We start from the raw sequence: 56,227 nt of genomic DNA, 5'->3' as shown, positions 1-56,227 counted from the left end.
TTGAATCAGATGCTTGATGTCGTTCTTCGCCCCTTAGTCGCTCTTCGAAAGGAATGTTGCAGAAACCACGGATTTGCTGCGAGGCGATTCCGAGTGGCAGATTCCACGCCGTTTCGTCGTGGCTATTGGAACGCTTCTTCAGGGTGTTCTTCCAGAGCGCAACGGTAATTCGCCAAAGTCCAAACCCTGCCGCCGCAACCAAGAACTCACATCATGAAATGGTCCGGCCAAAATGCGTCGAACATGCCAAGTATGGCCACTGGCGCCATTTCTTCAGCGACAATTTGATTCGGGGTTTGATGTTCTTGATTAGAAGAATACTCCCGTTTCAAACCAGAGCGAAACCAGCGAACGGCCATAGCGGTCGTTCACGCAATGCGCAGCGAATGACCGCTTCCCGCCCTGCCTGACAGACAGGCGATGCCTACCACCCTATCGAGCAACCAGCTTTTCACCCTCCTCCTCTCGCAGCATCTCTTCCATTTCATCCAATCCATCGACAGCAGAGCGCATCTGCGCCTCATCATCCACGCCCACTGTCTCGGCATCCGCAACCTGGCCCCCAAAATCCATCTCCATCTGTCGCTGCTCCTCGGCGACGACGGCTTGAACGACGGGCGCGGTCTTCTTTGGAGCGGCGTCGGCTTGGCCTGACGGTTGACCATCGCCATCCTGGCTTGCCCTCTCCACATCGGCTTCTGTTCCCTCTGGCCCATCCGACGGCGGCGTCATCGGCATAGCACGCATACTCAACGGTAGTGTGCCCTGCGTCCCCCCTCCCCCCGGGTCCGGGAACGGCAGCTCCCCTGTCTGCGCATCATGGATCGCCTTGAACAGCCGATCGTCAAAATACTGGATCCGCTTTGCACGGACCGGCATCTGGGCATCGATGACCATGACGATTTCATCGAGCGGCAGGCGGCGCGCCTCATCTTCAGGCAGCAAGGAACTTTCTTCTGTCCGTGTGGATTGGCTGCGGCCCTCGAAGGGGTTCTTGCCGATGGACTGGGAGCGCGTGATGACGGTTTTCGTGGTCTTGCCGACCGCCTTGCTCAGCTCCTCGACGGTCTTCTCGTCCGAGGGCGTCAGGTAGAGCTTCACGCCGGCATTGCCCTGCAGCGCGCGGCGGGTGTTCTCGCCATAGATTTCATCGAGGGCGGGGATAGTCTGGGTGACGACGGCCAAATGTCCGCGATAGGTCCGCAGGGTCTCGATGCTCTCGACCACAATGGGCATTTTGCCAAGGCGGTTGAACTCATCGAGCATGATCATCACGGGCCAGGGTTCATCCGGCCCGGGGTCCTTTTCCTGCATGGCGGAGAGGAGATCGGAAAAGAACAGCCGGATCAGCGGCGCGAGCGGCTTCACCATCAGCGGCTGGACCACAAGATAGACCGAGAAGGGTTTCTTGCGGATCGTGCGGAAATCAAAGTCCGACACCGCCGTCGCCTCATCGATGGCCGGGTTCTGCCATTGATCGAGCCCCGAGGTCATCAGGAGCGAGACGTAGGACGTCAGCGTGTCGTTGTTGGTCGAGGCGAGCCGCGTGAAGATCAGCTTGGCGGCCCTGTTATCGACCTCATGCCCCCGCGCGGAATACTCCTTCTGCTTGTTCCCGCCCGAGGCAGCGATGCGGTAGATTTCGCCCAAGGTCGGGCGCTTGCGCTGGAACGCCAAGAGCCCTGCCGCGACGAAGAGATCGATCCCGCCTTTGAGGAGGCCCTGCACCCGGTCGTTGTCGCTTTGCAGGAAGAGCGTCGCAAGAAGCTGCAATTCCATCTGCTGGCGCGCGGGATCTTTCAGTTGATAGATGCGCAGGAGCGGGTTGTAGCGATGCGTGCGCTTGCCCTCCCAATCGGTGGGGGCAAAGCGATAGACCTTGTCGCCTTGGGCTGCGCGGTGCCGGGCCGTGGCCTCGAAACACTCGCCCTTCACATCGAGCGTCACGGCGGAGCCCTGCCAGGTCAGCAGGTTCGGAATGACAAAACCCGTGGTCTTGCCGCGGCCCGTGGGGGCCACGATCAGCGCATGCGGGAAAACCTTCGAGCAAATGTAATTGGCGCGAGAGCCAGGCGTCCCCAGCTTGCCGAGGATGAACCCGGTCCCGGGCGCCCCGAAAAACCCATTGGCCTTCATCTCGCGCGCGGTCTGCCAATGGGTCTGGCCAAAGCGTGTAAGCGCGGACCCTGAGAGCGCGAGGCTAAGCATCAGCCCGGCGGCGGCGAAACTGCCGATGATCAGGTGAATGAGTTGGGCATCCTCCGGGCGACGATCGAGGATCGTCAGATAGTTCTGCGCGATATAGGCAAAGTCGATCTCGGCCCCGAAGCCGAGATCCTGGTAGGTCAGCACCGCCGAGGCGATGGTATAGCCCATGGCCCCGGTCACAAGCGTCACCAGCAGGACACCCGTGGCGATCCGCGCTTTTCCCATGACGGCGCTCAATGGACCTGACCCCGCTCGGTCTCGCCATCCACGTCTGTGGCGCGATGTTTTTCGTATTCGGCATCGGCGAGTTCATCGACCACCTGGCGCAAGGCCTCCGTGTTGGCCGTCGTGGCATCGGATTGCAGGTAGACCTTGGCAACATAGAGCCGGTCGAGGCGGTCCTCGAGAACCTTGTCCAGCGCATCGGCATCGCCGGATGTGAGGCGGCCCAATTGGCGGTCATCCAGCACCCGTGCGATCTCGTTGCGGAAGGCATCCCGTTCCGCTTCGGTCTCGAAGGGCGCGGACAACTCCCCCGCCCGCTCATGGTCCAGGACACGTGCAATCTCGTCTGCGAGACGGTCGGTACGTTCATCAGACCGCATCGCCGTTTCATCGCGGGCTGCGAGGGGTGCGTCGCGCGTGCCAACCCCAAGCCCCTCGCGCAACTCGGTTTCGCGGCGGACCTGATTGATGGCTTCCGTGTCCCGGATCTCGACGACGGCGGCGTAGGTCGCGCCGAGCCCACGGGCGAGGTGAGACGGCATATCCGGATAGCGCGCGCGCAAGTCATCCGTGACAGCATCTGCAACGGGCGTACGGATATCGCGCCCGTCCATGATCCGGTCGACTTCGCGGGTGATCTCGCTGGCGCGGGCCGCATCGCTGATGGTCTCCCTGTAGGGCTCGGACCGGTCGATCACATCTCCCGGTCGTGCGAGCAAGTCCGGGTGTGCCTCGAGATACGCGCGCTGCTCCGCTTCGATCCGGCGCTCCGCCCGCGAGACAACCTCCCAGTCCCGGTCCTCGATCTGCTGCGCTGTCAGACCGTCTGCGCGCATCTCCTGACGGATTGTCCCTTCCATCGCCCGGACCGCGCCCTCGTGATAGTGGAACCGCTCGCTGACCGCATCCGCTTCCATTACACCATCCCGGCGCAGCACGTTCTCCCGTTCCAGAAGCGTGCCAAGCTCGACATGCACGTCATTCAGGATGTCACGCGCCTTTTCCAGGTCGGCGCGGCGTTCGAGGTTCAGGTCCCGCGCCTCGGCCACCTTGGAGAGATCATCGGCGATCCATTGATGCTCAAGCGCGGCATTCGAGGCGCCGGTTTCGATCCGGGCGACCACTTCCGATGTGCTGATCCCGGTGCCGCGCAGCGCGGTGTCGATGCGCGATCTCAAGTCGGGCATTGCCAGACGCGCGAGCTGGCTGTTGTCGATATTGGCCTCGGAATAGACCCCGCCCTCCGAGGGGGTCTCCGACAGCGTGGATGATCGCAGCCCCAAGGGCTGCATGTGCTGGACCTGCTTCTGGATCTCGATGAGGCGCTTTTCCAGCGCGGGACGTTCCGCATCGGACTTCTCGGCGATCATGCCCTGAACCCGCGCGAGCTTTTCCGCATAGAGGCTTCTCAGATCCTCGAAACTTTGATCCTCGGCCATATACACATCTCCTGTTCGGTCCACCTGCCCGCCATGCGCCAGCACCTCGCCCGCGCGAAAGAGGGCTGTGGCAATATCCTCGCGGGCCTCGCGCGAAGCCTCCGCAGCAAGCGAATGGTAGACGGTTCTGGTGTTGGCGATCTCCGCCAGCGTCCGGGTCAGGTCGGCCCCGACGCGTTCACGCTCGCGGGGCGCGCGACCCTCTTCCTTCGCGGCATAAACTTCGCTGGTCCGGGCCGGGTAATGGACAACCCCGCGATCGACCCGGCGCGTGGCTTCCAGGCGCACGCCGTACTTTTCCGCCTCCTCGACCATGGCGAGGCGGAAGTCGTCATAGTTGAAGCGGTGGTTGCGCCCCAGGTAGAAGAACTCGCCTTCTTGCGAGCGGCGGTTCAGAACCAGATGCGCATGCGGGTGATCGCGGTCCTCATGCACCGCGATGATGTAGTCGAAATGCCCTTCGTCGGTCTGGAAGAACCGCTCCGCCACATCTGTCGCGATGTCGCGCACATCCTCCCCGCGCGTGCCGACGGGGAAGGACATGAGCATGTGGGTTGTCTGGCCCAGCTTGGGTTTGAAGCCTGCATCCCACCGCTTGGCAAAGCGCTCGGTCAGATCCTTGATGTCACGCGCCTCGAGCTTCGCCTTGCCATCCAGAAACCCGCTACTGTCCACGATATGGGTGGACTTGGTGGTGAGGTACTCGAGCTGGTTTGCGAGCTGTGATTTGGTATGCGTACCGCCGCCCCGGATCGCCTTGAAGACCGCCGGCCGATGCCCTGCCGCCGCGCGCACAAGCTGGCGCTGCTTGGCGACATGCAGCCCCTGCATCGAGCCCCGGATTCGGCTCCAGCCGTCCCGAAAGACCTCGCCCGTGACAGCGTCAACAGCATCATTCAGCCGCATGGGCAAACTCCCTTAGCGCAGCACTGGCTTCGAGCTGCATCGCGTCACGGCGGCGGCGCAGGAGCAGGTCGATCTCGTCGGCGGAATTGAGGATGAACCGCGCCAGCCCGCGCATCTGCGCGAGACGCAATTCGGTGAACTCGGCACTCGTGCCGCCCACGGCCACCTGCCCCATCCGGTTGGCCCGCGTCATCTGCTTGGCGATCTGCGCGACCCCATTGCCAACCTCATGCAGCGAGGCGCGGTAACGCGCCATCTCAGCCGCCATCTGCGCGTCCGGAACGAACACCCCGCCTGCCGCCTGAATGAGCCGCCGCAGACCCTCGGCCCGGCTCTCGATCCCCGCCTCGGCCAGCACCTCGTCGAGCGCCGCCAGCTCCGCAGCCGTGACCTTCACACTGACTGCTAAGACCGGAATAGCGGCATCGGCCTGGCGCTCGGCATCGGCTTTGAGCGTGTACTGGATCGCCCGCGGCGACACGCCAAACCGCTCCGCCAACACGGATGTCGACACACCTTCCGCAGCCTCGCGAACGATCTCCATGCGGTCCGCATCTGTGAGACGTTTTGAGCGCGACATGCGAAGAAAGACCCCCTATTTCCTGCCACCTTCCACCAAGGCTGCCCTCACCTTACGATAATATACCTAGCTGTCAATTATATACTTACGTTGCATTCAGTCTCAGGCAGCCTTGGTGTCCGCTTCCCCCGCGACCCGCAGGGGCGCGGGCCTGCCGCCCTCACCACCGGGCGACCACCTGTCCTAGGGGTCCCGTCCGCCAGCCCCGCCCGAGGGTCTGGCCGAACACGCATGTGTTCGGACGGAACCGCGGGCGGGCGCAAACCCCACCGACAGGGCGGACAGGCAGGGTCAAGGAGGGCCAGATTTGGGTCCCCAAATCTCTGCCGCAAAAACCGGGAGGCCCTGGCCTGCCTGTTTTTGTGGATGGCCCCCTTGAGGCTGACTGGCCGGTCTGTCGCGGCATGATCATTCCGGGGGGGAGTGCGTCCTTTGAGCGCGAGGATACCGGCACCAAGAGTAGATCACTGTCGGCGATCACCCGCGCCAGTGACGGCATCCCTGGAACAGGGACAGGGCCGCCTGATGGCGGCCCATCCTCGTCAGAGGATTTAGTCCTGCGGATCCTTCGCGCTCGGCGGGAACATCACCAGCTCCGAGACCGCGACGGGGAAGTCGAGCTTGAGGCTGAAGAACTCCGAGCCGTCCCCGTTGCGGGTGTTGCGGAACATCGCACCCACGCGCTGAAAACGGGTGCGCTCCTGGCCATCGGTGTCGGTGAACTTGACTGGGACGGTGGCGACGTAGTGGTTGGTCATTTGGGTTACTCCTTGTTGCGATGGGGATCACCCGGCACGGGGGCAAGAGGCCCGGTCGCAAGTGCAAATGCGGAGGGTCCGCGGCCCTGCCGTGGAAGCCGTATTTGTGCTTGCCGAAGCGTGAGCTGAGGGCACGATTGGGCCGACCCCGTGCGATCCACATCTATGAGCAAAAAGGAGTGATCCGGATGACCCTTGCCATCACGCTGCCGCCACCATCCGCGTCCTCGTCCCGCCAAGCCTGGCCGGGGAGCTAACGGAGCCCGATCGCTTAGGTGCGATGTCCCGAAACGCCACCCGAGGGTTGTGCAGGTCTTCAGCCTCATGTGCGACGTCTCGACCCCTCGGTCTTGCGCTGCTGACGATGTGCGAGGTGCGCACCATCCCCAGCCCGTACCGATGCGGATGGGCCGAACTCTGACGGGCTGGGTAGAGGGATGACGGTGCTGGACGCCGTGAGCTGCCGATCAAGTGTGACCGATCGCACGCGCCATGAGACATGACGAAAGGGCCGCCCGAAGGCGACCCTCTCAATTCACTCCTGCGACGCCGTCTTCGCCGGGTCAGCAACCCGCATGACCGTCAGGCCTTTCGCTTCCGCCTTCTGCCCGAGGTTCAGAGCGACCCCGTTGCCGCCGAAGAGTACAACCCCCGTCGCCGCGAACTTGTCGTCCAGCATCTCGTCGTTGCACTTGAACGGTGCCGCCCGCCCGTGTGCGGACCAGCGCGGATCGAAGCGCGCCTGCGCGACCCCGCGGGCGCGCGCCCACCGGGCCGCAATCATCTCCGCCCCGTGCTTGCCTCCCTTGTGGCAGAGGAAGATCTCCTGGTTGCGGTTCTGCTTGATCCGTTCGCGAACTTTGTCGAGCGTATTGAAGATCACATCGACATCGGTCCAGTCGGTGGCGCCCGAGACGATCAGGGGCACCCCCTCGACTTTCGACTTCTCGGCGGTTTCGCGGTCGTGCTGCTCCAGCAGCTGCCGCGCCTCGAAGACCGCCCCGGTCTCTTGCGCCCGGACGCTTGCGCGCGACCCGGCGGCCGGGATGAAGGCGTGACCGGTCTCGATCTCGTAGCATTCCGCCGCTGCCTCGCTCATCACCTCGATGGCGCTGACGATCTCGCGCAGCTGCAGGAAGCGTACCTGCGCTTCTTCCAGCGCGGTCTCGGCGATCTCCGATCCGTCATGGGATTTTGCGAGCGCGCCGATCTTGTCGGCGGTGCGGTCGACCTCCTTGCCAAGCGCCACCTTGCGCCGCTGCAGGATCGTGGCGAGCCCATGGGCCAGCGGTTCGATTTCCGCCTCGAGCCCGGTATTTCGCAATTGACCGAGCAGAGCCTCGAAGCTCTCGCGGATGATGCGGTCGGTCAGGATGTGGTCGTCCGGGATCGGCAGCTGTGCATCCTTCTCGGTCAGTCCGAAAAGCTCGATGGTCTCGTAGGTGTTTGCAGTGTCGTAAGCCATGTCTGGTCTCCAGTGTTCGGTTGAGGAGCCACCACGTGAGTGTGGGGGCATGGCCGAATGCCTGGTTTCCGAATTTGCCCGGGTCAGGGACGGCGAAGCCGCCGGCTTGCCGGGCGCAAAAGTTTTCCGCGCGCAACACCAGACACATGCGCGCGCTCACGCACGGGATCGCCCCGCACCACAGACCCCGCACTCGCCGAAAAGTTTTGCGATCCTTGACGCGGGCTGATTTGGGGGCCATCCGGAGGATATGATTCCACGCTCATGTGTGTGTGTTTTGACGGTAGGTTTGCCCGACACGAGCAGGCAAACGGGGCGACCGGACGCGGGAGACGGATGAAGCGGCGGGATCGTTTTGGCCTCGGCCAAAACAGACCAGAGCGCAATCCGGCGGAGCGGCCGGGGAGCAACGTGCTCGCGAGGCGGGCAAACCGGGATGCCGGGCGCTACGCCGCGGTGAGGCCGCATGGCCGAATGCGCGACGGACCGAAGGGCCGTTCTCACCTGCGACACGCGAAGCCGAGCTGGGGAGGCCGCAAGGCTTAGCCCAAGGTTGATGTGCTGGCGACGCTGCTGCCGACTATAGTGATTGCTTTTCCGGGCATTGGACGTGATGGGCGGGAGCCAGTCATTCGCTGCGCCTTGGACGAACGGCAGCGATGCGTAGGAAGTGGACTTCGCAAAGTTGCGGGTTTTGGCGGCGGGTGGAGATACATATGCTGCGTGCGCATCTGGATAAACCGTCTTTTGCCGTAGGGGCAGCCGCCATACATCATCCAACGGAAGGGATTCGGGGCAAAACTGCTCTCGCGGTAAGGATATCGGCGTCGGTACTAACCATTACTTGCCGCTTAGCCACCGCCGGAAACGTTGCCAAAGACCTTGTGGCACATCCGCATTCGCCATTGATGCGGGGGCTTCCGGCGCATCGTAATACCGACCTTTGGCGCGACGGTCGTGCGCCCGTCCAGCGGCAATCTGTTCATCACTCATATCACCTGCCCACCGGATATTGCTGTGCTTGATCCAGTAATGCGACCGGCAAGGAAAGCTCCAGTTCCCGATGGACGGCGAGAGCGAGATCGACACACCGTCATAGCCCATCTTCCAGTCCGTCGGGCTTAAGGGCGTGACGACTTCCCTGCCACAGCCGCAGGCGCATTTGTGAACGGCCGTTGCGTAATCCATGGCGAGGTACAGAACGCCCTCCTCGGTCTGCTCGGGGATCGCATCTACAAATTTGTGGGTAATCTTCTTAATCGTCATCGCGCCCGTCCATGTTGTTTATCGTGTTGCCATCAATCGTGTAGTTGCTGGAATGCTCGCCCTCAAAATCGGCGTAAAACCCTACAAGCTTCTTCCACCGGATCACCGCGAGCGTCGCGTTCAGGGCGTTCAGGTCAGCCACCTGGATGTTGGTGGCGTAAGCATCATCTACGTCCGCCTCGCCCATGCCGACGCGGCGACGAAGCGGCTCTCGCTGTTCGGCGGTGCTCAGCGTCACCCGCAGCACACCCACCAGGGCATCGTCGCCCATCTCGATCCCCATACCAACATCAATGAAGGGGGTGCCCTGTTCTTCGAGGTGTTCGACAGCCGGGCGTTTGGCGGCGCCGGAGTCAACGCACACAAAGACGAAATCCATCTCGTTCAGCAGGTCCACGTTGGATTCGTCGAGATAGACTGGATGCGGGACGATCCCTTTACGTATAGGCGCATAAAGCGCTGCGAAGTAATCGACCTTCTTGTTCCGTTCCCGCAGTGTTTCAATGCTGGGTGCGCCCGGGCTACGGAACGCGTTGTGCTGCAGGAAATCATCACCGTCGATAAGATGCAGCTCGCGGATCGGCGTCTTAGCGAGCAGATCGAGCACATAAGAGCCTGTTCCGCCGAGGCCAACAATGGCGACCTTGTTCATCGCCAGCTTTTCGGAAAAACCGCCGATCCCGGCCCGTGTCGAGGCTGTGTCCTGGTAGTTGAATACCGGATCAGGTTCATCGGAGTCTGCGACGACGTAGGTGCGCGCATCAGCCGTCGGATCGATTTTCCGCGCGGGCGATGCGATCATCTCCACATAGGTGGTCATTTTGTGTTCGTAGTCGCGGTAGCCCTCTTTTGGCTTGGCCGAAAACATGTGGTCTACCGTGATGTCTTTGCCGAGGCTCTGGCGTTTGCTGGAGTGCCTGATGCCTTCGAGTGTCTTGCCATTGTGATCGCAAGGATGCTCGCCCACGAAGTACGCCTTATGGTCGCTCGGCGCCATCGTCTCGCCACCGTTCGTCTGCAGAACAGAAACGAGCGTGCCAAGCTTTACCTCGCGATTGGCCTTCACGTAGGGCACGTTGGAGATCACGAGGTGGCCACTTTTCACAGCCACCTCGTATCCGCCTTCTTCGAGGGCCTTGAGATCGGCGTTACGACTTATCAGTTGCCGTGACATTGAAGATCATGCCCTCCTTCAGCTTCACGGTATCGCCCTCATCCAGCGTGCCCTCGGGCTTGTTGCCCTGGCCGCGCCGGTAGGTAATGGTGAAGCAGATCAACTCGCCCGTGGGCGGGTTTTCGTAAGCAAGCGCGACCAGATCGTCCTCGCCAAGTTCTGTCGCCGTCACCGTCTTCTCGCGGCCGTTCACAACAATCGTGTACTCTTTTTCCGGTTTGCCTTTTTCGTCCTTCGGCATGGCCAGGTCCTTTCTTTTTAGCCTTTCGGCGGGAACGGGTCGCCACCGTGGCTGTCACTGCTGGCGATCCGTCCGTCGCGGTTGTGGATACGCAGTTCGCTTTGCTGGTTGCGGCTGATTTCACGTCCGCGATCAACGGCGTCCTGCTTGGTTTCATGGTGGCTGCTGGCGCGGGATGCGCCGCCACGCTTCACATCCCATCCGCCTGCCGGGTTCGGCACGACGTGATGGGTCTTCGGTCCCTTACTCATGGTTTCCATACCTCCTGTTCGTTAGGGTTGCAGGCATAAAAAGTATGCCTACTCCGAACATCATATATTTGTTGAAAGTCAGAAGTCAAGCACGTAAAGTACGCCTTTACCGAACAATAAGATCGACGGGGAGGCCGCCACATGACCAACAGCCTGGGAGAGAAGATTCGCCGCTTACGGAAGGAGCAAAAGCTCACGCTTGACAAACTTGCCGAGCTCACCGGCTCCAGCAAAAGCTACATATGGGAACTGGAGAACAAGAACCCGCCGCGTCCATCGGCGGAGAAGCTGGCCAAGATTGCAGAAGTACTTGGTGTCACGATTGAATACCTGCTCGATGAAAAGCAGGCGATAACCGAGGAAGACGCCGTCGATGCGCAGTTCTATCGTGAATACAAACACATGGACCCTGATACCAAAGAAAAAATCCGCGAGATGGTAAAGCTGTGGGGGAAACCCGGATGACCAAGCCGAAGTCGCCGCAACGATGGGCATACGACCTGACCATCATCCTGAACACCTTGGGTGGCGACGACCGCTTTCCGGTCAATGTTGAAGCGCTTGCCTACGATTTTTCAAAGCAGCGCTTTCCTGACGATCCGATAAGTCTTGTGCAGGGTGCCCCGCTGAAGGGATTCGAGGGCGCCTTGATGAAGGCCCCGCCTGGCGAAATGGGCTGGGGCATCTTCTACAATTCGGACACAGCATCGCCGGGGCGCATCAACTTTACCCTCGCCCACGAGTTCGGGCACTACCTCTTGCACAGGCAGGATCATCCTGACGGTATCCAGTGCAGCACCGAGGACATGGAACGCTGGGACAGCAAATATCGGCAGATCGAGAAAGAAGCGAACGAGTTCGCCGCAAATCTCCTCATGCCACTGGATGACTTCCGTGCGCAGATCGCTCCGAAGTCTCAGCCTGAACTAGAGGCCTTGGGCGCATGCGCGGACCGCTACGGCGTTTCCCTGATCGCGGCGACGCTGCGCTGGCTGCAGTACACCGAGCGCCGGGCAGTTCTTGTGAAATCTATTGATGGCTTCATTCATTGGGCGCGGTCGAGTGATCGCGCCTTGCGCACTGGCGCCTACTTCAAGACGGCTGGCCGACCGCCAATCGAGATACCGGCGACCGCGATACCGGCAACGGAAACTGAACTGGTTCGGCGAAAAGCAACGAGAGAGCATGAGTCAGGAAGCTGGTTCAAAGAGCCCTGCACCGAACATGCTCTGGTCTCCGAAGTCCACGACTTTGCGCTTTCCCTAATCCATCTTGGGGACGCGCCGTCACGCTTCGAGCCTGCCGAAGAGGCTGAAGAGGATACATACGACCGTATGGTGAGCCGCACGCCGGGTTCATCGTGGTTGGGCTAGCAATGCCCCATGGTTCGATCTATAGAAATAGATCGTTTCTAGCTTACGATATGTCAAACTAGATCACGTCTTGAAAATTCAGGCTTCATATGATACATTAAAGTAGATCAAGCGCTTTGCTTGATATGCAGGATTATATCAAAATGAGCTATGAGAGCGAGAAACTGGCGGCGACACTGAAAGCTGCCCGCGAAAAGAAGGGGCTGAGCCAGCGCGCGCTGAGCGCCCATGCAGGCGTGCCGCAGTCGCATATCTCCAAGATCGAGAGCGGCGCTGTGAACCTCACCGTCTCAAGTCTGACCGCCATCGCCAACGCCCTTGATCTGGAACTGGCGCTTGTTCCGCGCAAGGCCGCGCCTGCCGTAAGAACGATCACCCGTAGCATAAACGACGTGCCGAAGGCCACGCCGGAGGCGCGTAAAGAGATTGCCCGGCTCGCCAAGCAGCTTGAGCACATCCAGTCGCTCAAGATCGATAGTCCCGTCTTCGAAAACCTGCAGCGGCAGTTTCGCGAGATGCGACAGTTCGAGAACCTGATCCGGAATACCGACACATTGCGCAGCATACGTGAAGCGCTCAAAGCCGTGGAGAACGCGGGTGGCGTTGCCGCGCTGCAGGAAGCGTCAAAGCAGATGAACAGTTTCCGCAACGCACTCGCCCATGGCATAGCCGATGAGGAACGGACGCGCTTGCCGCGTCCTGCCTATCGCCTTGATGGAGACAACGATGAGTAATGTCTCCGTGCTGAACGTAAACCTGTATGGCGAGCCCATTGGCACGCTCACCAATCTTGGCGGCGATCGCACCATCTTTGCCTTCACCGACGAGTACATCGAAAATCCTGACAGGCCGACCCTCGGGCTCGCCTTCAAGGATGAATTCGGGGAACTCTATACGGATTTTCGGCCCTATCAGAAGCGCGTCATGCCCTTCTTCTCAAACCTTCTTCCCGAAGGCCATCTGCGCAAATACCTGGCCGAACAGGCGGGCGTGAATCCCGAACGAGAATTCTATCTGCTTTGGGCGCTTGGCCATGACCTGCCCGGCGCGATCACGATCACCCCTGCTGACGGTGAAGCCTGGCCGCCGGATGCGGCCGATGGCGCCGATGATCATGGCGATGATCAGCGAGAGAATGCTTTGCGGTTTTCGCTGGCAGGCGTTCAGCTCAAGTTTTCCGCCGTGATGGAAGCTAGTGGCGGGCTGACCATTCCCGCCTCTGGTGTCGGGGGCTCCTGGATCGTGAAGCTACCCTCGCGTGAATTCGCAGGCGTCCCTGAAAATGAATTCTCGATGATGAAGCTGGCCGGCCTTATCGGGATGAACGTCCCTGCCATCGATCTGGTCAGTATCGATGCGATCAAGAACCTGCCCGAGGGTATCGATAAGATCGGCAACCATGCCTTTGTGATCGAGCGGTTTGATCGCCTTTCCGACGGGTCGCGCGTGCATATCGAGGATTTTGCGCAGGTCTATGGGCTCTATCCCGAAGACAAATACGGCAATGGCACATTCCGCAACATCGCCCAGGTGATCGCCGCCGAAGGTAATGATGCCGACATCATCGAATATGTCCGGCGCCTGACCTTCAACATGCTGATCGGCAATGCTGATATGCACATGAAGAACTGGTCACTGATCTATCCGGACAGGCGGTATGTCTCGCTGGCACCAGCTTATGATTTTGTGGCGACTGTGCCCTACATTCCGGGTGATGCGACCAACATGAAGATCAGCCGTGCCAAGGTGTTTTCGGCATTCTCGGTTGATGAGCTAGAGCACCTTGCCGTCAAAGCATCGATCCCGAGGAAGATGGCGATCGACGCGGCCCAAGAGACGGTTCAGGCTTTTCGGGAGCATTGGGGCACAGAAGCGGCAAACCTGCCGATGAGTGATGAGGTCAGGTCTGCCGTTGAGGATCACATGAAGACAGTGCCCATCCTGGAAGAACTTTCATAGGGCAAGAGGTTCCTGACTCACTAGCAGAGCAGGGCGGAGGCGGGTGCCCTGATCTTCTGCGCCGCCGCACCCCCATCAGCAAGTGAGGGGTGACGGACGGCTCCGGCGAAGCAGGGCGATAGATGTTAGCTTGCGACGTTTGGCAGGTTCCAGAATTTCTTGGCGCTCTCGAACAAGTCGCCCGATCGTCCGCTGATCTTTGCCTCGTTCCAGCTGTCATGTTAGCAAAGGCGCTTGTTGAGATAGAGAAAGGCTGAGTTTCCAAAGATCGCTAACTGCGCTTCGCTGCCCTTGGTGCTTGCTGCAGCATCAGCCGGGGTCGCCACCGACTGCAGAATGGCGGCTCTAGGCCTACTTCGACACCTGACCTAAGCATAGTTTACTTCGCGCCATCTCCAAACCACACCAGCACAGAAAAAGGGGAACCGTGATCCCACGGCTCCCCTTTCGGTTCAGATCGTCTCACCTCGCGCGCTGTTCAGGCAACCAGCGACAGCCCCGCGCCCGCGTCTTGCGCCTGATCACCGCTGTCGATGAACGGAATGATCGAGAAAGTCTGGCCACCGCGCTGTTCTTCGTTCTGGACGGCGTTGACACGCAGGTCGCCATCGGGCGTGTTGATCAGCAGCGACAGGTAGTCATTGCCCGTGCGGCTGCTCTTGGCCATCCACGCCGAGCCAACGCGGATCGGCGTGCCCCGGGGCGAGCTGACCTCGATGCGGTAGTCAGGGTGGGTCTCCTCGGTCTTGTAGCTGTTCTCGATCAGCATGAACTCCAGATCGAACATCATATTGGCGATGTAGCCGGTGAAGGCGTTGTCAGCGTCCATGGCGGTGAGCTCGCCCGAGATCGAGCCGGATTTCATCAGGCCGTTCGAGACCAACGGGATGATCTCGAATTCGCCGCTCTGGGCCGCGCGCGCCTCTTTCGTCTGCACCGCGTTGACCCGGAACGGGCCGAGGCCCACATCGATCTGCATCGAGATATAGGGGTTTCCGCTGGTATTGCCCGTCTCGTTCCAGGCCGTGCCGATGCGGACCTTGCGGCCCGATTTGTTGACTGCTGTCACGTCGTAATCCGGGCTGCGCGTGGACATCTTGGCCCGTGCCTCAAGCTGGATGGCGATGTCAAATCGCGTCGAGTGAATCATGCCGGTGTATTCGGCGGCGGCGGTCTCGACATTGCGGGTGAGGGTTCCTGCGAACATGGGATAGTTCCTTCTTGGATTGGCCGGTGCCTGACGTTCTTGCCAGCGCATCCGGGATTGCTTTCTCGACCCCTCCTGGGATCACAAATCAGAAAGCCTGCTTTCCTTTCAGCCCCGGCCGCGGGTCAGCGCTGCCGTCCGAGTGGGAATGCCCCCGCGCCTCCGGGTGCTACGCCCCTCCCCTGCCCGTCTGGTCTTGATTGGTTGCCTGGAATTTCTGCGGCGTCCTTCGATCGCGCGACGAAGAACTCCGCCTCTTTGCCATTCAACCGGTGCCCTTCCCGGTCGGTTAGACCGATGCAGCTGCCGTTCGGCAGAAAGCTGATCAGGTACTGACCGAGCCGGTCCTTGTGCACAACGTAGCCAGTATTGACCCAATGCACGGTCTGACCGACATCGACGGCGGCCTTGATGTCTTCGAGTGTCATGCGAACCTCCTTACGAAGAATGGTGGGTAAACGCCGCAGGAAGCCCGGTCGTCCAACCGGGCTTCCGTGCACTATTCGTTTGGCAAACGGTCGAGAGCTGTCAGGCACCTTGCGTGGCTTGCGTCGCGCGCGCCGCCATCCAATCCTTCAGACCAAGAACCGTTCGCCCGGCGGCCACCTCTGATGCCCAGGCAACTCTTGGATCGCTGCAGGGCTCCACGCTGACATGCTGCTCGATATGGCCATTGGCCATCCATGGCTCGGGCTGGATCCGTCGCAGCCAGTCCGCCATGCTCGGGATGCGGCCTTGGCAGTCTTCACGAACATGCTGCTCGCCGATCCAGCGCACGGGGATCTCTCGACCAGCGCTATTGGTCAGGGTCAGACCGAAGGCACGTTCGGCTTCAAACAGGCCTTGGGCATGGTGACGCAAGGCCCGGTGCGTGAAGAGCGCGAGGTGCTCTTTCGAGGCATCGAACCAGTTATGTATGGACTGATAGTCGGACGGCACCCCGCCGAATTTTCGGGCCGAGCTTTCGGCATGATGAAGCGGATGCGCCATCTCAAAGCCCCTCGTCATAGCTGTGTGAGCATTCGACATAGCGGTCGGCGTGATCGAGTGTGATGCTGTCTGCTGCAATGTCCCAGGTCAGCGTGCCATAGCCGCCCTCGTTGTTCTCGAACCCAGGGTGATGGTGATAAGCGAGCGACCAGGCGAAATCGCCCACCTCTGTGGCAAGCACCTCCGGCAGTTTGACCTCCGCAGACTGCACGGTCACATCCTCGATATTGCCGGAGTCGCCATAGCCTTCGTATTCGGCAGTGACTTCGCTGATGCCAAGCGCACGTAGTTGCGCGATCAGCTCCGCTCGGGTCGCCTTCAGGGTGGTTTCGCGCTCCGCGCGCCACTGAGCCGCCATTGCGGCATAGTCGATCTGGGGATTGGTCATGGGTCTGTCCTCTTGTAAGAAATTGAGGGGTCGGGCGTGGCATTGGCCCGCGCGCGCCCGGAACGCGCAGACCGGACAAATCCCGATCTGCGACGCCCCACCCAAAGCCTGCTTTGGCTTTTCAGGCGGCTTGTTCTGCCGCCTTGCTGGTTCTCATCCCCACGATCCGGGCCAGAATGTCGCCCGTGTCGACACCGTCCCCATGCGGCAGGAACACCCGCAGCTGGAAGGCGATGATCTCGGTGAAACACCCAATGGACTTGAGACCCTCGATCATGCCCCGTTCCGCACCAGAGAGCTCGAGGCGCATCTCGCCTGCAACCCGGCGACGGGTCATCGTGAGACCCCGGCCCAGATCGACCGGTGCGGTGGTGCCGAGGGCGGCAGTCAGCATCTCTTGCGGCGTTTGCGGGTTGGAGACAAGGAAGCGGGCGCGCAGCGCGGCTGCCCCTTCCTCGCTCAACGTGCGCCCGATCATGGCCGTCGCCCCGTCAGGCGTGACCCGGTAGATGCGTTCATTCGTGGTCGGAATGTCCTTCCAGATCGGCAACAGCAGCCCGGTCAGCAGGTAGAGCTTGGTCGTGGTGGTTTTCGGCAGGGACGCAGCCTCAGCATCCCAAAGCCCTGCAAACTCGGGCTTGCCGATCTCTTCCCAGGCCGAGGCCTCAAATCGCGTCTCCTCGAGGTAGCTCGACCCGTTGGATCGCACGGCCTTGCGCATCAGCGTGACAATGTCCTCGTCATACATCTGCATGGGGCGCGCCGAAATGAGCGCCGCGCGGCCGGAGGCGCGATTGACCATCGGCCGCTTGTCGGGGTTGCGCGACAGGGCGTCATCCGCCGACAGCACATGGACCGGGTCCGTCACCTCGAGCCCGATGATCCGCGTCACGGCGCCGGATTTCGGGCAGGTCCAGAGATCCTCGGTCGAGACCTGTTCGATCTTTTCGCCGCGGAGGGTTTCCACGCCGAGATCGAGCGTGCCTGCCGCGCGCGCCCGTTCGGTCTGATCAGCGATCCGGCGCATGAACTCGGCAAAGAGCGCGTTCTGCATGTGGATGGGCAGCGCCAGCACCCGGTTGAGAAACCGCTGGATCGGCGGAAGCTCTTCGAGCAGCACCCCGTCCTTGTCGATCAGCCGCAGGGCGGTCCAGTCGGTGAAACTCTCGTAGCTCATCGCCTCGGCGCGCCCGGCGGCAAGATCGGCGAAATATCCCCGCAAAGCCGCCCGTGCGATCGGGCTTTCCAGATTGTCCTCCTCGCGGAACATGCCTTGCGAGCCGGTCTCGCGCTGGCCTTTGGTGAGGGCCCCAAGCTGATCGAGGCGCTTGGCAATCGTCGAAGTGAAGCGCTTCTCGCCATGCACATCTGAGGTGCAGACCCGGAAGAAGGGTGCGCTGACCTGCGCAGAGCGATGCGTGCGGCCCAGCCCCTGGATGGCCGCATCGGCGCGCCAGCCGGGCTCCAGCAGGTAGTGCCGCCGCCGCTTCTGGTTCTTGGCCGTTTGTGCCGCATGATAGGACCGGCCCGTCCCGCCCGCATCGGAAAAGATCAAGACATCCTTCTCGCCGTCCATGAAGGCTTGGGTCTCCGACGAATTACTGCTTGCGCTGCGCTTCTCGATGAAGAGATGACCATCCTCGGCCTTGAGGGGCCGGATGGACCGCCCCGTGACTTCTGCCACGGCCTCATCGCCAAAAGCCCAGAGGATCTGATCGAGCGCCGAGGGGATCGGCGCCAGCGTCATCAACTCCATCATGGCCGCGTCACGTAAAGCGAGCGCTTCGCGCGAGACGACCAGCGCGCCGGCCTCATCCCGCAAGGGTTCCGCGACCATGTTGCCGTCGATCTCCACGAGCTTTTGCGCGTGGATCGGGAAGGCCTGTTCGAGGTAGCCCAGAACATAGTCGCGCGGCGTCAAGGCAACCTCGACGAGCTCGTCGTCGGGGTCCATCGTTTCAAGCCGGCGTTTCAGCAGGCTCTCACCTGTCGAGACCACCTGGATGACGCAAGCGTGGCCCGCCGCGAGGTCATCCTCGATGGCGCGGATGATGGTCAGGGCTTTCATGCCCATCAGGAGATGGTTGAAGAAGCGCTGCTTGGTGCTTTCAAACCGGGACTTGGCCGAGGCGCGGGCGGCCGAGGCATTGGTCTCCCCCGAGGCGTCATTGACACCGGTCGCAGTCAGTGCGGCTTCCAGATTGTGGTGGATCGTCCGAAACGCACCCGCATAGGCGTCGTAGATCTCGATCTGGGCCGGAGTAAGTGCGTGTTCGAGCACGTCATACTCCACGCCATCGAAGCTGAGGGCGCGCGCCGTGTAGAGGCCGAGCGTCTTGAGATCACGCGCGACCACTTCCATGGCGGCAACGCCGCCGGCTTCCATCGCCGACACGAAACTCTCGCGGCTTGGGAAGGGGTATTCGGGGCCCTGCCCCCAGAGTCCGAGCCGCGCGGCATAGGCGAGGTTATGCACGCTCGTGGCACCCGTGGCCGAGATGTAGAAGACGCGGGCGCGGGGTGCGGCCAGTTGCAGCCGCAGGCCCGCAAGGCCCTGCTGGGAGGGTTTGACCCCCCTGCCCTGCTCGGACCCTGCCGCGTTCTGCATGGCATGGGCCTCATCAAAGGCCAGCACGCCATCGAAGTCGTCGCCCATCCAGGCGAGGATCTGGCTCAGTCGCGTGGTGCCGCATTTGCCCGCGGACCGCAGCGTGGCGTAGGTGACGAAGAGGATACCGTCGCCCATCGGGATGGGCTGATCCGGTTTCCATTTGGAGAGCGGCTGGATGTCGGCGGGCGAGCCGCCAAGATCGGTCCAGTCGCGGATCGCGTCCTCGATGAGCGTGGCGGATTTGGAGACCCAGATCGCCTTTCTGCGTCCAGCGAGCCAGTTCACCAGGATGAGCCCGGCGCATTCGCGCCCCTTGCCGCAGCCCGTGCCGTCACCGAGGAAGTAGCCAAGGCGATAAGCATTGGCGTCCGGGTCATCATCGGCACGGGTGAGTTTGGTCTGGTCGTCGTCGATGGTGAACCGCCCCGGCAGGTCACGCCCATGGGCATCATGGGCCATGATGATGGTCTCGAGCTGAGCCTCGGAGAGATGCCCATCCTCGATCAGCCTGGCTGGCAGGCGCAATTCCGCACTGGCCGTGTCCGAAGGCACGGGCGGCGCCACGGAAGCCATGGCGATGCTTTCGACCAGCGGAGTGGGATGTTCCTGCGCGCCCGCGATCTCAATGCGCTGCGGCCGGTAGCGCGCATAGATGTCCGAGACGGGCCTGTTGTCGCGCGGGGTCTGAAAGCTTGTGAAGCTGAGCGGACGGACGGCATTGGGCCGTGGATTGGAGGCGGCGAGAGGCGCAGCGGCGGTCTTGCGCGGGGCAGAAGAGTGAACGGTCGGCCGCGCGTGCGGCATCGACGCCACCCTTTGGGCGGGGCGCGCCTCGGGCCGGGTTGCGGCCACTGCGTCGACATATGCCAAGGCTTCATCCAAGTCCCTGACGCTGGCGCGGATCATCTCTCCGTCCTCCTGCACCTTGTCGAAGACCATCAGCTGGGTTTCCACAGAGGTGCCGAGCTTGCGGTAAACCTGTCCCGGCATCGTGAGGGCCAAGCGCGGCGTCAGGAGACCGCAAGCGCGCGACCAATGCGCGGCATCGCGTTCGGGCGTGAATCCCGGCGGCATGATCGCCACCAGCCGCCCGCCATGCGCGAGACGCTTTGCAGCCGCAATGAGATGTTTGGCGGCGATGTGCTTGTCGCGGGATCGGTCGACCGAAGAGGCGAAGGGCGGGTTCATCACCACGATGTCGGGTAGAACCGGCGTCTGCAGCAGATCGTCGATATGCTCGCCGTCATGGCTCGTCACCTCGCCACCGAAGACAGCGCGCAATAGGCTCTGGCGAAAGGGGTCGATGTCATTGAGCAAAAGCATGGCACCGGCCCGGGCGGCGAAAGCAGCCAGGGCACCAGTGCCAGCCGAGGGCTCCAGCACGGTCTCGCCCTTGCGGATCGCCGCGGCGCACACCATCAGGGCCGCGAATGCCAGCGGCGTGGAAAACTGCTGCAGCCGGATCTGCTGCTCTGACCGGCGGGTTTCCGTCAGCAGCCGTGAGGCAAGCAGCTTTGCGGTGGCGATGTCACCCGCTGCGTTGTCCTCCCGCAACAGCATCTGGACGGCCGCGGCCTGCATCAGGTCATAGGCCTTCCGCCAGTCCCAGGCACCGCCAGAATCGCTACCAAGAAAGGTCTCTCGCATGATGCGTGCGAGCGCTGAGCTGCGCAGGGGCTGGTGGTCGATTTCCGCGCCGATTTGCGCCAGCGCAGAGGCGACGTTAGCGTCAGAGATTGAAAGAGTCGGGTTCGCCGGATTGGGCTTGGTCATGGGGAATTCCTTTGGATCAGGGTCTGAGTTCCAAAGGACAAAAAGCCCGCTTTCGCTTTTCGGTGTGATGAGGTCAGACCGCGCTGACCTCCAAGGCTTGGTCAGGGCTTGGATTGGCCCTGGCGCTTCGCATCAATCAAAGCCTGCGCGGCCTGCATTACCTGAACCTGTGAAGTTCCCGCGCGTGCATCCTCAAGCGCGGTCTGTACCTGCGCACGAAACCACGCGTCATACGAATTGACATCAGCCGCCACGGAAATGCTTCTCGAGACCGAGGTGCGGCTGTTCCTTAGCCGTTGGGTCCATTGCGCTTTCTCCGACTATGCGATGGGTCGATGCTACATCACCCACAGTGGTGCCGTAAACGGCAAGGCCGTAAGGTTAATAGCTAACCGGGCCACTTACCGATCGGGCGCCGCTTCGAGAGACGTCTCGAACCGCTTGTCCGCCACCGCAGCTTCTTTCAGGAGCGCGTCGAAATCGTCAGGTGGATTTCCATCTTCCAGCATCCCTTTGAACGTCGCATAGGCATCCGTCTTGCTGCCGTAGGCGCGCAGGGTCTTATCGTCGTTCACCCAGGCCACCACGATGACCTTCGCATCGCTGTTGAACCGGTAGAACAACCGATACTGCTGGAAGAATTTCGCCCGGAACCAGTGCTTGCGGTGATCGCCGAGTGTGCCGCCTTGCCGGAAGGCCGCGGAACCCGGATCCGCCGGTATGGCCTCGGCCACCAGCTTGAAGATGGCGGCAAGCCGTTTCGTGCAGTTCTTCTTTCGCCATGTCTTTGGATCGCGTGCCTTACGCGCCTCGACCTCCTCGATCAGCCCTTCTAGCTGGTCCAGAAAGAGCGGATGCGCATAAATCGACCATCCGTTTACGACAAGGGGCGCTTGGGCGGGCACGCTATCGCCGCTCATTCATCCTCAAGCGATAGCGGCGCATCGAGATCGACCTCAACCTCTCCGACCAGTGCTGCAAGACGGTCATGCAAAGCCCCATCGAACGCCCGAATGCGATCCGGATGCGCCTTGATATCGGCCTCGACAAAATCGAGAAAGGCTCCGAGCGCAGGATCTTCCTCGTCGCTGCGCACGGGCTCGATATAGACCCTGCCACTCGGCTCGGTGCAGTAACGAATTTGGTCGCCCTTGCCCAGCTTGAGCTGTTTGCGCACACCCGCCGGCACGGTCGTCTGATACCGATCCGTGAGTTTCGAGACATCTTGTGCGAGGGCTGTCATGGCAGTCTCCTGAAAGAATGGGGGTCTTTGCTGCTTGCGCTAGGTAATGCATTTGCATTGCCATGTCAAGACAAGCCGCAGGATCTGCTGTCGCCGGCAGGTCGATGAACCGTCCGGCACAGCACCTATTCTCGCCCCGCGAGATACTCCGCCAGCACCGGGCTGACAGCACCTTTCGCGGAGCTGAGCAGCTCCGAACCCGCAAGCGTCGCTTTCGACAGGCGCACGAGCGCGCCGGTTTCCTCGATGCGGTAGCACCGGCGTTTTTGCCGCCCGCGCCTGTAGTGGGTCGCGGTGACGATCTGGCAGGTGCTGCCGTCGGTGAGCGTGACCGGTTTTGCGAGCTTGATCTTGTCGCCTTCCTCGTAGTCCGGGATCGACGCCCAATCCCGGCAACGCTGGCGCCAGTCCTGGGCGTAGCTGTCCGGGTCTTTCAGATCGGAGAGAAGCTCGATCAGCCCAAGGGGAGCACGACACTCGTTCGGGCCAGCGCTTTCCTCCATATCCTTGTAGCCCCAGCAGCCGTCATCGTATCGGGTGAGGAAGACGGCTCCGAAAGTGATCGAGCCGTCCGCATGCGTAACATAGGTCGAGTCCTCGACAGGGGTGCCGTCGAGATTGGTGACCTTTGCCGCCGCATACCAGGTGGAGCCGACCTTGCAGGCTTTGACCAGTTCGGTTTTGCGCGTGTCGCCATGACAGGTGCAGAGCCGGGTGATTTCCGCTTTCTCATCCGCGTAGGTCTGGACGCGGCGGTCGGTGTAGAAGAGCCATCCCATTTCAGTGTCCTTTCTCTCGTTGGGGAAAATTGTTGTCGCCAATGTCCCGATAGGGCCGCAGGCCCGGCAGGGTATTGGCGATGCTTGCTTGAGAAAGGGCGCGTTATGCCGCCTTCCGATCATCGAGTTCCATCAGCGCATCGAGCGGCACGCGGTAGGGCTGCATGGCGTCGAAATCCTCGCAATTGCCGCAGTTCTGCACGATTGCGAAGGTGTCGCAGGCATCTTTGAGGATGACCTGGAAGGTGCCGCCGAGGCCCGAGGGCACTTCGTAGGTCCCGCCGATGAGATAGTCCGCGGCCCGGCGGACGAAGACACGGATGCTGTGGCCATCGGTGGCGAGCCGGATGGCCCCCTGCCCCCGGTCGATGAGCACCTGCACATCGTCGAGAATGTCGGTATAAAACTGGCCGGTCAGATCGCGAAACGCCATGCGGCGCTGCGCCATCCAATCGGTATCCCGAAACGGGTTCATGCCGTCGGCAAAGGCGAAGGACGGATCGGCCTGTTCGGTGGTGACGATGCGGGTGGTCGTGCCATCGATGCCGTTCGAGCGCAGATGCACGCCGTTGCCGACGATGAGGATCAGGGCCGGCCTGTCCACCGGGCCGTTCCAGTTGGGAAGGAAGGTTTTGCAGGCGCGCGCATGGGCGATCTGCGCTGCGACAGCGGAGGCAGAGAACTTGAGAATAGCCATGGGGATGTCTTTCCGTTGGGTGTGGGAGGGTCGACCCGCGCGGGCGGAATATCTCGCGCGGGTCGCGTGAGGCCTCAAGCCGCTTGCGCGATCTCGCTGTCAGGCTCGGGAGATGCCGAGGCGGGCTCCGCCTCATCACAGACGACACCGGCCGTCTGCATCATGGGCGGGCACCAGGCGGCCACGGCAGCGCGCTGCGCTTCCGTGAGCGTGGCGAAGGGCTCGGCGAAGAGCTTGTCGCAGAAGGCGACGATCTCCTTCTTGCTCGACGAGGCCAGCGTCACTGCCTCCTGTGCCAGACCCAGATCCTCGCCGAGGATCTTCAGGAGCCAGGCCTTCTTGAAGCGGTTGAAGAGCGCCGCGTTCGGCGTCCAATGCGCTCGGATGTCGGGCATGATCTCGATCTCGAAGTCATGCATCAGGCTGTCGCGCCGCGGGTCCCGGGCAAAGCAGGACTGCGTGGTACTGGCGGTGGCATAGGCCACGAGCTTGGCCTTCTCGCCGGCCTCCAGCGCGCGAAACGCCGCGAACTGATCGGCGGGCGAACGGCTGTCATCGAGCCAGGAGAGGTCCAGCGCATCATGCGCCGCCGCCACCTGCTCAAGCGAGGTCTCGTCGATCTCGTCCATCTTGGCATGGCTGCGGTATTCCTTGCGGGCGTCGACCTTGATCGCCTGCGTGACGCTCATGCCGCTGCCCAGAACATCGCTCACCAGCTTGAACAGGGTCAGATCGAGCGTGGCCTCCGGATGCAGCGCCATCGCAGCCCCGAGCGCCATGGCCCGCTCGGTCTTGAGGTCCTCTGCAAGCGAGGCCGGGTAGCTGATCTCGCCAGCGTCAGGGGCCTCCTGCGCGGTCGGGTTGGCCGACGAACCGCGCGCGCCCTCCTCTTTCGCGATGTCCTCCGGGCGGACGAGGCCAACATGGAGCGTGATCTGCCCACCCTGCCACGACGCAATCACCCCGGACCGCGCGAGGTCCTCAGCGCTATAGGCCTCTTGCAGGTCGCGAGCTTCCTCTTCCAGAGCGTCCACCCGGTCGTAGAGCGCATTGTAGGCATCGTCTTCGAGCCCCTCATCCTCCATCTCGAGTTGCAGTTTCTCAAGTTCAGCGGTGATCTCGTCCACGCGCTTCTGGGCGGTCTCATCCGGCTCGACGGGTCCTGGGTAGACGCGGCCATATTCGGCCATGGTCGCGTAATCATAGCGCACCATTGCATCGGCCCAGGCAAAGCCCAGCTTTATGCGAGCCTCTTCGGCGGCGGCCCCGAGCTTCTCGAGCAGGATGGTCTCGATCAGTGCGGCGTCTTCCAGCACCGAATGCTCTTCCAGCAGATCGGCCGCGACGGCACCGCCCCGCGCCTCATAGTCCTCGCGCACAAAGGCCCCGATATCATCGCTGACCTGCACACCGCGGGATCTGAGCGCCTGACGGACGGTATAGGCCTGCAGGTAGCTGTCTTCCTTGGTGAGTGCCTCGTAGACCTCCTTCTGCACCTCCTGGCTGGGATGCTCGGCAAAGGCCTTCATCGTATCGAGCGTGATCGTCTTGGCCCGGGCCGCCGCGCGGACATCGGGGTGGATCAGGCCATAGCGCAACCGGCCTTTCACGGCAGCGATCGTGGTGCCGAAGGTTTTTGCGATGGTCTCGGGCGTCTGGCCGTCGACCTCCATCATTCGGGCGAAGGCCTCGAACTCGTCGATGGCGTTCATCGGTGCCTGGGTGATGTTCTCGGCAAGCGACAGGGCCGTGGTGACATCGCAATCCTCGGGCACGAGGCGGCAGTCGATCTTCGTCTTCGCCGTGAAGCCCTTCGCGGACTTGTCCGCGACCAGTTCCTTCAGCGCGGCATGGCGTCGGCCACCGGCCAGCACGGCGTGTTTGCCGTCAAGCTTCTGGACAAGGAGCGGCTGGAGCAGGCCCAGCACAGCGATGCTGGCCTTCAAATGCGCGATGTTTTCGGAATTATAGGTTTCCGGCGAGTTGCTGCGCACATTGGCGGGATGCGGGATCAGATCGCCGATGGCGACGGTGAGAGGGGTAAAGTTTGCGGTCATGGGATGTCCTTTTCGATGGGTAGGATGCGGTCCGCGCGCTCGCGCGCGGCCAATCCCCGGCTTCAGGGATCACCACGACAAAAGGCCCACTCTCCCTTTGAAGGGTCAGTGGGCCTTCCGTGTCGGAGGTGTAGGACTTAAGGCTCCCCCCGCCCTACCAGTCGCGCGCCAGCATGATGGTCAGCACGCGCGTGGTAGTAGCGGGATTGTCCGGGGCCTCGGCACCGTAGCGGAAATCAGAATCCGCTTCATAGAGATCGATTTTCCAGAACACGGTCTCGCCCCGGATCTCGACCGCCCCGAAATCGTGCCAGCCTTCCGGGTCATTCTCGGGCTCGAACGTGGCAAACTCACCGGTGGCCTTCACCGCCTCGGCCATGAAGCCGTCACCGACCTCCATGAGCGAGCGGGTGACATGCATCCGGCCTTGGACGGGCTGCGCGGGCGGCACTCCAAGGCACGCGAGCTTGCGGAACGCGTCGTTCTGCGCCGCGATCACACTCGGATCAGGGCTGTCTGTCTGGGTTTGTGCGGTGATGGTCATGGGGCATTCCTCTGTGAAATTGAAACACCGAATCCAAAGCCCACTTTTCCTTTTCCGCACGGCGGATGAATCGAGGCCGAAGGCGCCCTACCCGAACAGCCCCTTGGGTCTGTAATTCGGGTTGGGGATGGTTTCGATCCAGCCGCCCTGTTCCTTGATGGTCTCGAGCGCTGCCGAGAGTGGATAGGCGCCCTCGGACTGGCTCCACCAATAGGCACCGCGCTTGAAGGTGATGATCTTGCGGCGGCCACCTTCAAAGCAGGCCACCCGCAGCGTCTTGGGTTCCTTGCGTGACATGGGCGTCTCCGTTCTCCCTGTGGTCAGGCGGCCTCGGCGTCCTCCTCTACCCTCCCCACCTCCGATCTGGCGATCAGGTAGTCGCAAGCGCGCTGCGCGTCAGCGGCGTGCTTGAAGATCGCGCCCTTGTCCGACCGAAGAACGCGCAACCAGTTGTGGAGGTAGGCGGCATTCATCTCGAGCGTATGCGCCGTGAAGCCGAGCGTCTGACCCAGGAACACCGAGGTCAATTCCGCGACGATCTCCTCGCGCGCATAGGACGTGTTGCCAAACTTCGAGAACCCGAAATCGCGGTTCAGTCGATGGGGGGCTTTCGTGGCATGGGCCAGCTCATGCGCCCAGACCCCGTAGAAATTGCGCGGGTCCTGGAACCGCGTGATGGACGGCATGTAGACCTTGTCCACGGGCGGCAAATAGTATGCCTCCGTGCCCGTGAAAACGGTCTTGATGTCGATGGCATCGAAAAACGCCTGCATGTGCGGGATCGGCTCGGACGGCGGATGCTCGGGTACGGGCTCCGGGTCAGGGTAGAAACTTTCGGGCAGGCCATCGATCTGGCAGGCATTGAACACGCGATATGATTTCTGGAAGCGGAAGATGCGGGCTTCCTCGGAGCGATCATCCCCGTCGCTGCGGTCATCCTCATCGCCGGCATCCCTCCGGCTTTGACCGTAGTAAACGACGACAGAGGACTTTTCGCCCTTGCGGACCTTTGCGTCCAACGCATTGGCTTGCGGCAGCGTCATCCAGAAAGGTGAGCTGTGGCCCGCCATCACGGTCCGCATCGTCAGCAGGAAGTTGTTCACCCCCTGGTAGGGTTCACCGCCCACGCGCAGGGGACGAGAGCTGCCCCCTGCGGTCCATGGCTTGCGCCACGGCAGGACGCCGCGCTCGATGATGCGGATGATTTCGTTTGTGATGACCTCGGAGGCATCGAATTTGGGCGTGCGGGATCGGGCCATGGCTGGCCTCCTTTCGAGTTTTGGTGAGAGGGAATGGTGATCAGGCTGACTGACGGGGCCGCGGATCATTGGTGATGCTCACGCCAAGCTGTTCGACCATGTCGATGTAGGTGATCAGCGAGACGGACTTGCCAGGCCCCCAAGGTTCAGGGTCGACCGATCCGTCCCGCGTCACCCGCGGCAAGTTCGCGAAGGCGATGAAGTCACTGATGGGTCGGATATCGATGAACGGGGTTCCTCGTGCGACCGCGAGGGCGGCCAAGGGAAAGCGCTCGATCGGCGCGAGGGTCGAGACGGTGGTCCAACCGAGATGGATGAACGTGCCGCCCTCTCCGCAGATCACATGGGCATTCGGCAGCGTCGCCGCCTGCCTGAGATAGCCGAGATCACGCAGGACGGTCTCGCGCTCGAGCTGCAGTGCCTGGCCCGTCTGGCCAGTTCGGCGTAGTTCCTTGTGCCGCCACCACGAGGCAGCGGTCGCGCGTAACACGCGCAAGACACCTGTTTGCATCGGAATGCCCTTCATCAGGAAAGACAGACCGGAATCCGGCCCGGACCCATCTGAGGGACCCCAAAGGCCCTCATCCGTCAGTCACAAAACCCGAAGAACACTTTCTCTTTCCAACCGCCAACTGGACCGCGGAAACTGACAAGGGTCCGACACCACCGCGGTTCCCAAGGGCTTCATACAGTCAGTGCCGGTTGGGGTCCAAGATCGGCAAGGAATATCGGCAACCCCAGCCCGGACGCGGCAATCGTCGCCCTATTATCAATGACTTATCTGATTTTCTCGATCGGCAAAAATCGCGCCTGCTGCGACTTTTCGGGCCCAAAAATCTGGATGTCCGACGTTCAGAGCAATCCCGCGTTACGGATTAGCTTGGGAAACGAAGGTGCTGCACCCCCTGCCACCTTGCAATTCAGCAATAATGTCGCTATATACCGTCATTATCACTGTAGGGGCATAGATCATGCACATCACGAACTTTGCAGAAGCTGGGCAATTCGAACCGCGCAAGATCGCCGCAGCCTTGCGCACTTCGGCTGAGGAAATCGCATTGACCGTTGGCTTGGGCAAAGATGCGTTGCAGAGGCGAACCCGCATCGGTTCGGACAAGACGCAGCGTCGCCTGCGCGAGTTGGTTGAGGTGCTGAACAAAGTCGAACCGCGCTTCGGCTCAGAACTGATGGCCTATGCATGGTACCGGTCAGAGCCCCTGCCCGGCTTTGATGGCCGGACAGCCATGCAGCTGGTGCAGGAAGGCAAAGCTCAGCAAGTTCTGGAATACATCGATGCGGTCGATGCGGGCGTCTTTGCCTGATGCCGCTGAAAGATGGGCGCTACACAGGGCCACTCTATCGCGCCCTGAACCCGGTCTATGCGCGTGAACCTCTCTCCGGACGAGGCGCTGAACTCTATGGAGGGCGCTTCAACGCCAAGGGCACCCCTACGCTCTACACCTCGCTGGATCCCGCGACCGCTCTTAGAGAAGCCAACCAGGTCGGCAGCCTGCAACCCACGATCCTGGTGTCCTACAAGGCCGACCTTGGGCCTATTTTCGATACCCGCCATCAGGACGGACTTGACCGGTATGGCGCGACCGAGGCGATGCTTGCCGACCCTGTATGGCGCATGAAGATGCTCGATGGCCAATTGGTGCCGACACAGGAGTTAGCACGCGCCCTCAATGCGGATGGGTTTGCAGGGCTTCTGATCCAGAGTTTTGCCAAGGGCGCGTCATCATCGGACTTCAACATCGTTTTGTGGGGCTGGGCTGGCAAAAACGGTTCTTTGGAAGTTGTGGATGACGAAGAACGGCTGTCACGCATGTGAGTTGTGAGACTTGGTGCCGGATCTGTCCACCGCGGTGGACATCGGCCGGTCGGAGAAACACGGAATGACCGCGCAGAAGCGCCCTATTGGAATTTGGCTCGGTAGCTATGATGCGTGTGGAAAGACCGCGGGTCATCCTGCCGTTACCCATGTTGGGCCGTTCGTGGTTGTAAGACCAGAGCCACTCCGTGGCAATCTGCTGAACCGCCTCAATGCTTTCGAAAATGTAAAGGTCCAGCCATTCGTGCCGGACCGTCCGGTTGTAGCGCTCGACATAGGCATTCTGCTGGGGCTTGCCGGGTTGGATATAAGACAGGGTGATGCCCTTGTTCTCAGCCCATTCCATGAGGGTGCCGCTGATGTATTCCGGGCCCTTATCGAAACAAATTGTTCCAAGAGCACCGCGCCATTCGATGATCTGGTTCAGCGCCCGCACGACCCGCTCAGCAGGCAGCGAGAAGTCGATCTCGATGCCCAAGCCCTCGCGGTTGAAATCATCCAGGACATTCAACAGCGAAAACTGGCGACCGTCGCCGAGGCGATCCGCCATGAAGTCCATCGACCACACCTCGTTCGGTGCGTCCGGCACAGCCAGCTCATCAGGTTTGTCCCGCTTCATCCGTTTGCGCAGCTTGATCCTGCGGTTCAGTTCCAACTCGCGGTAGATCCGATACACCCGCTTGTGGTTCCAGCCATGCCCCTAGACGTTGCGCAGGTAGAGAAAGCACAGACCGAAGCCCCAGCTCTTCTTCGCTGCTGTCAGCCCCAATAGCAGATCCGCGATTTGCTCGTTCTCATCGTCTAGGTTGGGGCTGTACCGATAGCAGGTCTCACTGACGTCGAACGCCCGGCACGCCAGCGCAATGCTGACCCCCTTCATCGCCACCGCTTTCACGGCCAACTCTCGGCGCTGAGCTCGCCGTCTCATTTTTTCCAAGCGCCTCCTTCAGGAGGTCATTCTGCATGCTGACGTCGGCATACATGCGCTTCAGGCGTCGGTTCTCCTCGGCCATCGCCTTCATCTCGCTAATCAGGCTGGCGTCCATGCCGCCGTACTTCGCCCGCCATTTGTACAGCGTGGCGCTGCTCATGCCATGTTCCCGGCACAGTTCGGCGGCAGGCACAACGCCCTCCATCTGGCGCAGCACGCCCATGATCTGCGCCTCGGTGAATCGTGTCTTCTTCATCGGAATCTCCTCGTTCATCCTGCCGAGAAAATTTTTCTTCCGCATCTCCTTTAGATCGGTGGGTATTACCATTGGACTAGTTGCCGGTCAGACGTCCACCGCGGTGGACACTAGGCGGTTTGCATAGCAGTTTTGGATAGACGCTTGATCAAAGCCATTGGATCAAACTGGTCTTGACGTTGGCCCAAGGTAATACTGTGAAAATACGCTCCAAAGTCCCTGATACGTTTTCCAAGTTGTAGCATGATGAAGATCGCGCATGACGCTTTCTGAGCTCCGACTGCATTCTTGGCTTTTTCGAATGTATCTGGGTGAATCCCCATCATGGGTGCAAGTGTTCGAGCATGGTTTTCAATTTCCAACCAGTTTCTAAGTCTCTCTGTGGAGAACGACGTCGCTTGATCGCAAACTGAGGTTAGCAAGTCTGGTTTCAGAGCTTCATTGCCTATGTTGCTATCTAAATCTTTTTTTTCTTCTTCAGACTTAGATTGGTGCCGGACAGTTTGTCCGTCATTGGCGGGCAATTCTACAGTTTCTGGTGGGTCATCTGGGGTATGTAAACTCTGGCATTCTCTGTCTGTGTCTGCGAGTAGCGCGTGGTATTCAGGAAGGCTCAGCTTCCTGCGTAGAGCTCTCCGTGCGTGGCTGATGAATGTGTTGCTGGGATCATGCTCTTCCAAGTGGGCGAGTTTTGTGAGGATCTGTTTGCGGGCAAATATCCGATCCCGCCGGTTATTTTCCATCTCATGTGCTATGGCGATAAGCTCGTTCGCACGTTGGAGGAGGGGGGTTAGAGATAGTCCATAACTGATGCATTCCCCGCTGGACGAGCGAACGCGGTAGCGCTTTCGGTTCGAGCTGTCATTGCGCTTGATGAAACCGAGTTCAACGAAACGGTTGATGTGTCTGCGAAGGGTCCGTTCGTCGATACCGCCGACGCGCTGGCAAATCGAGTCGTTGGACGCGAAAACCGTTTCCCCATGGCCGGGCTTCAAGAAACTGAGCATGGCTTGAAGTGTTTGGATATGGCCAGGACGCAGACCGAATACGCTACGTGCATCTCTCAGTGCCCTGAAGATGGTCCAGATGTCGGTTTCAGCCGCAGAAATTGAGCCGCAAGATGCATCAGCACCATCGGTTCTGATCGATAGTTTTGTAAATGCCATGGTTTGTTCACGACGACCGTTCGGCCCACAACTTCCCTGTCTCTTCCCAAGATTTCGCTCAGGAAAAGGCAATAAAAATCCGTCCACCGAATTGGTGACTCTTGACCAGTTTGCTGGAGGTTGCTACATCATGAGTGCTAATCGAATGATGAGGGCTCTCCAGGGGAAACTTTGGGGGGCTCTTTTCTTTCTGGTCTTCGCTTTTCTCCTCTGCTCGCGTTACTCGGTGTGGCTTGGGTTAGGACCCAGAGCCGCTCTCATTCCGCCACTGTTTGAAGAGCTGCAAAAGCGTTGCCTCCGCGCGCTCTTCGAACCATCGGCCGAATTCTGGGTTGTCCTTCTTGGCGATCTTGATGGCGATCGTTTTCTGATCGACTGTCAGTGTTCCCACGGAGCTACCGTCCCCGTCTTTGACGACGGACGTTAGGCTGCGGTTGGCTTGCTTCTTGTCGCTACGCGCCTTGTTCGAGCAAGCCGAGTAGACTGCCTGAAACTTCTCCGCGCTTGGAGTGTCGTCGGGCAGGGCGGCAATTGCCTCTTTGGCCGTGTTCACCAGATCTATCTTTTTTGAGAACGCGGCCAGGTCACCCCACTGCCGTCGTCCGATGCCATGTGCCGGCCCGATCAGCTGTACAAGCCCTTCTGGCAGTTGCTCTATGACGACGCGATGGTTGGATACGCCCTGCCGTGTCAAGCCTAGAGCATCCTGAATAACGTTTGGCTTGTAACCTGATTCCTGCATCTCTTTGATAAAAAGAGATTTCTCGATGAAAGACGGGTCTAGTCGGAGGTTGTTCTCTTGGCCCTGTGCGATCAGAGATGCGTCGTCATCCAAGGTTCGAACGATCGCCTTGACCGTTCCGCCGACCATGCGGATCGCTGCAAGTCTGCGTCGGCCGTAGATGATACGGTATCTGTCCGGTTGGGCCGATGGACGGACCATAATTGGCACTTGTTGCCCATGCTTGCGAATGCTTTCGGCCAACTCATCAATACTGGAATCCTCCAGTACCAACCGATCGCGCAGACCATCCATGTCAATCTGATCGGGCTCGATGTCCCGAATGGAATTCGCGGTAATCTCGCGCAAAGAGTCGCGCAATCCGCCAACAGATCCTGGCAGTTTTGCCGCTTTTGGCGGGGTAGGGGAGGGGGCCGCGCTCTGCTTCTCGTCCTTTGGAGGCTGATTGAAGATATTTCGGGCCATCAGCGACGCCCCCATGCCATTTGGATTGTTTGTTCCAACTCATCGCCAACGCCGTTCACGCTGGTCAGAGCGCGATCAATCGTTTTCCTGATGAACTGGCTCGGATCAACTTCGTAGACGGTTTGCTGGGTCATGCCGGCGTCCGAGATTGCTGTAGACTTCAGCATTGGCTCAGTCATGACCTGACCGGCCAAGATCGATCTCAGGTAGCCCGCCATTTGCGTCTGAGGCCCGTCCGAAGGCTCGTATCTCGTTATCAAGAACTTAACGAAGTCCCAGGTAACGCGCCGGCCAATGGCTTCTTCGACAGCCTTCACCGTTTCCGAAGCAAGCTTGAGGAACTGGCTCATAGAAGCAATGTCGAGCATGCCTGGTACCACCGTTACCAGGAGCCCCGTCGAGGCTGCCAACGCCGTTAGGGTAAGAAAACCAAGTTGAGGTGGACAGTCGATCAGAACGATGTCGTAATTCGCCTCTACTTCCTCAAGCGCTAAGGCGAGACGCTCCGCAAATATGGGCTGCACCCGGCGGGCGAGGGCGTTTGCCGTCTCAGTTTCGTATTCCGAGAGCATTAGGCCCGCTGGGACCATATCGAGCTTATGGAAGTAAGTTTTTTGGATAACGGCCGAGAGCGGAACTTGTTCCTCATATCTCAGGGCATCATAGATTGTGCCGCCTTCAGCGAACTCGAGCTCAGGCCGAAAGCCGAAAAAGGTGGTCAAACTTGCCTGCGGATCGAGATCCAAGACCAACACTCGGTAACCTCGCAAAGCATACCGTTGTGCAAGATGGATCGTTGCTGTTGTTTTTGATGATCCGCCTTTGAAATTGACGACAGATATCACCTGGAGACGATCGCCGTCACGTCGACCAGGGCGGTAGCTTTCTGCGTTCTTTCCGGTGCGCCCCAGAATGTCGCGCAGCTTATCGATCTCCTGGGCTGTGTAGAACCGGTGTCCGCGGTTGTCTGTTTGAACTTCCGGGAAGCTGCCGTCCTTGTGCCGGTTGCGCAGGTTAGATGTGCTCACGCGCAGGAGGCTGGCAACTTCGGTAGAACTGAAACGGCGCAGGGACTTTCGTTCTTCGGGCTCGAAAGCGATCTTCATCTGGCGATCCAAAGATTCAGCCAGATTGTCGGCAAATGCTCCGATGTCGGAAGAGCCTATGCCTTGCGCGTATCCAACGTTACGATCATCCATGTCCTGCCGCCCACTCTCGGCCTCTGTTGAGGCTCTTGGTCATTCTGACGGTGTACAGCGCGTCTGACGCGTTTTGCCGTCAGAACGGGAATGCCACGATCAAGTGAGTCCGGCAAGAAGAATTTAGATGTAGTGTGAAAGTTATCCACAGCACCAATACGTACAGTCACATCAAGATAACCGCAAGTTGTTGATTTTACGGCAATAAGTCCACAAGACCGTGCTTCAAGCCGCTCATGAGGATTGTTTGGACGGTATTGGCTAAACCCATGCAACCAATGGCACAATTGACCTTCTGACAGTGTTTGGAGCGATAGATTCAGCTGTTTGAGCCTCTGCTAGTTACAGTTGGGAGTGAGCCGATTCTGATGAAATTAGGCCAAGCCGCTCCGCGCGTTCGAGCAACATTTTGACCGAAGACGGCTGCCAGCTGGTACGACCTCGAGGGGTCCGTTCGCGCATCGATTCCAGCCGGTCGCAGATCGCCTGCAGCGTGATTTCGGGGTCCGCGCCTTTGATCGCTGCGACGATGGCCGGCAGGCGGTCATTGGTTTCGCGGCGTCCGGCGCGGCCAAGCACCTCGGCAGGAAGGAAACCGTCTCTGACATAGGCCTTCACAGCGCGGAGCAGTCGGCTTTGTGTCCAATGGCGATCTGGGGACAGTCGGCCATTGATGATCCGCAGCAGGTCTTCCCAGGCCATATCCGGCCGCAAGCGGCGCACATGGGGCACCCAATCCTGCGCGGTCTCGTTGAGGCGCTCCATATAGCCGTCCTGTCGCGCAAGCCGCACCTTGCGCAGCGCGGCGGGATCCTTGGCGCGTAGCCCAGGATTGCCACCAACGCGCCCTTTGGCGCGCGCAGAGGCAAGCCCGGCCTTGGTGCGTTCGCGGATCAGAGCGCGCTCGAACTCGGCCGCGGCACCCAGAACCTGCAGCGTGAACTTGCCTTGCGGGGATGCGGTGTCGATGGGATCCTGCAGGGAGCGGAAGAAGGCGCCCTTGGCCTCCAGACGTTCGATCACCTCCAGCAAGTGCGACAGAGACCGCGCAAGCCGGTCGATCCGCACAACGACCAGCGTATCGCCGCTCTGGACGCGTTCGAGCACGCGTGCCAGCACCGGTCGCGCGCGATTGCCGCCCGAGGCGTGCTCTTCAAAGATCTCGACGCAACCCGCAGTTTGCAGGGCCTCAGACTGGGGCAGGGGGGTCTGATCCTCTGTGGAAACACGGGCGTAGCCTATCAGGGGCATGAAATCGGGCCGTTTGCAATTTAAGGTATCGCTAATAAACGACCGTTTGTAAACGAATGCAAGTAAGTGCTCTCTCGTCGTGCTCGTCCAAAAACCCTTGGTTTCCTTGCGCTGAGCGCGATCTGAGAGGTTCCACCGGCAGTCGCGCGCGCATACTATATAAAGAGCAAAGGCAACCGCCACAAAATCACTTGGGTAATGTGCAAAAGAACAGTATTTTGCACATATGAAGCCCCAAGCATCCGCTTTGACAGATAATTTCGATGACCCCCTCATCACCATCGAGGAGGATGAAGAAGCTCACGAAGAGGATCTCTGGTTTCTGCCGGGACCACTCGATGAAGAACCGGATGATTTGCCGCCCGGGCCACGGGCAGAACCGTCCGACATTGCTGTCATCGACGACTGGGCAAAGGCGGAAGCGGCTCAGGCTGCGCGGCTGGCAAAGGTGGCTGGACGCCTGGGTGCGCTGGATGACCGCTTGCTGCGTGGCCCGGATGGCTGGCGACACAGACTGGCACTGATCGAGGCGGCAGACCTCAGCTGGCTTGCAGGGGATCGGGTGAGTTCTGACCGCCTCGCTCTTTGGATATCAATGCGATTGTCTGGCGCACAGGATGACCCGAATGCCTTGGCAAGAGTTGGCTGGGCTGTTCGCCGCCTGATGGGTGGTCCGGGTCCAATGGTCGATCTGGCGGCCTTTCTGGACCGCCGCGATCCCGAGAACATCGAGGATGCCACCGAGCGGCTAGAGGAGCGCGCGGGCGGATGGCTGGAGGTGATGAAATCAGCTGTTCATCTACACCCGATCACGCGGGCTTGCATGGGGTTTCACCTCTGGAGCTTGGCGGGTCTCGGGCAACAAGGCGACCAGATCGAAGCAGCCGTTACCGCGGCAAGGATCACGGCCAGCGACGGAAAGGGAGCGAACTTTGCACCACTAGCTTTGGGTGGGGCAGGGGGGTTGCGCGCGTCGGGCTTACCACCGGAGCGTCTTGCTCGCTGGCTGGATGGGATGGAGACTGCCTGCCTGACCGCGATGCGGCACTTGGACTATATCGAGACATGGTCAGCGAGGACAGAAGCAGAGATGAGCTCGCTCTCAGGCAAAACTCCACCGGCTTTGCGTGCCGTGCTGACCGAATGGCCGCTCCTCTCCGCACCGATGGCCGAGGCCCTGACCGGCACTAGCCGAGCGGCGGTCCAGCGGAACCTGACCTGGATGGAAGAAAGGGGATTGGTCCGTGAGGTAACAGGGCAGGGAAAGTTTCGAATGTGGCGGACAGCAAATTAGAATTTGCCTAAATGAGAACAAGAACATGCCCAAGCGGGATTTCAGCCATTCAGTTTCCAGTAAAATACGCGACCTTCAGGAGAGGCGCGAGCACCTCGAAGCCGCGGTGCCGGATCGAGCGATAAATCTTGCGGTAACTCTGTGCCTGCACCTGTCCGAGTTGATCAGCTTGGCCGGCTACGGCCTGATTCGTGGAAGCGGATGTCTAGGAAACTAGGGGCACCTCAGAGCGCGGTTTCTTCGCTGCCCGCGATATTGGTCACGGTGTTCCTAGCGCGGAAGCCAAGGACTGTCCGGTTTGATTGCCGCGGATTTCCTCAAGAAACCTTTTAGGCCTCCTCCCTCAGCGCATCTATGACGGGGCATTCGGGCACATCGTCTCCGCTACATTGCGCCACGGTGGACGACAGGACGTGCTCAATGCGCTTGAGATCCGCGATCTTGGCGCGGACTGAAGCGAGATGCGCATTTGCCAGACCCTGCACCTCGCCGCAGGTCTGGGCCCCGCCATCGACCAATGCGAGCAGATCGCGAACCTCGTCGAGCGTGAACCCCAACTCGCGCGCGCGCATGATGAAGCGCAGACGCGCGACATGTCTGTCATCGTAGACGCGATAATTTTTGCTGGAGCGCGGCGGCTCGGGCATGACGCCGATGTTCTCGTAGTAGCGAATAGTTTCGAGATTGCAGCCGGTCAGCTTGGCCAGATCTCCGCGCCTGAGGACCTTCACCGATCTGTGATGATTATTCACACCAAACCCCCTTGAGCCTGTACCAGCTACAGACCCTAGATTGAGATCATCACTGAGGCAAGGATGATTCGAACCATGACTGAAACCACATCCGCCGGCCGCCAGTCGGCAATGGGCGAAACCCCGGCAGCTGACAAAAAGGCATGGGCGACAACCGGGCTCGGCGTACTCGGCGCGCTGGCCATGACCTCCTGTTGCATCCTGCCGCTGGTGCTGGTGAGCTTCGGCGTCACCGGCGTGTTCATCGCCCAGTTGGGCGCGTTCTATCAATATAAGTGGATCACCTTCGCACTGAGTGCCGCTTTCATCGGATACGGCTTTTACAAGGCGTATAGCCCGATCCCGGCCGAAGCCTGCGTTGATGGCACCTGCGCGCGACCGATGAACCGAACACTCATGCGGTCCATTCTCTGGATTGCCAGCGGGATCGTCGCCGTGGCGATGATCTTCCCCTACCTGACCCCCTACATCCTGTCCTACTGAAAGGCGTAACCGATGAAACATCTCTCTCTCGCACTCGCAACTCTCGGCATTCTGGCCGCAATGCCCGCCAGTGCCGAAGAACAGCGCATCAATGTCGGTGTCGCCGAACTGACATGCCCGACCTGCTCGTTCACCGTCGCGGCGGCGATGCGCGGCGTGCCCACGGTCGAAATCGTCGACTTCCAGGAAGGCGAGGAGTTTGGCACGGGCACTTACGTCGTGGCCTTCGACGATCAGGCGGCCAACCCAGACATGATCATCGAGGCGGTTCTGGCCAATGGCTATCCGGCCGAAGTGCTCCAGGCGGGGGAGTCCTGAGCACGGAAGGACGGGTATGGCCATGGATGACAAACATTTGGGCGGGCTTCTGGCCTTCATCATTGCCGCGCCGATCATGGTGATCTGCTGCGGCGGCGGTGGCGTCATCCTAGCCACCATTCTCGGCGGGATTGGCGGGTGGTTGATGGGGCTCGGCGGAATAGCCGCTGTCGTCGCGGCAATTGGCGCGGCGCTGGTTGTTCGCGAGATCAGGCGCAGGGGATCAGCAGGTGTCGATGGCGCACCGGATGAGACTTGCACCAAAACCCGGGCCGCCGGTGAGAGTATCCACCGCCCGGCCGATTTCGCGGCTGTCGCGTAGCCCTTAATTGTGAGATGAGAAATCCAACGAAATCAACGGCCTTGCTTTGCCCTTAAATATGATATTTTGCCTTTAAATCCGATATTTTTGCCCTTAAACCTGAGACAGGGTTCGCAGCTTCGTGTGGCAAATATTGATGGATGATGATCGCGAAGACTTCGTTGCCGCTGGTGCTGAGGAGGCGCGCAGGGCGGCCGTTCTGCGTCCGCTTGTTCAGGCATATCTCAAAGGAACTGGCAGTCTGGAAAGTGGCATCAATGACGCCGTTTGGGAGCTTGGTGTCAGCAGGGCGACTGTCTGGCGCTGGATAAAGCGTCTGGCCGAAGAGGGTGGGCGCACCAGCGCGCTGGCTTCTCGGAAACGGGGCCGCCCGACTGGTACAACCTTGATATCCGGCAAGGTGGAAGCGGTGATCGAAGAACATCTTCGCCGTTATTTCTTACGGCGGGAACGCCCAAGCCTGTCGCGCATCGTGACAGAAATCCGAAGCGCGTGCTGGCAGCAGGGCTTGCAACCGCCGACACGTCGGACGGTTCAGCGCAGGCTGGATGCAATGGATGCCCGTGAAATTGCCAAGGCACGCGAAGGCGCAAAGGCGGCCCGCCAGAAATTTGCGCCGGTCGTAGGCGACAACAAGGCAAACCGGCCACTGGAGGTCGTGCAAATCGACCATACGCCTGCGGACATCATTCTCGTCGACAGTTTTGAACGCAAACCAATTGGGCGGCCTTGGGTCACGCTGGCGATCGACGTCGCAACGCGGATGGTGACCGGATATTACACCTCTCTCGAGGCACCTTCGCGTCTGTCGGTGGCGCTTTGCCTGACACAGGCTGTGGCCCCCAAGGCGGAACTTCTGGCGGAATTGGTGCGCAATGTTCCTTGGCCCGCGCAGGGTAAACCGCATAGCATCCACGTCGATAACGGGCGCGATTTCCGGTCGCATGCCTTTCGGTCGGCATGTGCAGAATGGGGGATCGATCTGGTCTATCGGCCGCCAGGCAGTCCTCATTTCGGAGGGCACATCGAACGATTGATCGGCACGATGATGGGGGCCGTGCACCTGTTGCCTGGAACAACGCAATCCTCGGTCGTGGCCAAGGGCGACTATGACGCCGAGGGCATGGCCACGATGACCTTAAGCGACTTCGATCGCTGGTTTGCTCTGGAAATCTGCCGCTACAACAACAGCATTCATTCAAGTCTTGGCTGCACGCCCGTTGCCAAATGGGAGGCGCTCTCAGAGCAAATGATGGGCGATATCCCCTTCGAGATTGAAGCCTTTCGGGTGAGCTTTCTGCCAAGTGAACTGCGCAAGGTCAGGCGTGACGGCATCCATCTGTTCCAGATACGGTACTGGTCCGATGCGCTTGCAGGCCACATCGGGCGCGGGGATGGAAAGGTGGTCGTCCGCTACGACCCTCGCGACCTCTCGGTGATCTGGGTCGAACTGGATAATGACCGATACGTCGAAGCTCGGTACCGAAACCTGGAAATTCCGCCTGTGTCGCTCTGGGAATATCGCGAAGCCATGAGGAATGCCCGTGCCCTTGGCAAGTCCGGGTCCAATGAGCTGGTCCTGGCTGAGCTGATCCGACAGCAACGCCAAATCGAGTCTGAAAGCCGGAGCCTGACGAGGGCCGAACGCCGATCCCGTGAAAGAAAAGGGACATTGGAGGGCGCCAACTCGGCCGTCTCAACAACCGAAGGGCTGCGCGCGATCGATACGGGTGATACATCGCGCCCATTGTTCAAGGTGGAGAGATGGTGAATTGAGGGCAGGAAAAACAGAGGAAGACGGTCGGATCACCCTCATTCAATCGGATATCTGGATTGGCTTTCCGCGGGCCGAACAAGTTCTGGACCGTTTGCAGTGTATGATCGAAGCGCCAAGGCAAACCCGTATGCCTGGCCTTCTTGTGCATGGCGCGTCCGGGATCGGAAAGACGATGATCGCCCGCAATCTTTCGCGCAGATATGCACCGGAATATGACCCAGCATCGGGAATTACGCGAACGCCGCTGTTACTGTTACAAGCACCACCAGCTCCCGACGAACGACGGTTCTATCTGCACATCCTGGCGACCGTCGGGGCACCGGCCACGGCACTGAGCGCGCGCGCTCAAAATGTGGCCTCCCTCGAAGTCCGTGTCGTCGCGCTCTTGCGCGACCTTGGCCTGCGGATGATCATGATCGACGAAGTCCACAACCTCTTGGCCGGGACCCACCGCGAACAGCGCCGCTTTCTCAATGTTCTGCGGTATCTCAGCAATGAACTCGAAGTGTCGCTGGTCTGCCTGGGGGTCAGCGAGGCCGTCGATGCCATCCGTGGTGATATCCAGCTTGCCAGGCGGCTGGACGAACATCACCTTCCAAACTGGCGCGACGACGCCGAGTTCTCGGACATGATCCAGACACTCATCGCGGCAATGCCCCTCGAGAAGAAATCCAATCTGAAGGTCAAGTCACTAAAGCAGATACTTGCGCTGACCGGCGGGGTGACCTCGCGCATCTTCGCCCTGATCAAGGATCTTTCCATCGACGCCATTGTCACAGGTGATGAATGCATCACCGATGACGCAATCGCAAAATGGACGCCGGTTTGGTCGCGCCATGCGAACCCCCATCGGCGGCTCGAGAAGTCCGGGGTGTGAAGCCGCACCCGCTGCCCAAGACTGTCGCGCCGCTGCCCGACGAGTTGTTGTCAGGTTGGTTGTCTAGGCTGGCGGCGGCCAACTACTGTGATGATGCGGAACTACTGGCTCATCTCAGAATTGATACCGCGCATGGCACCGCCTTGAACTTCAACGTCGACGCGGCTGCGGCGGCGAAGATTGCCAACGCCGCACGGATTGACCCAGATGTTGTGCGATCTTTGACCTTCCCAGCAATGACGACACGAGAAGCCTCGCTGACGGCCCAGATACCATTCCAGCATTGCCTGCAATGTTCCAGAGAGGGCCTTTCGCTCAAGCATTGGAGGCGAGCCTGGGCATTCGACTGCCAGGTTTGTGGGACGAGACTTGTGCCGACGCTCGGCAAGGCCAGTGGCGAACAGATGCCCGAAAAGCTGATAAATCGTGCGCGCAACGGCGCCGCGCGGCTTGAATACGCCGCGCGATTACGCAGCTCCAAGCAATTTCGGCGCGCAATGCGCGCGGTCACCTTTGCCATATCATTAAAGGCCTTCCGCGGAGATCCGTTATACGCTCTTCAGGGCCACAGGCTGGAAGTAAGGCTGTTTTGCCTTGCTGCAATTGATGCAGCCCAATCCCGTCCACTGGTCAAAGCGGCCATCTCAAGCTCCGGCATCGACGACTATGCAAGGGTTGCTCTATTGCGCGCCTTCGATAAGGAGCCACGTCTGCTTGCCGCGGTTGTTTACATCGCCCGGCAGCGCGCGAAAAGCATAGGCGCGATGGCAGTGGAATCTCATAATTAAGGGCAAAAAATATCCCCGAACGCGTCGTGTCTCAGATTTAAGGGCAACGCGACAACCGCCTACATCCAGCCAGGCAGCCCATGGGAAAACGGATATTGCGAAAGTTTCAACGCCCGGTTCCGTGACGAGCTTCTAAACGGTGAGGTCTTCTACAGCCTGCGTGAGGCACAAATCCTGATCGAACAATGGAGGAAACACTACAACACCAAACGACCGCATAGTGCTCTGGACTACCGCCCACCAGCGCCGGAAACCGTCGTCCCGATGGACCAAAGGCCTGTCATGCACTAACAATCAAACTGGACCACTTAGGTGGGGCTGATCAGATCCACAAACTGGCGGCGGCTCACACTTCCATCATCCCAGCGGTAGTCGGTAAACACATGGGTTTCCGCCGTTCCGTTGATGATAAACCCTTCCTGAAAGGGCCAGGCTGTCTTTTTCTTAATCAATTGAATGCCCAGAAAATAATTCAATCCAAGAGAGTATTTACGCGAATAATTAGTGATCTAAAATAGCAGATAGTGAGCGTATGGCGGTAATTTGCTTGCTAGTGGAGGGTCCAATATTTCACTTGAATGTTGGTAGCTGGGAAGGCATTAGTCACCCCAGCCGATGCGCTAGCGATCAGCGGCACCCGGTGGGGGGAGCCTGGCAGGGCAGCTAACCTGCGCGCCGCCCGGCGAAAACCTCTCATACGCGCAACGATTTCACTTGGCAGGCGATGGGGTTCATTGGTTGACTATATTAGAAATCTAAGTAATCAAGGGCAATCGCGGGAGGAAACATCATATGCGCATGGTGAATATGGATGCAAACCATGCTCTCTCTGGTAAGGAGCAGCTGTATTGTGGGGGCGCATGGGTTCCGCCAAGCGCAGGAAATTACGAGGAGACTTTTAACCCGGGCACAGGTCAGCTGATCGGATTAGTGGCTGCGGCGACCCGGGCCGAGGTGGACGTAGCGCCTGCGTGTTTGAAGGAATGGCGTGATGTTGCTCCTCTTGAGCGTGCCAGTATTCTGCAGGAAATCGCGGCTCTCTTGCACAAGCGCGGAGATGAGCTTTCGATGATGGACGCGGCCAATTGCGGCAACCCATATACCGAGATGCGCGGCGACGCGGCCATCGCGGCGGCCCAGATGGAGTTTTTCGCCGGTCTTGTGACTGAAATGAAGGGCGACACGATCCCTATGGGGCCGGATCGGGTGAATATGACCCTGCGCCAGCCGCTTAGTGTTGTGGCTCGATAAGTCGCGCATTCCTGTACGAGGATATCCACGACGAAGTCATTTCCTATCTGGCCGAGTTTGTTGAAAGATATAAGCCGGGCGTTCCGACGGATCCTGAAACCACGATAGGCACGATTGTCAGCCGTGCGCAGTTCGACCGGGTCATGGGTTTCATTGACTCTGCCAAAAGTGAGGGTGCGCGCGCCGTTACTGGCGGTTATGCGGTCACGGATAGTCCGCTGGCGAAAGGCAGCTTTATCGCGCCGACGATTTTTGCGGATGTAACGCCGCAGATGCGTATCGCCCGTGAAGAGATTCACGGGCCAGTTCTTGCGGTTCGCAAATGGTCGGACGAAGATTCCATGCTGAACGAGGTCAATGCACTTGAGCTTGGGCTGCCCTGTGCAATTTGGACTCGGGATCTGGTGATGGCTCATCGTACGGCTGCACGCGTCGAGGCCGGGTTTGTTTGGGTTAACGAAGTCGGTCGGCATTTCCTTGGTGCCCCGTTCGGTGGGGTCAAGCAATCGGGTATCGGGCGCGAAGTAGGTATTGGCGAACTGATTTCCTTCACCTATGAAAAGAATGTGCATATCAATCTGTCGGGTCAGTGACCCGGTGCGTAGGTAATGTGCGAACGGGGTGTGGGATCCAAAAGCTTTTTCTGTATTGATTGCTTTGGACGGGATGAGACCATCCCTTCCTGCCCCTTTTGCAAACCGATAAGGATCTAAAAAATAATGAGCAATGTTGCGAACGTCCCCGATATCATCCTCGAACCCATGGTTCGGAACGCTATTATGGAGGACCTGGGTGCCGCAGGCGACGTGACAACCCGTTCCGTTCTGCCTGAAGGCACGCGCTACAAGGCGCAAATGCGTGCACGGCAGGACGCGGTTGTTTCTGGGATGCAGGTGGCCTCTCTCGCGTTTCGGCTGATTGATCCCAATCTTGTGGTCGAGACTGTCGTCGCGGATGGTACGGCCTGCAAAGCGGGCGATACGTTGATGCGTATAGAGGGATCGGCGGCGTCGATCCTTGCCGCAGAGCGTGTTGCCCTGAACTTTGCCGGACGGTTGTCTGGGACGGCAACCTTGACAGCGTCCTATGTTCAGGAGCTTGCGGGTACCAAGACACGTATCACCTGTACACGCAAAACCACACCGGGGCTGAAACTTGTCGAAAAGCTCGCCATTTTGCATGGCGGCGGCCACAATCATCGGTTTTCCCTGTCCGATGCGATCCTGATCAAGGACAACCATATCGCAGCGGCTGGTGGCATCAAACAGGTGCTGGAAGCCGTTCAACGAAATGTGGGTCACATGGTCGTGGTAGAGATCGAGATCGACGGTTTGCATCAGTTGGACGAGGTGCTTCAGACCGGGGGCGCAGATGTCATCATGTTCGACAATATGTCGACCGAAGACATGGCCGAAGCTGTAAAGCGCATTGACGGGCGGGCGAAGACAGAAGCCAGCGGGAATGTGACCCTTGGCCGTTTGCGCGAAATCGCATCGGCAAATGTGGATCATATTTCCTCCGGTGCTTTGACCCATTCGGCGGGAACCGTCGATTTCGGTTTGGATTTCTGATCCTCTGAGCCGCTCCAGACCGTCTGAAATGCAAAATGCCCGCCCTTTCGGCGGGCAATGGATACCTATTGCGTACGCCTTTCAAAATGGGGCGCTGTTGCATCAACACTTCATAAGGAAAGGTCAAGACACATGACAGACCACAGGCTGTATCAGGTTGAGCGCCCAGTATCGTCGGATAGTTTGGGGGTGTGGGGTAGCGATGTATTTGCGGATATATTGCGAGGTTTGGGGGTGAGTGAAGTATGTTGCACTGAACCCGGGGTCGAGCTTTCGGGGTTTGCACGACAGCCTTGTGAACCACCTTGGCAATGAAGATCCGCAGATGCTGTTGTGTCTGCACGAAGAGCATGCGGTTGCGATTGCGCATGGCTATGCGAAGGTTGCGGGGGAGCCATTGGCGGTGATCCTGCACAGCAACGTGGGTCTGATGCATGGTACGATGGCGATCTTCAACGTGTGGTGCGACTGTGTGCCGGTTCTGATTTATGGGGCGACGGGGCCGGTTGATGCGGCGCTGGAATCGATGTTGCGTGCGGATGTAATCGCGTGGAGCGAACCGAAAGGCCCGACCTATGTGAACTTCGACGTGTCGATCCAGGAAAAGCAGCACGAGAAGGCACCGGAGTTGCCAGATTTTGCGCGTTACCAGCCGTCGCCTCCGGCGGCACCCTCGGCCGAAGGAGTGGCGCGGGCGGCAGATCTGCCGAAGAACGCCAAGGCGCTGGGGCGAAGGTTCTGACGGATATCCGGAACGGGGCGTCCTTCCCGACGGATCACCCGCAGCATCGCGGCAAACCGGCCTTCTTCATTGACGATGCGGCGGGCGCGGTGCTGCGCGAGGCGGATGTGATCCTGAGCCTGGACTGGCTGGATGTCGCGGGCACGCTGAAACTGGCGGGCGATGTGAAGGTGCAGGTGATCCAGGCGTCGCTGGATTATCAGCTGCACAATGGCTGGGGGATGGAGCATCAGGCGCTACCTGCGCTGAATCTGCGGCTGGCCTGCGGTCCGGATGTTGCGATGCATGCGATTGCAGATGCTTTGGGTGTAGGGGCGGGCGAGATGCCCGGTGATTTACCGATCAAACCTGCGCTGAACGCCCCCGATGCAGAGGTTGAGCTTGATATCATGACGCAGGCCGGGGCGCTTGGCGAAGGTCTGGAAGGTGTCTGTGCCAGCTTTGTGTGTTTGCCGTTGGGCTGGGCGGGCGAGGCGTGGCACTTCCGTCACCCACTGGACTTCGAGGGTTCGGATCGTCTGCGGACCGAAGGTTGGGAGGTCGTTCGCGGCCCCCAGATCACCCTAGGTGTTCCGCTGCGGCTGACGGAGGAACAGCGGCAGGCGCTGCTGTCGGACGTTGCTATCATCGTGGTCAGTTCGCGGTCGGGGCTGAGCGACGCGGATCTGGACGCCTCGCCACGGCTGCGGGCGCTAGTACTTCCAACGATCGGGGTGGGTGCGGGAGATCTGGGAGGCCTGTGCCGCGCGGTCTGATCGTGACGAATGGTGTAACGCCCGAGAACTTTTTGGGGATGCCCGAAGCGATAGGGATGCTGATGCTGGTGCTGCTGCACCGTCTGCATGAATCCGAGCGCCTGCTGCGCGAGAATGCGGGCCGACCGCAACAGATATTCGCGCGGATGGTGCGAGGCCGGGCGATCGGATTGATCAACTCGGGGCGGATAGAACCGGGTGATCGAGCGACAGTTGGCGTTCGATCCGGCACAGATCCGGCACAGATACTGGTGCACGATCCCTTCCTGATACCGGACACCGCACCTACGGGCGTGGGGCTGGTGAAACGCGCTGAGCTTCTGGCCATGTGTGATGTTGGTGAGCCTGCATGTCCCGTTGAACGCGCAGACACGAGGAGTGATCTGCGAGGCCGAACTGCGCATGATGAAGCCGGATGCGGTGTTAATCAACACCTCGCGCGGGGTTTCATTGATGAGGATGCGCTGGTGCGGGTGATGACAGCAGGACACCTAGCCGGTGCTAGGCTAGGCGTGACGGAAACCGAACCGCCGACCACCCGCTGCGCGGCTTCGACCGGGTGATCCTCCCCCCGCATATCCCGGGACACACCATTGAGCTCTACACCGTCTTGCCCGACATCTTCGTCGAAAACGCAACACGCATCAAGCGCGCAGAAACCCCCAAATCGAAAAATATGGAGAGAAAAAATCGAAAAGTTGTAAGCAGGGTTTGCTGCAAGATTTACGTCGGTTTGCGCGCACCGCATGTCACTAGCTGTAAAAGTAGTGACATTGTTGAGGCTTGCATCTTCGTAAGATGACAGGGATAGTCTCGGACCTGTAGAAGCCCAGAACTGATTTTGGGCAATAGATGTTTGTGGTCTGAGCATACATGAACGAAAAATCTGATTCCGCGTTGAAAGACGACGGTTTGACCCAATATAACGAGCGCATTGCTCGCTTGGTACGTCTTGCGGCAAGAGGGTTTAACCGTGCGTTGCAGTTGCGGTTACAGACGCAAAATGTGACTTTCGGGCAGTGGATATTCCTTCGAATCCTTTGGCAGGAAGATGGTTTGTCGCAACGAGAGTTAAGCGAAAGAGCACATCTGACAGAGCCTACTGCGCATACTGCACTCAGCCGAATGGAAGAGCTTGGATATATTGAACGCCGCAATGTGGCTGGGAACCGTCGTCGTCAGCATGCTTTCCTCACGGAAAAAGGTTGGGAGTTGCGGGAGCTCCTGGAGCCTTTGGCACACGAAGTGAATAACGCCGCCATCAGAGGCCTGAGTGGTGCCGAAGAGAAAACATTGCGCAAGGCCCTTGCTGTAATGATTCGAAACCTTGAAGATGATGAGGAAAAAGCTGCTTTGAGCGGTGTCCGCGTCCCACCGACCAGAAGTAACCTTGGATCCTGAAGGTCTCTTTAGCTTCATCTGCGATAGCCGGGCCTTTTAGGCTCGGGTGATTCCGTTGGGCTACTTCCGCTGAGATGTATGGTTTTGGGGAAGCTCTGAGAGAGTTCGGAATAGTCTTGTGCTAGGCCTTGGGCGTGCTGCAACCTTATGTGAGTAGGGGTTTGGATGCTCTGCGAGAGCGTTCAAGCCATTCGCAGTTCTTAACCTAAATTTTTGGACGGTGTCTCGGTTTCGATCATGGTTGACGCAAAGTTCGGTTTTTAATAATGATCTATAAGATAGATATCTAAATTTAGAAATCTATGATAATATGACAGGGAGGAAACCATGAAAAAGCAAATCAAGGCTGCCGTTGCGGCGCTGAGCATCTCCGTTATCGGGACCGGCGTCATGGCGGACAGCGTCAACGTCACGTTGTCCGGGGGGAGTCCGTCAGGTCTTTGGTCGCTGCTGGGCGCAGGGATCGACCGGGCTGTGAAGGTTGACGATGCAAGCGGTGTCGTGACCTACCAGGCCACTGGTGGCGGTTTCGCAAATATCGGTCTGCTGGGTGCAAACCGGACCGATCTGGGTCTGGCCCATGATGCAGAAATCAAGCTGGCGCTAGCGGGTGATGAGCCGTTCAAGGCGCCCATCGAGAACCTTCAGGCAATCGGGTACATGTACAACTGGGCCCCGATGCATTTCTTCATCAAGAAGTCTCTTGCCGAAGAGTATAACATCGACAGCATCGACGACTTGGCGAAGTCGGGCGCTGCAATCCGTGTGGCGAACAACAACGCAGGTAACATCGTGGCCAATATTGCCACTTTCATGCTGGAAGAAGCAGGCTATGACGAAGGAACGATTGAAGCGAATGGCGGCGTTCTGGTGCGTGGCGGTTCGTCCCAGCAGGCAGACCTGATCAGCGATGGCCGTACGGATATGGTGATCAACGGTATCTTCGTTGGGCACTCGTCGTTCCGCAAGGTTGATGAAGGCAACGACGTTGTTCTGCTGAGCGTGCCTCAGGATATCATCGAAAAGACCAATGAGCGTTTTGGCACCGGGACCTACGTCATTCCCGCCGGAAACTATAAGAACCAGACTTCCGATGTTATCACGCTGGCACTTGGCGCGATGGTAATCACCTCTGATGCCTTGCCCGAAGAAACCGGTTACATGCTGGCCAAGAGCATTGCCTCGAACATTGATGAAATCCGCGGCGTTCATAACGCAATGAAACAGCTCTCAACTGAGTTGCTGGTTTCGCAGAGAACGCTGCCGTTCCACCCGGGCGCGAAGCGCGCCTACATGGAGCTGGGGCTTCTCAAGTAAGCCTTCGGAAAACAATGCCGGTGCGCTGACCAAAGCGCACCGGATTCGTTTGCAAGAGTGCCTCTGTCGTGCTCTGGCCGTGCTGATCACGGGCAGTAGGATGATTTTGCGCACTCAAAGCTGACCTAACCTCACAAACATGGAAATGGTGCCAGCATGAATTTCCCTTCTCTTACCGAAACTGGACGCCGTCGGAAGCTAGAGCCACCCATGCGGACCGTCGTCATGGTTCTGGCCGCGGCGTTCGCGGCATGGGTGATTCACTCTAATCTGTTCATTATCGCAGACCCGCTCATTCAGGGGATCCTGTTCGTATCCGGGATTTTCACAATTCTCTTCTTGGCGATTGGTGCAACCGCGAAAGCGCCAGATAGCATTCCATTTTATGACTGGATGTTGTCTGCGCTCAGCTTGGCCTGCGGGATTTACTTCTATGTAAGCTCTGGCGAGATTTCGGACCGTATCAGCCTGCTGGACCAGTTCACGACGGATCAGTTGTTCTTTGGGTCGTCACTGCTGTTCCTGACCATCGAAGCCACGCGCCGGACAACTGGCTTGGGGCTGACAGGCGTTGTGATGCTGTTCCTGATTTACAACCTTTTTGGCTATCTTCTGCCGCCGCCGTTCGGGCATCGCGTCAGCGAGTTCAGCTATCTGCTCGATATTCTGATCTTCACCACAGATGGGTTGTTCGGTGTCCCGCTTCAGGTTGTGGCAAGTTACGTCTTCCTGTTCGTGATGTTCGGGACTTTCCTTGCCAAGGCTGGGGGAGGGGACTTCTTTTTCAACCTGGCGGCTCTGGTCACCGGGGGCGCACGAGGCGGCCCTGCAAAGATCGCCATCATTTCGTCGGGTCTGTATGGAACCATGTCTGGTAGCCCAACCTCGGATGTTGTGGCCACGGGGTCCATCACGATCCCGGTGATGAAGCGCTTGGGCTATAAGGCCCGGTTTGCGGGTGCGGTTGAAGTTGCGGCGTCCACGGGGGGCAGTGCCATGCCGCCGATTATGGGTTCGGCTGCCTTCATCATGGCAGAGTATTCGGGTATCTCGTACAATGCGATCGTGCTTGCCGCGCTTATTCCTGCGTTGCTGTACTATATGGGCGTGTTTACCCAGGTGCACTTCCGCGCAGTGAAATACGATCTGCGGCCTTCTCAGGATGAAATCCCGACGACGAAGGAAACGTTCAGAACCGGCTGGGTTTTCTTGCTGCCCATTATCGGGATCATTGTGGCGCTGATACTTGGCTATTCGCCGACCTTCACCGCAGGTGTCGGTGTTCTGGTGACAATCCTTGCGTCGATGATCCTCAAGCAAACGCGGATGTCGTTGTGGGCAATGGTGGAAGGCCTTGGCACAACCACCCTGCAAATTTTGCCTGTCGCTGGGGCATGTGCTGCTGCTGGTCTGGTTATTGGTGGCCTGTCTATGACAGGATTGGGGATGAAATCGGCTAACGTGATCCTGACGGTCAGTAATGCGCAGCCGCTGTTGACGCTAGTGATTGCTGCTGTGGTGACCATTGTGCTGGGCTTGGGTATGCCGACTCCGAGTGCGTATATTCTGGCGGCTGTGCTTGTCGGCCCCGCTCTTTCCAAGCTGGGTTTCCCTCTGCTGCCGAGCCAGATGTTCCTGCTCTACTATGCAATCCTGTCTGCTTTGACGCCGCCAATCGCTGTGGCTGCAATCGCAGCGTCTGCGATTGCTGATGACGATCCATTCAAGATCGCATTCTCGGCTGTGCGGCTTGCAATTGTTGGCTTCCTTCTGCCGTTCGCTTTTGTCTGGAACCCCGGCATCGTTCTTGAGCTTGGTCCGTTGGCAAATACGCTTGCTGTTATTGGTGCCGTTGCTGGTGCTCTTGCAGTCTCGGCGTCAATGGAAGGCTTTATCAAAACCCAGCTCAGCTCGTTGGAGCGAGGTCTCCTGACGATTTTTGCAATTGGCGCGGTTAGCCCGTACTTCGCGGTCTCAATTGTGTGTACCTTGCTTATCATCGCTCTGGTTGGACGACAGGCCTTGTTGAAGGAAGAAGTCCCCGCAAGCGGGTAACGTCAGCCACGTGTAATGTGCTGAATGCGAATCCAAAGTGGCCGCCAGGTTTGGCGGCTACTTGCCGTTTTGACTGAGAGACGGAAAAGTTTCAGGCCGCGTCTTTGGTTCCAATCGCGGTCTGTTCGGATGACTGTCTGCGGGCTTTTTTGCCCAAGAGGTTATTGATCAAAATACACTTCGGTGATTCTGATCGATGCAGGGAGCTGCGCAAGCGGGGTGTACGAATCCCGAGGCCATAGAACAACCAGAGAGGAACCGGCAGAGCAGATCTGTATGAACACAAGGCCCGATCATGCGCGGAATAATACCAATTGCTCGCAAACCCATAAGTAGTTTTATTTACGTGGGTTTTTCTTACTTGTGAGGTGAAGGGAATATCGCTCTGACCATTGACAGACTAAACTTAGAGAGCTAAGAATAATGGCGTTTCCCAATAAAATTTCGCAAATTCTGATGCGGCGACCTGTGGAGGAGATTCAATGCTTACACCTGAAGAAAATGAACTGCTGACGCGCGTGACCGGTGATGCACCGATGGCACGTCTTATGCGTCAGCACTGGACCCCTGTATGCCTGATTGAAGAAGTGGAAGAGCCCGACGGCAAGCCGCTTCGTGTTGAGGTGCTCGGGGAAAGCTATGTAGCGTTCCGCGACACCAAAGGGCGTCTTGGCCTGCTTGATGAACTTTGCCCGCACCGCAAGGCATCGCTGGTCTATGGCCGGAACGAAGAATGCGGGCTGCGGTGTCTGTATCACGGGTGGAAAATGGATGTTGATGGCAATGTCGTTGCCATGTCTTCCGAACCCGAAGGTAGCCCCCTTATGGATAAGGTGAAGCATCGCTCTTATCCTGTGAAAGAATGGGGTGGTTTCGTTTGGGCCTGGCTGGGTGACAAAGAAGATATGCCTGAATTCCAGCCGCCGGCGTTTGCCCCGCGCGAGGATTCGGCGATCGCTATCCTTAAAATCCGCATTCCCGCAAACTGGGCGCAGATCCACGAAGGTCAGATCGACAGTGCCCACTCGTCCTCGCTGCACTCGTCGGACATGGTTCCGGCCCGCGTGGAAGGTGCTGCTGCCGATGAAAAATCCTGGTACCGTCCCTCGACGGACAAGTCTCCGCGTATGCAGACAGAGACAACCAGCTACGGGTTCCACTATGCTGCAATCCGTACGCCGATCAAAAACGCGGCGACCCATAACTATATCCGTGTGACCGAATTTGTTGCGCCCTACTATTCGTTGATCCCACCGAACAACAACTATCGTGTGGCGGCCGTTATCGTGCCGATCAATGATGAAGAGACCGCGTTCCACTTCATCGCTTGGGATGGCCCGAATGTGCCGTCGACCGAAGAATGGCGCAAGTTTACCCATGCTGTTCCAGGAGTGGATGTTGACGACAAGTGGCGCTGCCTGCGGACTGTCGAGAACGACTTCTTGCAAGACCGTGATGCCATGAAAGAAGGTAACTTCACTGGGATCAAAGGTATTCCGAACCAAGATATCGCCATGTGGGTGTCGATGGGCGCGCGCGTTCAGCGCCATACCGATGTGCTTGGTGCTTCGGACCTGGCTATCGTCGAGTTCCGTCGCTTGATGGCGGATGCCGCCAAGAAAGTGGCAGAGGGTGGCAAAGCAATCGGCACCGATTATGAAATCCCGCAAAGCATGATCAACTCTCATGAAGGCGTTTATCCGAAAGATGTGGATTGGCGCACCTTGCTGAATACTTCGGGCAAAACAGCCGCAGCTGAATAACCGGTCCGACGTTTGCAAACAGATCCGCCCGGGGCCGCATAGACCTTGGGCGGATTTTGATTCTGGCCCTGAGCATGGTTGGTGGCCATGTTGAAATTGGCAGGAGGCAGGAGGCCGGATGCGGCAAGAAGTAAACATCGAAGATTTTCGCACCCGAGCCAGGCGGAGTTTGCCCCGTGTGGTATTTGATTTTCTGGATGGTGGTGCCGAGAGCGAAATCACGCTGCACAGGAACCGTAGCGCATTTGATGATATCCAACTCAAGCCACGTATTCTCAAGGGTGGGGATGTCGATCTCTCTGTCACGCTGTTCGGTCAGAAGTATGCGGCGCCTTTCCAAATCGGACCAACCGGCCTGAACGGGCTTTATTGGCCAGAAGGGGACTTGCACCTTGCAGCCGCAGCAAAGCAGGCCGGGGTCGCATTTACGGTTTCGACAGCGTCAAACACGACTATGGAAGAAATCGCGTAGAAAAATAATTGGCCACTTTGGTTTCAGCTGTACCCATGGGGCAAAGAAGCATTTTCCAATGCATTGATCGAACGGGCGTCGGCTGCGGGCTACAGTGTTCTTGTAATCACTGTCAACTCGTTGGTGGGTGGCAAAAGAGAGAGGGATTTGCGGCATGGTTTCGCGCATGAAATCCGCATGAGCCCCTCTGTCGTATTGGACGGATTGTTGCATCCGAGATGGTTCAAATCCGTATGGCTGAGCCAACATAGGCCGCGACTGCAAAATCTGGCGGCCTTTTAGGGGGATGATGTCAGCGACAAGGCGCTTGCCGAATTTACGCGGGCGCAACGAAACCCGAATTTTTCCTGGGACGATGTAAGGCGTCTTCGGAAGCTGTGGCAGGAGCCACTTGTGATTAAGGGGATCATGTGTGCTGAGGATGCAATGGCCGCACAACGCGAAGGCGCTGATGGGGTGGTTGTTTCCAACCACGGTGGCAGGCAGCTTGATGGAGCTCCGGCGACGATTGAAATTCTTTCAGAGATTGTGTCCGTCTTGGACCAACATATGACAGTTTTGCTTGATGGTGGTGTTCGGCGCGGCAGTGATATCGTCAAGGCGCTTGCGTTGGGGGCGGACGCTGTGCTGCTGGGCAGGGCACCTCTTTACGGCCTGGCGGCGCGGGGGCGTGCGGGGGTTTCCAGCGCGCTTTCGATTCTCGAAGACGAGATGCGCAGGACCATGATTTTTACGGGATGTCATGGCGTTTCGGACCTGTCTGAAGCAGGGGTTGTCATGTCGGCCAAGGATATTGGCGGACGAGAAGACCGTTTAGGGCCAAATATGTGATTTCTAGACACAATTAGCGCGTGGCTGGGCGGTGCGTCCAGTTGACATCTTGAACTTAGCTATCTAATTATATTTCGGAAGCGAACGGACGGGAGGACCCCATGGAGCAGATCAAAATGCGCGTCGAAAAACGGCGCGATCTGACACCTACTATTGCAGAATTCACTTTGGCTCCGGTTGGCGGCGAGTCCCTGCCAGAGTTCAACCCAGGTGCACATATCACGATCGAGACACCATCGGGTGCTATGCGCCGATACTCTCTGGTAAATGATGGGAGCGACCCAAAAGAATATGTGGTCGCCATCAAGCGAGAGCCGCAGTCGCGCGGGGGGTCTGCCTCCATGCATGAGCAAGCTGTTGTCGGGACAGAGTTGAATATCGAGCACCCGGAAAACGATTTCCCGCTGACGGATGTGCAGAAATACCTCTTGATTGCCGGCGGTATCGGTATCACGCCAATCTATTCGATGGCGCGTTATCTGGATAAGAAAGGTAAGATGCTTCGGATCATTTACGTAAGCCGGAGCGCGGAAGAATCGGCCTATCTTGATGAGCTGATGAAAGATTTCGAAGGCCGGATCATCGTGCACCACGATGACGGCGATCCGAACGCTGTCTATGATTTCTGGGACGATCTGGTGACGCCGCGCGCGACCCATGTCTTCTGCTGCGGACCCAAACCGCTGATGGAAGAAATCAAAGCTTTCTCGGGTCACTGGCCCGAAGGCCGTGTCCACTTCGAGGATTTCAAGCCTGTTGATGTGGTTCGTCAGGATGACGTTGCTTTCGAAGTCGAGCTGAAGAAAAGCGGCCAAACGGTTACTGTTCCTGAGGATCGTTCTATCCTCGAAGCACTGCGTGATGCTGGCTTCGCAACAAGCAGTTCTTGCGAAAGTGGCACGTGCGGTACTTGTAAAACCCGCCTACTGGAAGGCGAGGCAGATCATCGTGATATGGTGCTGATGGAAGAAGAAAAAGGCAGCCAGATCATGATTTGCGTTTCGCGCGCCAAATCCGGGAGGCTGGTTCTTGACCTCTGATCCCGTTCGTCTTGGCGTGGCGGGGCTTGGGCGTGCTTTCATGCTCATGGTGCCTTCGTTTGATGCCGACACCCGTGTGAAGCTGACGGCTGCCGCCGCCCCAAGGGAGGAAAGCCGCGACGCATTCGAAAAAGAGTACGGTGGCACAGGGTATGCCACCGTCGAGGAATTGTGCGCAGACCCTGACGTTGAGGCCATTTACATTGCGACGCCGCACCAGATGCATGTGGATCATGTGTTAGCTGCGGCGCGCGCGGGCAAACATATCCTTGTCGAAAAGCCGTTGGCCGTTTCGATGGAGGATGCCGAAGTAATGGTGTCCGCAGCCAAGGAGGCTGGGGTGCATTTGATAGTTGGGCCGAGTCACAGTTTCGACCCGCCGGTTGAATTGGCCACGCAACTTATTTCCAGCGGAAAGTTCGGTCAGTTGCGCATGATCCAGGCCTTTAACTATACGGACTTCCTCTATCGTCCGCGTCGCCCGGAAGAGCTGCGAACCGAAGAGGGTGGGGGCGTGCTGTTCAGTCAGGCGATCCACCAGATTGATGTGGTTCGCAGGCTTGCCGGCGGCATGGCCGAAAAAATTTATGCCATGACGGGCGCATGGGATCCCAAGCGCCCGACCGAGGGCGCATTCACTGCACTGATGAATTTTGCCGGGGGGTGTGTCGCGAACATGACGTACTCGGGCTATGCGCATTTCGACAGTGATATCTGGATGAACAATGTCGGAGAGCTTGGACAGCGTAAATCAGAAGGGGCTTACGGTGGAGCAAGGCGTGCTTTGCTGGATCTCAACCCTGATGACGAGGTCCGGCTGAAAACTACACGAACATTCGGCAGCGGCACGACGATTGAGGCCGAACATAACGAACATTTCGGTCCGGTGATCGCGCTTTGTGACCGTGCCGATCTGCGACTGACCCCGGATGGGATAGAAGTGTTCGGTGACACCGAACGCGGCTTTATCGAAGCCAAATTCGGACCGGCACCACGCAGAACCGTTCTGGATGCGCTGGTGGATGCCGTGCGTCATAACAAGGCCCCCGACCAAACAGGGGAATGGGGGCTGGCAAGCCTGGAGGTTTGCCACGCGATCTTGCAATCCGCAGAGACCGGACAAGCGGTCGATCTTCAGCGGCAATGTAAAACAAATCACTAGGAGCCGACAGGATGAGCAA

56 protein-coding genes and 3 pseudogenes (1 of these 59 running past the window's edge) are annotated in these 56,227 nt (G+C 59.1%); 28 read left to right on the top strand and 31 right to left on the bottom strand.

Annotation, left to right across the window (positions count from 1 at the left end):
• Positions 1-432: 432 nt before the first annotated feature.
• The 9 genes from ACXADQ_RS01260 to ACXADQ_RS01220 all read right to left on the bottom strand — a co-directional run bounded on the left by ACXADQ_RS01260 (position 433) and on the right by ACXADQ_RS01220 (position 10,513).
• Entirely contained in the window at positions 433-2,433 is a 2,001-nt protein-coding gene (locus ACXADQ_RS01260) for a type IV secretory system conjugative DNA transfer family protein (RefSeq protein ID WP_475314267.1), read from the bottom strand.
• Between the two features lie 8 nt (positions 2,434-2,441).
• Positions 2,442-4,778 (bottom strand): relaxase/mobilization nuclease domain-containing protein, encoded by a 2,337-nt coding sequence (locus ACXADQ_RS01255; protein WP_475314196.1) that lies wholly within the window; start codon positions 4,776-4,778, stop codon positions 2,442-2,444.
• On the bottom strand, positions 4,765-5,358 hold the full coding sequence (locus ACXADQ_RS01250; protein WP_475314191.1) for a helix-turn-helix domain-containing protein: 594 nt from the start codon (positions 5,356-5,358) through the stop codon (positions 4,765-4,767). Before ACXADQ_RS01250 ends, ACXADQ_RS01255 begins: the two co-directional genes overlap by 14 nt.
• A gap of 551 nt (positions 5,359-5,909) precedes the next feature.
• Complete coding sequence (locus tag ACXADQ_RS01245; protein WP_007120662.1) at positions 5,910-6,116, bottom strand: hypothetical protein; 207 nt, start codon at positions 6,114-6,116, stop codon at positions 5,910-5,912.
• Positions 6,117-6,651: 535 nt separating this feature from the next.
• On the bottom strand, positions 6,652-7,581 hold the full coding sequence (locus tag ACXADQ_RS01240; RefSeq protein WP_475314184.1) for a DUF2493 domain-containing protein: 930 nt from the start codon (positions 7,579-7,581) through the stop codon (positions 6,652-6,654).
• Between the two features lie 840 nt (positions 7,582-8,421).
• Positions 8,422-8,847, bottom strand: coding sequence for a ubiquitination-like system serine protease family protein (locus tag ACXADQ_RS01235; protein ID WP_065331957.1), 426 nt, complete (start codon positions 8,845-8,847; stop codon positions 8,422-8,424).
• Positions 8,837-10,021 (bottom strand): ThiF family adenylyltransferase, encoded by a 1,185-nt coding sequence (locus tag ACXADQ_RS01230; RefSeq protein ID WP_152467446.1) that lies wholly within the window; start codon positions 10,019-10,021, stop codon positions 8,837-8,839. Before ACXADQ_RS01230 ends, ACXADQ_RS01235 begins: the two co-directional genes overlap by 11 nt.
• Positions 9,996-10,262, bottom strand: coding sequence for a multiubiquitin domain-containing protein (locus tag ACXADQ_RS01225; protein WP_152467447.1), 267 nt, complete (start codon positions 10,260-10,262; stop codon positions 9,996-9,998). The genes ACXADQ_RS01230 and ACXADQ_RS01225 overlap by 26 nt, the downstream gene beginning before the upstream one ends.
• Before the next feature lie 17 nt (positions 10,263-10,279).
• Positions 10,280-10,513 (bottom strand): DUF2188 domain-containing protein, encoded by a 234-nt coding sequence (locus tag ACXADQ_RS01220; RefSeq protein WP_065331965.1) that lies wholly within the window; start codon positions 10,511-10,513, stop codon positions 10,280-10,282.
• A 141-nt stretch (positions 10,514-10,654) separates the two neighbouring features.
• On the opposite strand from ACXADQ_RS01220, the gene ACXADQ_RS01215 reads away from it, so the two are divergent.
• The 4 genes from ACXADQ_RS01215 (at position 10,655) to ACXADQ_RS01200 (ending at position 13,845) form a co-directional block, all read left to right on the top strand.
• Positions 10,655-10,978, top strand: coding sequence for a helix-turn-helix domain-containing protein (locus ACXADQ_RS01215; RefSeq protein ID WP_065331960.1), 324 nt, complete (start codon positions 10,655-10,657; stop codon positions 10,976-10,978).
• Positions 10,975-11,886 carry an ImmA/IrrE family metallo-endopeptidase gene (locus ACXADQ_RS01210; RefSeq protein ID WP_152467448.1) on the top strand — a complete coding sequence of 304 codons (912 nt, stop codon included), beginning with the start codon at positions 10,975-10,977 and terminating at the stop codon, positions 11,884-11,886. The genes ACXADQ_RS01215 and ACXADQ_RS01210 overlap by 4 nt, the downstream gene beginning before the upstream one ends.
• Before the next feature lie 143 nt (positions 11,887-12,029).
• Positions 12,030-12,620, top strand: coding sequence for a helix-turn-helix domain-containing protein (locus tag ACXADQ_RS01205; protein WP_152467449.1), 591 nt, complete (start codon positions 12,030-12,032; stop codon positions 12,618-12,620).
• On the top strand, positions 12,613-13,845 hold the full coding sequence (locus tag ACXADQ_RS01200; RefSeq protein ID WP_065331756.1) for a type II toxin-antitoxin system HipA family toxin: 1,233 nt from the start codon (positions 12,613-12,615) through the stop codon (positions 13,843-13,845). The genes ACXADQ_RS01205 and ACXADQ_RS01200 overlap by 8 nt, the downstream gene beginning before the upstream one ends.
• Positions 13,846-14,323: 478 nt before the next feature.
• Here ACXADQ_RS01200 and ACXADQ_RS01195 read toward each other — a convergent pair whose 3' ends face one another.
• The 15 genes from ACXADQ_RS01195 to ACXADQ_RS01125 form a co-directional block, all read right to left on the bottom strand.
• Complete coding sequence (locus tag ACXADQ_RS01195) at positions 14,324-15,052, bottom strand: DUF736 family protein (protein WP_152467372.1); 729 nt, start codon at positions 15,050-15,052, stop codon at positions 14,324-14,326.
• 125 nt (positions 15,053-15,177) lie between these two features.
• Entirely contained in the window at positions 15,178-15,480 is a 303-nt protein-coding gene (locus ACXADQ_RS01190; protein ID WP_152467373.1) for a hypothetical protein, read from the bottom strand.
• A gap of 100 nt (positions 15,481-15,580) precedes the next feature.
• Positions 15,581-16,042: a DUF6915 family protein gene (locus ACXADQ_RS01185; protein ID WP_152467374.1), complete on the bottom strand. Its 462-nt coding sequence runs from the start codon at positions 16,040-16,042 to the stop codon at positions 15,581-15,583.
• A gap of 1 nt (position 16,043) precedes the next feature.
• Positions 16,044-16,430: a DUF6878 family protein gene (locus ACXADQ_RS01180; protein WP_152467375.1), complete on the bottom strand. Its 387-nt coding sequence runs from the start codon at positions 16,428-16,430 to the stop codon at positions 16,044-16,046.
• Between the two features lie 121 nt (positions 16,431-16,551).
• Entirely contained in the window at positions 16,552-20,814 is a 4,263-nt protein-coding gene (locus tag ACXADQ_RS01175) for a strawberry notch family protein (protein WP_152467376.1), read from the bottom strand.
• Positions 20,815-20,915: 101 nt separating this feature from the next.
• Positions 20,916-21,068 (bottom strand): antitoxin PaaA2 family protein, encoded by a 153-nt coding sequence (locus tag ACXADQ_RS01170; protein ID WP_152467377.1) that lies wholly within the window; start codon positions 21,066-21,068, stop codon positions 20,916-20,918.
• A 147-nt stretch (positions 21,069-21,215) separates the two neighbouring features.
• The gene (locus ACXADQ_RS01165; RefSeq protein WP_152467378.1) at positions 21,216-21,734 is read right to left on the bottom strand and encodes a type II toxin-antitoxin system YhaV family toxin; all 519 of its coding nucleotides are present in this window, start codon (positions 21,732-21,734) and stop codon (positions 21,216-21,218) included.
• On the bottom strand, positions 21,731-22,057 hold the full coding sequence (locus ACXADQ_RS01160; protein ID WP_475314147.1) for a type II toxin-antitoxin system PrlF family antitoxin: 327 nt from the start codon (positions 22,055-22,057) through the stop codon (positions 21,731-21,733). The genes ACXADQ_RS01165 and ACXADQ_RS01160 overlap by 4 nt, the downstream gene beginning before the upstream one ends.
• Positions 22,058-22,182: 125 nt before the next feature.
• The gene (locus ACXADQ_RS01155) at positions 22,183-22,836 is read right to left on the bottom strand and encodes a DUF6927 domain-containing protein (protein ID WP_475314143.1); all 654 of its coding nucleotides are present in this window, start codon (positions 22,834-22,836) and stop codon (positions 22,183-22,185) included.
• Positions 22,837-22,939: 103 nt separating this feature from the next.
• A complete protein-coding gene (locus tag ACXADQ_RS01150) occupies positions 22,940-23,533 on the bottom strand; it encodes a regulator (RefSeq protein ID WP_238368310.1) in 594 nt (197 codons plus the stop codon).
• A gap of 74 nt (positions 23,534-23,607) precedes the next feature.
• Entirely contained in the window at positions 23,608-25,590 is a 1,983-nt protein-coding gene (locus ACXADQ_RS01145; protein WP_475314135.1) for a ParB/RepB/Spo0J family partition protein, read from the bottom strand.
• Between the two features lie 154 nt (positions 25,591-25,744).
• Positions 25,745-26,134 carry a DUF3768 domain-containing protein gene (locus ACXADQ_RS01140; RefSeq protein WP_475314130.1) on the bottom strand — a complete coding sequence of 130 codons (390 nt, stop codon included), beginning with the start codon at positions 26,132-26,134 and terminating at the stop codon, positions 25,745-25,747.
• A gap of 87 nt (positions 26,135-26,221) precedes the next feature.
• A complete protein-coding gene (locus ACXADQ_RS01135; RefSeq protein ID WP_248411059.1) occupies positions 26,222-26,431 on the bottom strand; it encodes a DUF6330 family protein in 210 nt (69 codons plus the stop codon).
• A gap of 23 nt (positions 26,432-26,454) precedes the next feature.
• Complete coding sequence (locus tag ACXADQ_RS01130) at positions 26,455-27,393, bottom strand: ArdC family protein (RefSeq protein WP_274830670.1); 939 nt, start codon at positions 27,391-27,393, stop codon at positions 26,455-26,457.
• Between the two features lie 40 nt (positions 27,394-27,433).
• Entirely contained in the window at positions 27,434-27,919 is a 486-nt protein-coding gene (locus ACXADQ_RS01125; RefSeq protein WP_149789500.1) for a hypothetical protein, read from the bottom strand.
• Positions 27,920-28,364: 445 nt separating this feature from the next.
• On the opposite strand from ACXADQ_RS01125, the gene ACXADQ_RS01120 reads away from it, so the two are divergent.
• Together ACXADQ_RS01120 and ACXADQ_RS01115 are read left to right on the top strand one after the other, a co-directional pair.
• On the top strand, positions 28,365-28,715 hold the full coding sequence (locus ACXADQ_RS01120) for an MbcA/ParS/Xre antitoxin family protein (protein WP_152467386.1): 351 nt from the start codon (positions 28,365-28,367) through the stop codon (positions 28,713-28,715).
• A complete protein-coding gene (locus ACXADQ_RS01115; protein ID WP_152467387.1) occupies positions 28,715-29,227 on the top strand; it encodes an RES family NAD+ phosphorylase in 513 nt (170 codons plus the stop codon). Before ACXADQ_RS01120 ends, ACXADQ_RS01115 begins: the two co-directional genes overlap by 1 nt.
• Positions 29,228-29,330: 103 nt before the next feature.
• Here ACXADQ_RS01115 and ACXADQ_RS01110 read toward each other — a convergent pair.
• The 5 genes and pseudogenes from ACXADQ_RS01110 to ACXADQ_RS01090 form a co-directional block, all read right to left on the bottom strand.
• Positions 29,331-30,414: pseudogene (locus ACXADQ_RS01110) on the bottom strand (IS3 family transposase); the annotation flags it as partial.
• Between the two features lie 110 nt (positions 30,415-30,524).
• Positions 30,525-31,580, bottom strand: a complete 1,056-nt coding sequence (repC, locus tag ACXADQ_RS01105) for a plasmid replication protein RepC (protein WP_152467388.1) — start codon at positions 31,578-31,580, stop codon at positions 30,525-30,527.
• Between the two features lie 238 nt (positions 31,581-31,818).
• A complete protein-coding gene (repB, locus tag ACXADQ_RS01100) occupies positions 31,819-32,787 on the bottom strand; it encodes a plasmid partitioning protein RepB (protein ID WP_232237241.1) in 969 nt (322 codons plus the stop codon).
• Positions 32,787-33,986, bottom strand: a complete 1,200-nt coding sequence (gene repA, locus ACXADQ_RS01095; RefSeq protein WP_152467390.1) for a plasmid partitioning protein RepA — start codon at positions 33,984-33,986, stop codon at positions 32,787-32,789. Before repA ends, repB begins: the two co-directional genes overlap by 1 nt.
• Before the next feature lie 342 nt (positions 33,987-34,328).
• Positions 34,329-35,237, bottom strand: a complete 909-nt coding sequence (locus ACXADQ_RS01090) for a recombinase family protein (RefSeq protein ID WP_152467450.1) — start codon at positions 35,235-35,237, stop codon at positions 34,329-34,331.
• A 226-nt stretch (positions 35,238-35,463) separates the two neighbouring features.
• Between ACXADQ_RS01090 and ACXADQ_RS01085 the strand changes: the two genes are divergently transcribed.
• Complete coding sequence (locus ACXADQ_RS01085; protein WP_475314105.1) at positions 35,464-36,531, top strand: hypothetical protein; 1,068 nt, start codon at positions 35,464-35,466, stop codon at positions 36,529-36,531.
• Positions 36,532-36,860: 329 nt separating this feature from the next.
• Here ACXADQ_RS01085 and ACXADQ_RS01080 read toward each other — a convergent pair whose 3' ends face one another.
• Entirely contained in the window at positions 36,861-37,262 is a 402-nt protein-coding gene (locus tag ACXADQ_RS01080) for a MerR family transcriptional regulator (RefSeq protein ID WP_008335980.1), read from the bottom strand.
• Between the two features lie 96 nt (positions 37,263-37,358).
• Between ACXADQ_RS01080 and ACXADQ_RS01075 the strand changes: the two genes are divergently transcribed.
• From ACXADQ_RS01075 to ACXADQ_RS01045, 7 genes and pseudogenes are all read left to right on the top strand, one after another.
• The gene (locus ACXADQ_RS01075) at positions 37,359-37,766 is read left to right on the top strand and encodes a mercuric transporter MerT family protein (RefSeq protein ID WP_176244179.1); all 408 of its coding nucleotides are present in this window, start codon (positions 37,359-37,361) and stop codon (positions 37,764-37,766) included.
• Positions 37,767-37,778: 12 nt separating this feature from the next.
• Positions 37,779-38,084 carry a heavy-metal-associated domain-containing protein gene (locus ACXADQ_RS01070; RefSeq protein WP_009807473.1) on the top strand — a complete coding sequence of 102 codons (306 nt, stop codon included), beginning with the start codon at positions 37,779-37,781 and terminating at the stop codon, positions 38,082-38,084.
• Between the two features lie 16 nt (positions 38,085-38,100).
• Entirely contained in the window at positions 38,101-38,406 is a 306-nt protein-coding gene (locus ACXADQ_RS01065) for a hypothetical protein (RefSeq protein WP_475314093.1), read from the top strand.
• Positions 38,407-38,542: 136 nt separating this feature from the next.
• Entirely contained in the window at positions 38,543-40,177 is a 1,635-nt protein-coding gene (locus tag ACXADQ_RS01060) for a Mu transposase C-terminal domain-containing protein (RefSeq protein WP_024099411.1), read from the top strand.
• Complete coding sequence (locus ACXADQ_RS01055; RefSeq protein ID WP_235872058.1) at positions 40,137-41,060, top strand: TniB family NTP-binding protein; 924 nt, start codon at positions 40,137-40,139, stop codon at positions 41,058-41,060. Before ACXADQ_RS01060 ends, ACXADQ_RS01055 begins: the two co-directional genes overlap by 41 nt.
• The gene (locus ACXADQ_RS01050; RefSeq protein ID WP_470427343.1) at positions 41,057-41,848 is read left to right on the top strand and encodes a TniQ family protein; all 792 of its coding nucleotides are present in this window, start codon (positions 41,057-41,059) and stop codon (positions 41,846-41,848) included. Before ACXADQ_RS01055 ends, ACXADQ_RS01050 begins: the two co-directional genes overlap by 4 nt.
• 54 nt (positions 41,849-41,902) lie before the next feature.
• Positions 41,903-42,139: pseudogene (locus tag ACXADQ_RS01045) on the top strand (integrase core domain-containing protein); the annotation flags it as partial.
• A gap of 17 nt (positions 42,140-42,156) precedes the next feature.
• Here ACXADQ_RS01045 and ACXADQ_RS01040 read toward each other — a convergent pair.
• Complete coding sequence (locus ACXADQ_RS01040; RefSeq protein WP_475314079.1) at positions 42,157-42,300, bottom strand: hypothetical protein; 144 nt, start codon at positions 42,298-42,300, stop codon at positions 42,157-42,159.
• Positions 42,301-42,640: 340 nt separating this feature from the next.
• Here ACXADQ_RS01040 and ACXADQ_RS01035 point away from each other — a divergent pair, with 340 nt between their 5' ends.
• The 14 genes and pseudogenes from ACXADQ_RS01035 to ACXADQ_RS00970 form a co-directional block, all read left to right on the top strand.
• Entirely contained in the window at positions 42,641-43,099 is a 459-nt protein-coding gene (locus ACXADQ_RS01035; protein ID WP_475314075.1) for an aldehyde dehydrogenase family protein, read from the top strand.
• The gene (locus tag ACXADQ_RS01030; protein ID WP_475314260.1) at positions 43,096-43,692 is read left to right on the top strand and encodes an aldehyde dehydrogenase family protein; all 597 of its coding nucleotides are present in this window, start codon (positions 43,096-43,098) and stop codon (positions 43,690-43,692) included. Before ACXADQ_RS01035 ends, ACXADQ_RS01030 begins: the two co-directional genes overlap by 4 nt.
• A 126-nt stretch (positions 43,693-43,818) precedes the next feature.
• Complete coding sequence (gene nadC, locus ACXADQ_RS01025; protein ID WP_475314071.1) at positions 43,819-44,670, top strand: carboxylating nicotinate-nucleotide diphosphorylase; 852 nt, start codon at positions 43,819-43,821, stop codon at positions 44,668-44,670.
• 238 nt (positions 44,671-44,908) lie between these two features.
• Complete coding sequence (locus tag ACXADQ_RS01020; protein ID WP_475314066.1) at positions 44,909-45,412, top strand: thiamine pyrophosphate-binding protein; 504 nt, start codon at positions 44,909-44,911, stop codon at positions 45,410-45,412.
• A gap of 89 nt (positions 45,413-45,501) precedes the next feature.
• Positions 45,502-46,167, top strand: coding sequence for a hypothetical protein (locus tag ACXADQ_RS01015; protein ID WP_475314061.1), 666 nt, complete (start codon positions 45,502-45,504; stop codon positions 46,165-46,167).
• Positions 46,152-46,730, top strand: coding sequence for an NAD(P)-dependent oxidoreductase (locus tag ACXADQ_RS01010; protein ID WP_475314056.1), 579 nt, complete (start codon positions 46,152-46,154; stop codon positions 46,728-46,730). Before ACXADQ_RS01015 ends, ACXADQ_RS01010 begins: the two co-directional genes overlap by 16 nt.
• Before the next feature lie 310 nt (positions 46,731-47,040).
• On the top strand, positions 47,041-47,568 hold the full coding sequence (locus ACXADQ_RS01005; RefSeq protein ID WP_232237206.1) for a MarR family winged helix-turn-helix transcriptional regulator: 528 nt from the start codon (positions 47,041-47,043) through the stop codon (positions 47,566-47,568).
• Positions 47,569-47,895: 327 nt separating this feature from the next.
• Positions 47,896-48,885 (top strand): TAXI family TRAP transporter solute-binding subunit, encoded by a 990-nt coding sequence (locus ACXADQ_RS01000; protein ID WP_008335546.1) that lies wholly within the window; start codon positions 47,896-47,898, stop codon positions 48,883-48,885.
• Positions 48,886-49,095: 210 nt separating this feature from the next.
• Complete coding sequence (locus ACXADQ_RS00995; protein ID WP_008335545.1) at positions 49,096-50,940, top strand: TRAP transporter permease; 1,845 nt, start codon at positions 49,096-49,098, stop codon at positions 50,938-50,940.
• A gap of 482 nt (positions 50,941-51,422) precedes the next feature.
• Positions 51,423-52,703, top strand: coding sequence for a Rieske 2Fe-2S domain-containing protein (locus ACXADQ_RS00990; RefSeq protein WP_008335543.1), 1,281 nt, complete (start codon positions 51,423-51,425; stop codon positions 52,701-52,703).
• A gap of 118 nt (positions 52,704-52,821) precedes the next feature.
• Positions 52,822-54,006, top strand: a pseudogene (locus ACXADQ_RS00985) (alpha-hydroxy acid oxidase).
• Positions 54,007-54,107: 101 nt separating this feature from the next.
• Positions 54,108-55,046, top strand: a complete 939-nt coding sequence (locus ACXADQ_RS00980) for a PDR/VanB family oxidoreductase (protein ID WP_027246169.1) — start codon at positions 54,108-54,110, stop codon at positions 55,044-55,046.
• Entirely contained in the window at positions 55,036-56,208 is a 1,173-nt protein-coding gene (locus ACXADQ_RS00975; RefSeq protein WP_027246168.1) for a Gfo/Idh/MocA family protein, read from the top strand. The genes ACXADQ_RS00980 and ACXADQ_RS00975 overlap by 11 nt, the downstream gene beginning before the upstream one ends.
• 11 nt (positions 56,209-56,219) lie before the next feature.
• On the top strand, positions 56,220-56,227 hold the 5' portion of the coding sequence (locus ACXADQ_RS00970) for an ABC transporter substrate-binding protein (protein ID WP_027246167.1). Its footprint extends 985 nt past the window's final position; 8 of the gene's 993 nt are visible here — the first part of the coding sequence; it begins with the start codon at positions 56,220-56,222; its stop codon lies off the right edge, out of view.

This window comes from Thalassovita sp. ABM4_323 (genome assembly GCF_056158665.1).
The sequence above is the reverse complement of the archived record's forward strand: the minus strand, read 5'-3'. Positions and strand labels throughout refer to the sequence as shown.

Bases quoted from the DNA above. Each gene is read 5' to 3' on its own strand.
- ACXADQ_RS01260 (WP_475314267.1), bottom strand. From the start codon at position 2,433: ATGGGAAAAGCGCGGATCGCCACGGGTGTCCTGCTGGTGACGCTTGTG.
- ACXADQ_RS01255 (WP_475314196.1), bottom strand. From the start codon at position 4,778: ATGCGGCTGAATGATGCTGTTGACGCTGTCACGGGCGAGGTCTTTCGG.
- ACXADQ_RS01250 (WP_475314191.1), bottom strand. From the start codon at position 5,358: ATGTCGCGCTCAAAACGTCTCACAGATGCGGACCGCATGGAGATCGTT.
- ACXADQ_RS01245 (WP_007120662.1), bottom strand. From the start codon at position 6,116: ATGACCAACCACTACGTCGCCACCGTCCCAGTCAAGTTCACCGACACC.
- ACXADQ_RS01240 (WP_475314184.1), bottom strand. From the start codon at position 7,581: ATGGCTTACGACACTGCAAACACCTACGAGACCATCGAGCTTTTCGGA.
- ACXADQ_RS01235 (WP_065331957.1), bottom strand. From the start codon at position 8,847: ATGACGATTAAGAAGATTACCCACAAATTTGTAGATGCGATCCCCGAG.
- ACXADQ_RS01230 (WP_152467446.1), bottom strand. From the start codon at position 10,021: ATGTCACGGCAACTGATAAGTCGTAACGCCGATCTCAAGGCCCTCGAA.
- ACXADQ_RS01225 (WP_152467447.1), bottom strand. From the start codon at position 10,262: ATGCCGAAGGACGAAAAAGGCAAACCGGAAAAAGAGTACACGATTGTT.
- ACXADQ_RS01220 (WP_065331965.1), bottom strand. From the start codon at position 10,513: ATGAGTAAGGGACCGAAGACCCATCACGTCGTGCCGAACCCGGCAGGC.
- ACXADQ_RS01215 (WP_065331960.1), top strand. From the start codon at position 10,655: ATGACCAACAGCCTGGGAGAGAAGATTCGCCGCTTACGGAAGGAGCAA.
- ACXADQ_RS01210 (WP_152467448.1), top strand. From the start codon at position 10,975: ATGACCAAGCCGAAGTCGCCGCAACGATGGGCATACGACCTGACCATC.
- ACXADQ_RS01205 (WP_152467449.1), top strand. From the start codon at position 12,030: ATGAGCTATGAGAGCGAGAAACTGGCGGCGACACTGAAAGCTGCCCGC.
- ACXADQ_RS01200 (WP_065331756.1), top strand. From the start codon at position 12,613: ATGAGTAATGTCTCCGTGCTGAACGTAAACCTGTATGGCGAGCCCATT.
- ACXADQ_RS01195 (WP_152467372.1), bottom strand. From the start codon at position 15,052: ATGTTCGCAGGAACCCTCACCCGCAATGTCGAGACCGCCGCCGCCGAA.
- ACXADQ_RS01190 (WP_152467373.1), bottom strand. From the start codon at position 15,480: ATGACACTCGAAGACATCAAGGCCGCCGTCGATGTCGGTCAGACCGTG.
- ACXADQ_RS01185 (WP_152467374.1), bottom strand. From the start codon at position 16,042: ATGGCGCATCCGCTTCATCATGCCGAAAGCTCGGCCCGAAAATTCGGC.
- ACXADQ_RS01180 (WP_152467375.1), bottom strand. From the start codon at position 16,430: ATGACCAATCCCCAGATCGACTATGCCGCAATGGCGGCTCAGTGGCGC.
- ACXADQ_RS01175 (WP_152467376.1), bottom strand. From the start codon at position 20,814: ATGACCAAGCCCAATCCGGCGAACCCGACTCTTTCAATCTCTGACGCT.
- ACXADQ_RS01165 (WP_152467378.1), bottom strand. From the start codon at position 21,734: ATGAGCGGCGATAGCGTGCCCGCCCAAGCGCCCCTTGTCGTAAACGGA.
- ACXADQ_RS01160 (WP_475314147.1), bottom strand. From the start codon at position 22,057: ATGACAGCCCTCGCACAAGATGTCTCGAAACTCACGGATCGGTATCAG.
- ACXADQ_RS01155 (WP_475314143.1), bottom strand. From the start codon at position 22,836: ATGGGATGGCTCTTCTACACCGACCGCCGCGTCCAGACCTACGCGGAT.
- ACXADQ_RS01150 (WP_238368310.1), bottom strand. From the start codon at position 23,533: ATGGCTATTCTCAAGTTCTCTGCCTCCGCTGTCGCAGCGCAGATCGCC.
- ACXADQ_RS01145 (WP_475314135.1), bottom strand. From the start codon at position 25,590: ATGACCGCAAACTTTACCCCTCTCACCGTCGCCATCGGCGATCTGATC.
- ACXADQ_RS01140 (WP_475314130.1), bottom strand. From the start codon at position 26,134: ATGACCATCACCGCACAAACCCAGACAGACAGCCCTGATCCGAGTGTG.
- ACXADQ_RS01135 (WP_248411059.1), bottom strand. From the start codon at position 26,431: ATGTCACGCAAGGAACCCAAGACGCTGCGGGTGGCCTGCTTTGAAGGT.
- ACXADQ_RS01130 (WP_274830670.1), bottom strand. From the start codon at position 27,393: ATGGCCCGATCCCGCACGCCCAAATTCGATGCCTCCGAGGTCATCACA.
- ACXADQ_RS01125 (WP_149789500.1), bottom strand. From the start codon at position 27,919: ATGAAGGGCATTCCGATGCAAACAGGTGTCTTGCGCGTGTTACGCGCG.
- ACXADQ_RS01120 (WP_152467386.1), top strand. From the start codon at position 28,365: ATGCACATCACGAACTTTGCAGAAGCTGGGCAATTCGAACCGCGCAAG.
- ACXADQ_RS01115 (WP_152467387.1), top strand. From the start codon at position 28,715: ATGCCGCTGAAAGATGGGCGCTACACAGGGCCACTCTATCGCGCCCTG.
- repC (WP_152467388.1), bottom strand. From the start codon at position 31,580: ATGGCATTTACAAAACTATCGATCAGAACCGATGGTGCTGATGCATCT.
- repB (WP_232237241.1), bottom strand. From the start codon at position 32,787: ATGGCCCGAAATATCTTCAATCAGCCTCCAAAGGACGAGAAGCAGAGC.
- repA (WP_152467390.1), bottom strand. From the start codon at position 33,986: ATGGATGATCGTAACGTTGGATACGCGCAAGGCATAGGCTCTTCCGAC.
- ACXADQ_RS01090 (WP_152467450.1), bottom strand. From the start codon at position 35,237: ATGCCCCTGATAGGCTACGCCCGTGTTTCCACAGAGGATCAGACCCCC.
- ACXADQ_RS01085 (WP_475314105.1), top strand. From the start codon at position 35,464: ATGAAGCCCCAAGCATCCGCTTTGACAGATAATTTCGATGACCCCCTC.
- ACXADQ_RS01075 (WP_176244179.1), top strand. From the start codon at position 37,359: ATGACTGAAACCACATCCGCCGGCCGCCAGTCGGCAATGGGCGAAACC.
- ACXADQ_RS01070 (WP_009807473.1), top strand. From the start codon at position 37,779: ATGAAACATCTCTCTCTCGCACTCGCAACTCTCGGCATTCTGGCCGCA.
- ACXADQ_RS01065 (WP_475314093.1), top strand. From the start codon at position 38,101: ATGGCCATGGATGACAAACATTTGGGCGGGCTTCTGGCCTTCATCATT.
- ACXADQ_RS01060 (WP_024099411.1), top strand. From the start codon at position 38,543: ATGGATGATGATCGCGAAGACTTCGTTGCCGCTGGTGCTGAGGAGGCG.
- ACXADQ_RS01035 (WP_475314075.1), top strand. From the start codon at position 42,641: ATGCGCATGGTGAATATGGATGCAAACCATGCTCTCTCTGGTAAGGAG.
- nadC (WP_475314071.1), top strand. From the start codon at position 43,819: ATGAGCAATGTTGCGAACGTCCCCGATATCATCCTCGAACCCATGGTT.
- ACXADQ_RS01005 (WP_232237206.1), top strand. From the start codon at position 47,041: ATGAACGAAAAATCTGATTCCGCGTTGAAAGACGACGGTTTGACCCAA.
- ACXADQ_RS01000 (WP_008335546.1), top strand. From the start codon at position 47,896: ATGAAAAAGCAAATCAAGGCTGCCGTTGCGGCGCTGAGCATCTCCGTT.
- ACXADQ_RS00995 (WP_008335545.1), top strand. From the start codon at position 49,096: ATGCGGACCGTCGTCATGGTTCTGGCCGCGGCGTTCGCGGCATGGGTG.
- ACXADQ_RS00990 (WP_008335543.1), top strand. From the start codon at position 51,423: ATGCTTACACCTGAAGAAAATGAACTGCTGACGCGCGTGACCGGTGAT.
- ACXADQ_RS00980 (WP_027246169.1), top strand. From the start codon at position 54,108: ATGGAGCAGATCAAAATGCGCGTCGAAAAACGGCGCGATCTGACACCT.